The organism is Streptomyces sp. NPDC127190, from assembly GCF_042672505.1.
In the GTDB taxonomy this organism is placed as follows: Bacteria; Actinomycetota; Actinomycetes; order Streptomycetales; family Streptomycetaceae; genus Streptomyces.
Genome location: NZ_JBHXVE010000015.1, coordinates 78907 through 135540, shown reverse-complemented (window position 1 = coordinate 135540; position 56634 = coordinate 78907). Strand labels below are relative to the sequence as shown.

Sequence of the window (56634 nt, the reverse complement as noted above, 5' to 3'; positions counted from 1 at the left end):
GGAAGCACGCTGGGCACATGGAGAACACCTCGACGCCCACCCACTGCCCGTACTGCGCCTTGCAGTGCGGGATGAACATCACGCCCCTGCCCACGGGGGGCGTCGAGGTCACCGAACGGGTGGACTTCCCGGTGAACCGGGGCGCGCTGTGTGGCAAGGGGCGTACGGCGGCCGAGGTGCTGTCGCCCGCGGTCCGGCTGACCTCGCCGCTGGTGCGGTCGGGCGGCCGGCTGGTGGAGGCGAGCTGGACCGAGGCGCTGGACCGGATCGCCGGCCGGCTCGGGGCGACGCGCGAGCGGTACGGCGCCGACGCGCTGGGCGTGTTCGGCGGCGGCGGACTGACGAACGAGAAGGCGTACGCACTCGGCAAGTTCGCCCGGGTGGTGCTCGGCACCTCGCAGATCGACTACAACGGCCGCTTCTGCATGTCGTCGGCCGCGGCGGCGGGCACGAAGGCGTTCGGTCTGGACCGGGGCCTGCCTTTCCCGCTGGAGGACATCCCGAAGAGTGGGTGTGTGATCCTCGTCGGTTCCAACCTCGCGGAGACGATGCCGCCCTCGCTGCGGTTCTTCTCGGAACTGCGGGAGAACGGCGGCACGCTGATCGTCGTCGACCCGCGCCGCACCCGGACCGCCGAACAGGCCGACCTGCATCTCGCACCGCGCCCGGGCACGGATCTCGCCCTCGCCCTCGGCCTGTTGCACCTGGTGGTGGCCGAGGGGCGGGCGGACGAGGAGTACATACGGGAGCGGACCAGCGGCTGGGAGGAGGCCCGGGCCGGGGTCATGGCGCACTGGCCGGAGTACGTGGAGCGGATCACGGGGGTGTCCGTTCCCGAACTGCGCCGGGCGGTCCGGATGTTCTGCGAGCCCGAGTCGGCGATGGTGCTCACCGCGCGCGGGCCGGAGCAGCAGGCCAAGGGCACGGACACGGTGGGCGCGTGGATCAACCTGTGCCTGGCGACGGGGCGCGCGGGGCGGCCGTACAGCGGTTACGGCTGTCTGACCGGGCAGGGCAACGGACAGGGCGGCCGGGAACACGGGCAGAAGGCCGACCAGTTGCCCGGCTACCGCAGGCTGGACGATCCGGCGGCACGCGCGCACGTGGCCGGCGTGTGGGGCGTGGACCCGGACAGTCTGCCGGGTCCGGGTCGCAGCGCGTACGAACTCCTCGACGCCCTCGGTACGGAGGTCCGGGCGCTGCTGCTGATGGGCTCCAACCCGGTGGTGTCGGCGCCGCGCGCGGCCCACGTCGAGGAGCGGCTGCGGTCGCTGGACTTCCTGGCGGTGGCCGACGTGGTGCTGTCGGAGACGGCGGAACTGGCCGATGTGGTGCTGCCGGTCACCCAGTGGGCGGAGGAGACGGGTACGACGACCAGCCTGGAGGGCAGGGTGCTGCTGCGCCGCCGGGCCGTCGCTCCGCCGCCCGGGGTCCACAGCGACCTGTACGTCCTGCACGAGCTGGCGGACCGGCTGGGGGTGGAGAAGGGCTTCCCGGCCGACCCGGAGGAGGTCTTCGAGGAGCTCCGCCGGGCGAGCGCGGGCGGCCCGGCGGACTACTCGGGGATCACCTACCGCAGGCTGGCGGAGGAGAACGGGGTCTTCTGGCCGTGCCCGCAGGGGGCGGCGGGACCGGACACTGCCCCTGTCGCGCCGGCCGTGGCCGACGCACCTGCTGCCGCCGAGGGCGGATCCACAGCCGGTTCCGCACCTCATCCCGGCACCCCCCGCCTCTTCCTCGACCGTTTCGCCACCCCCGACGGCCGGGCCCGGTTCGTGCCGGTGACGCACCGGCCGACGGCGGAGGAGCCCGACGCCGAGTACCCGCTGCTGCTGACCACCGGGCGGGTCGTGGCGCAGTACCAGTCGGGCGCCCAGACCCGGCGGGTGGCGGAGCTGAACGCGGCCGCGCCGGGCCCCTTCGTGGAGTTGCACCCGCGGCTCGCGCGCCGCCTCGGCGCCGCGGAGGGCGACCGGCTGGCGGTGGTGTCCCGCCGCGGCCGGGCGGTGGCACCGGCCCGCATCACGACCGCGATCCGCCCCGACACGGTCTTCATGCCCTTCCACTGGCCGGGCGAGGGCCGCGCCAACACCCTCACCAACCCGGCCCTGGACCCGACGTCCCGGATGCCGGAGTTCAAGGTGTGCGCGGTGCGGGTGGAGGTCGTGGGCCCTCGGGCGTAGGGCGGGGGCGCGGCGGAGGGCGGGGGCGCGGCGGGCCTCCACCCTGCGGTGCACAACGGCTTCCACCCTGCGATGCACAACGGCTTCCACCCGTGATCCATCCGGGGGCCGAGGCGGGAAGGGGCCGGGTCCGCGTACGGTCCTGGTATGTCCGACAGCAAGCGATTCGATCTCGACGCCTATCTGGCCCGCATCGGGTGGGAGGGCGACCGGCGGCCCGGCCTCGGCACGCTGCGGGGTGTGCATCTGGCCCACGCCCGGTCCCTGCCCTTCGAGAACCTGGACGCCGTGTCCGGCAGAGTGCCGTCGCTGGCCGCCGCCGACCTGGTGGCCAAGATGGTGCACGGGCGGCGCGGCGGTTACTGCTACGAGCACAACACCCTGCTGCGGCTGGCGCTGGAGGCGCTCGGATTCCGGGTGACGCTGCTGGCCGGGCGGGTGGTGCTGGGCGCGGATACGCCGGAGAGCCGGCCGCGGACGCACGCGATGCTGCGGGTGGAGGTGCCGGGCGAGCCGGAGCCGTATCTGGCGGACGTCGGTTTCGGCGCGGTGGGGGCGCTGCTGCTGCCGGTGCCACTGGTGACCGGTGTGGAGTTCGAGGGGGCGGGGCGCCGGCACCGGCTGGCGGTGCTGCCGCACCAGGGGCCGCTGGAGCTGTGGGCGTTGCAGGTGTACGACGGCCGGGAGCGGGACTGGGTCGGGCAGTACGCGTTCACCGTGGAGCCCATCGCGCCCGTCGATCTGGAGATGTTCAACTGGTACATCGCCACCAGCCCCCGCTCGCCCTTCACCCGCCGCCCGTATCTCCAGCGCACCACGGCCGACCGCCATCTCGCCCTGGACGGGACCCTGTTGACGGAGACGCGCGCCGACGGGACGGTGCTCGAGAGAAAGCTGGCCGGGGAGGCCGAGGCGCGCCGGGTGGTGGCGGAGGAGTTCGGGATCGAGGTGCCGGCGGGGGTGCAGCTGACGGCCGACTGAGCGTCCCCGGCGCGGCCCCTCGCCCCCATCTCCCGGCAGGCCTCACCCCCTCGCGCCCCGCCTGTCCCGGCCCCTCGCGCCAGGCCGGTCTCACCCCCTCGACAGCCAGTCCCCGCTGGCGATCCGCCGTCCCTCCGCTCGCAGCCGGGCGGCCACCGGTGGGGCTGCCAGGTAGACCCAGGCGCGGACCGGGGTGCCGTCGGGGCGCAGGGCGTCGCGGGTGACGCGTTCGTAGAGGTTGCGGGGGTCGCCCGGGGTGTACTCCTCCAGCCGGTCCAGCGCGGCGAGGAGTGCGTCGTAGGCCTCCGGGCGGGCGGTGGCCAGGGCGCCGTGGACGGAAGTGCCGGGGTGGTCGACGGCGTAGGGGTAGCCGGGGCCGTCGTACAGGGCGGTGTCCGGGAGGCGCGCGGGTCCCTCGGCGGCGGTGCGTCCGCGCAGGAACAGATCGTGGTTCGGCTCGCCGGGGCGGAGCGTGCCGTAGACGAAGAAGGGCAGCTGCGCGCGCTGTTCGGGGTCCGGGGCGATCACGGAACCGATTCTGGACCCCCTCGGGCTCCCCACACATCTCCATGAAGGCGCTATGGACATGACATGTCGTGGCCTCTTAAATCTCACTCGGCATCAGCGCCACCCCACGCCTTGACTGGCGCCTTCCCGAGGAGACAGATGAGCCGGATACGGCAGCACGTCCGAGGACCCCGTCGTCTCGCCACCGCCGGCGTCGCCGCCACCACCGCGACCCTGCTGGCCGTCGCCCTCTCCCCCGCCGCCCACGCCGACGCCAGACCCACCCGGGCGGCCGCGATCCAGAACGCCGCGTCGGCCCTCCTGAGCCACGCCGCGAGCCTGAACCTGACCGACGCCGAGCGCACCAGCGTCCGTGACGTGATCGTGGACAAGGACGGCACCCAGCACGTCCGCTACGACCGCACCTACCGCGGACTGCCGGTACTCGGCGGCGACTTCGTCGTCCATCTGACCCCGAGCGGCGGCTTCCGCGGCGCCGACCGCGCGACCAGGCGCACCATATCCCTGCCCACCATCACCCCCGCGATCAGCGCCCCCAAGGCCTCCGACCTGGCCGTGAACGCCCTGCGCGCCGTCCACCTCGGCGAGTCGCTACGGCAGGTCAAGGCCAAGCCCGAGCTGATCGTCGACGCCCTGCACGGCGCCCCCAGGCTGGCCTGGCGCACCAACGTGGCCGGCCTGGACTCGCTCGGCAACCCGGTCGCCCGCACCGTCCTCACCGACGCCCGCACCGGCGCCCGGATCGACGCCTGGGACAGCATCGAGACGGCGTCCGGGGACGGCCAGTCGCTGTACAGCGGCACCGTCCCGCTGGAGACGACCTCGTCCGGGTCGGCGTACCAGCTCACGGACCCCACCCGCGGCAACACCTACACCGGGGACGCGGCCAACAAGACCGACCTGTGCTTCCTCGGCATCTGCTTCAGCCGGGCCCCGTCGACCGTGTTCACGGACTCGGACAACCACTGGGGCACGGGCAGCAACGCCGACCGCTCCTCGGCCGCCGTCGACGCCCAGTACGGCACCAACATGACCTGGGACTTCTACAAGAACACCTTCGGGCGCAACGGCATCGCGGGCGACGGCAAGGGCTCGTACAACCGCGTCCACTACGGCAGCGGCTACAACAACGCCTTCTGGGACGACAGCTGCTTCTGCATGACCTACGGCGACGGCGACGGCAGCACCTTCGGGCCGCTGGTCGCGCTGGACGTCGCCGGGCACGAGATGACCCACGGGGTCACCTCGAAGACGGCGGCGCTCACGTACTCGGGCGAGTCGGGCGGGCTGAACGAGGCCACCTCGGACATCCTCGGCACGATGGTCGAGTGGTACGCCAACAACTCCTCCGACCCCGGCGACTACCTCATCGGCGAGAAGATCGTGAAGTCCGGCTTCGGCAAGACCGCGCTGCGCTTCATGGACCAGCCCTCCAAGGACGGCAACTCGGCCGACTACTGGAGCAGTTCGGTCGGGAACCTGGACGTCCACTACTCCTCCGGCGTCGCCAACCACTTCGCCTATCTGCTGGCCGAGGGCAGCGGAGCGAAGACCATCAACGGCGTCAGCTACAACTCGCCGACCTACAACGGCTCGACCGTCACCGGCATCGGCCGGGACAAGGTGGCCCGCATCTGGTACCGGGCGCTGACCACCTACATGACGTCCTCGACCAACTACGCGGGCGCCCGCACGGCCACGCTGAACGCCGCCAAGGACCTGTACGGCGCGGGCAGCACCGAGTACAACGCGGTGGCCGCAGCCTGGAGCGCGGTCAACGTGAACTGACGGTTCCTCGGGTGACGGCTCCTCGGGTGACGGTGTGGCCGTCCGCGCGCCGTCACCCGTTCAACGGCATCCGTCGCTCCATTCGTGTGTTCTTCGTACAACTCTCTCGTCCACGACCCCCGCACGCCCGTGACCTGCCCGGACTTCCGGCGGGATAGGCCGTGTGGGGGTCGTCGGCGACACCCGTTCACCGCAGTGCCGCCCGCCTGCCCGGCAAGCGGAACTCCCCGACTGCGACTTACCTCGGTAGCGAACGAGCCGACCGGACACGCCGGACGGACAAGCCGAACCGCGAGCCCTTGGGGAGCACCATGCGACGCCGACGCCTCGCCCGTCTGCTGACCGGCACCGCGCTCGCCGCGGCCGCGGCGGGACTCGCCGCGGCACCCGCGTACGGCGGCGCGGCCGGCCGCCTCGACGTGTACCCGTCCACGGTGGCGCCCGGCGCACAGGTCACGGTGAACACCGCGGTGTGCGGTGAGAAGGGCTCCGCGACCGGGGATGCGGGCGCGGTCGGTGCCGGGACGTTCACGCTGGCGCCCAGCACGCACGAGGGCGAGGCGATCGGCCAGTTCCGGGTGCCGTCGAGCGCGCAGCCGGGGACGTACGAGATCGTCGCCAAGTGCGCCGAGGGCGACCGCCAGGCGACGGGCGACCTGGTGGTCGCGCTGAGCGCGGCGCACGAGCAGGTGCAGCCGCGGGGCAGCCTGAAGACGGGGGTCGGCGGCGCACTCGGCCCCGACCCCGTGCAGACCGCGGCGGGCCTGGCGGCGCTGGCCGTCGCCGCCGCGGGCGGTACCTGGCTCCTGCATCGCCGGGCGAGAGGCGACGGGATCTGACGGACACCCTCCGCTGTCCGTCCGCCGGTACCGCACGCCCCACCCCCTCCGGGTCCGATGCCCCTCGCGGCCCGGAGGGGGAGGGGCCCAGCCTCGGGGGTCCGCCGTCAGGGTTCGCCTCCACGAGAGGGGGTTCGCATGCGCAGGACCGCCAGGACCGTCAGGATCGCGAGAACGGCCGGACCCGCCGGGACCGCCAGGCTCGGCGACACCGCGATAGCCGCCCTCACCGTCGTCGCCCTCTGCTCGGGCGTATGGCTGCTCGGCGGTGGCACCGGGACACACGCCCCGCCGCCCCAGCCGTCGGCCGCCGAGGGCCGGGCCACCGGCCCGCACGGCGGCGAGCAGCCCGCCGCTCCCGCGCTGCCGCCCTCCCCTCCCCGGCGCATCCGTATCCCCGCGATCCACGTGGACGCGCCGCTCATGGGACTGGCCCTCACCCGCTCCGGCAGCCTGGACGTCCCGCCCGCCGACCGGAAGAACCTGGCCGGCTGGTACGAGGCCGGCACCACCCCCGGCGAGACGGGCACCGCGATCGTCGCCGGCCATGTCGACAACGCCGAGGGCCCGGCCGTCTTCTACGGCCTCGGCGCGCTCCGCCGGGGCGCCGTCGTCGAGGTGGACCGCAGCGACGGCACGGTGGCCGTGTTCACGGTGGACGCGGTCGAGGTCTACCCGGCCCGCGACTTCCCCGACGAGAAGGTCTACGGCGCCGCCCCCCGCCCCGAACTCCGGGTGATCACCTGCGGCGGCGGCTACTCACGGACCACCGGCTACCAGGGCAACGTGGTCGTCTTCGCCCACCTGACGGGGAGCCGGCCCCTGGCCGAGGAAAGCCCCAGCCGGCCCATCCCCGAGGAAGAACCCCCCGGAGAATCGTCCTAGGCGGCCCCGGTCGTCCGGCGGATCACGTCCAGGGTGTGCCGTACCGTGCGCGCCGTGCTGTCCCGCATCCGCTCGATCGTGGCGGCGTCCGGTCCGGCCGCGGCGTCCTCGCCGTGGAAGGTGATCTCGCTGGCGAAGCTCAGGGTGAGTCCGCCGTCCGCGTCCTGGCCGATCTCGTTGTGGATCACCCAGGTGGCCCGGTCGTCGTCACGGTGGAAGCTGACCCGCCGGCCCGGCCGGAAGACGACGTCCTCCCTGATCCGCTCACCCCGCACGACCACCTCCCGCACCAGGCCGTCGGCCCGGCGCTCCAGCACCGTGCACTCGGACATGCCCTCGATGAAGGGGACGGCGTTCTCGGCCTTCCGCCGCAGCCCGTCCCACAGCTCGTCCCGGTCGAGCCGGTACTGCCCCTCCTCGGCGGGGTCGTTGACGGGCTGGGTGACCTCGATGCGTATCACGTCGATCACTGCGACTCCGGGAGACGGTCGGTCCGAAAGCTTCTCGATCCGTCAACCCGCCTGAGATCCCGCTCTATTCCGCGAGACTACGGCCATGGATCTGCTGTCGCTGCGCTACTTCCAGGCCGTGGCCCGCCACCAGCACATCAGCCGGGCCGCGGCCGAACTCCGGGTCGCCCAGCCGTCTGTGAGCCGGACCATCATCCGGCTGGAGGCGGAACTCGGCGTCCCGCTGTTCGACCGCCCGGGCCGCCGGGTCCGGCTGAACGAGCACGGGGCCGCCTTTCTGCGCCGGGTCGACCGGGCGCTGGCCGAACTCGACGACGCCCAGCGGGAGATGGCCGACGCCTCGGGTGCCGGTCCGGGCCGGATCGCCGTCGCCGCCGAGACCCTGCTCCAGCTGTCCGACGTGCTGTCCGCCTTCCGGGCGCTGCGCCCCGAGGCGAAGGTGCGCCTGTTCCAGGCCCCGGTGGACGCCATGGCGCGCCATCTGGCCGGCGGGGACGTGGACTTCGCGCTGGCGTCCCAGCCGCTGGCCGGGCCGGAACTGCGCTCGGTGGAGCTGGTGCGGGAGGAGGTCCTGCTGGCGGTGCCGCCCGGGCACCGGCTGGCCGGACGGGACCGCGTCACCGTCGCCGAGCTGGCCGCCGAGGAGTTCGTCAGCACCCGCCCCGGACACTGGCAACGGGTTCTGCTGGAGCGGCTCTTCGCCCGGGAGGGGCTGACCCCCCGGGTGGTCTGCGAGGGTGACGAAGCCGCCGCCACCCCGGGGCTGATCGGCGCCGGGCTGGGCATCGGTCTGATGCCGGCCGTCGCCCGGCGGGCCCTCGGCGACGACGGCCGTGTGGCCTGGCTGCACCTGGACGCCCCGGACTGCCATCGCACGCTGACCCTGGTGTGGCGCCGGCACGCCTATCTCTCGCCCGCCGCGCAGGACTTCCGCAGGCTGGCCACCGAGCGGTTCGCCCTGTCCGACGGGCACTTCATACCCGATGCGCCATGAGCACATGACGGGATCGGTCGTGGAAGGCATGAGCGCCCGGCACTAGCGTCGTACACGCCCGTCCACCCGGTCCGACCAGGGAGAACACCCGCGATGAGCCAGCACCCCGGCACCGCCGAGGCCGGTTTCCGCAGTTACGTGGAGGCCGTCCTGCACACCCTGTCCGCCGACCCGTCCCGCGCCGCCGTCACCACCGCCGAGGGGCGGGTGATCAGCGCGGGGGAGTTCCGGGACCAGGTCCTCCGGCTCGGCGCGGAACTCGCCGCGCGCGGGGTGGGCCGCGGCACCACCGTCACCCTGCTCACCGGCAACACCGCCGAGGCACTGACCGCCCGCTACGCCGCCAATCTCGCCGGCGCCCGGGTGGTCGGCCTCTACGAGGGCATGAGCGCGCAGGTCATGGCCGCCCTGATGGCGAGCACGGACTGCGCCCTGCTCCTGGTGGACGGCCGGCAGCAGGGGCCCGCACGGGAACTGGCGGGCGTACCCGGCACTCCCCCGATGCTCCGCCTCGGACCCGGCGGCCTCGCCGAGGACGGCCCGGGCGAGGACGGCCCGGCCGAAGGCGGCCTCGCTGGAGACACGCTCGCCCAGGACATCGAAGACGTCCTCGCCGCGGCCGCCCGGCGCCCCGCACGGCCGATGACCGCTCCGGTCGGCCCGGACGACGACTGGTGCATCCGGCACACCGGCGGCACCACCGGCATCCCCAAGGGCATCCGGATGCGTCACGGCTCGTACCTGAGCACCCTGGACCGGGGCCTCGCGGGCGCCGGCGACCCGCCCCGCTTCCTGGCCTGCACCCCCCTCGCGCATCTCGCCGGCATCCTCGCCGACATGGCGCTGTACCAGGGCGGCTCGGTGGTCCTGCGGCACAGCTTCGAGCCCGGGGACGTGCTCGCCGCGATCGAGCGCGAGCGCATCACCCACACCTGGCTGCTGCCGCCGCTGCTCTACCAGTTGCTGGACCACCCGGACCTGCCCGGCACCGACCTGTCCGGCCTGAGCCGGGTCACCTACGGCGGCACGGCCGCCTCACCGGCCCGGCTGCGCCAGGCGGCCAAGGCCCTGGGACCCGTGCTCTACGGCCTGTACGGGCAGGCCGAGACCCAGCACATCACGGAGGCGGGGCCCGGTGACGTGGAGCGGACCGGCCCGGGCGGACATCTGACCGTCGGCCGGGCCCTGCCCGGGGTGGAGATCGCCGTCCGGGACGCCGACGGCACCACCCTGCCGCCCGGCGAACGCGGCGAGGTGCAGGTGCGCTCGCCGTATGTGATGAGCGGGTACTGGAAGCAGCCGGAGCTGACCGCGCAGGTGCTGCGGGACGGCTGGGTGCACACCGGCGACGTCGGCTGTCTGGACGAGGACGGCTTTCTCTACCTCGTGGACCGGATCAAGGAGATGATCGTGGTCGTCGGGGGCCATGTGTATCCGGCGGAGCTGGAGGAGCTGCTGCTCGGCCATCCGGGGGTGGCCCGGTGCGCGGTCTTCGGCGTGCGGGACGAGGAGTCGGTGGAGCATGTCCACGCGGCCGTGGTGCCCGCCGCCGGGCACCGGCCCTCGCTCGCGGAGATCCGGGACCATGTCACCGCCCGCAAGGGGCGCCTCTACGCCCCCGACGCCCTGCACCTGGTCCCGGACATCCCGCTGACGGCGGCCGGCAAGCCGGACAAGCGGCTGCTGCGGTCCACGCTGGCCGGACAGGACTGAGCGGGTCCTACGCCAGCCACTGCTCGTACGCCAGATTCGCCACCAGCGCGAACACCACCGTCAGCAGCACGCCCCGGACGAACCCGCTGCCCTTCTTCAGCGCGGTGCGGGCGCCGAGCATGCCGCCGGCGAGGTTGAACGCGGCCAGCAGCGCGGCCAGTTGCCACAGGACCGTGCCCTGCCAGGCGAACATCGCGAGAGCCCCGGCATTGGTGCAGCAGTTGACGATCTTGGCGGTGGCGGAGGCGGTGACCAGGTCCAGCGGGAGCAGCGCGGTGAGCGTGAGGACCAGGAAGGTACCGGTGCCGGGGCCGATCAGGCCGTCGTAGCCGCCGATGCCGAGGCCGGCCAGGCCGATCGCGGCGAGCTTCTGCCGGCGGGTGGCCGGGCCCGCCGCCGGTGCCGTGCCGAAGGCCGGGCGCAGGATCACGAAGGCCGCGACCCCGAGCAGCACCACCATGATCACCGGCTTGAGCACCTCCGTACTCATCCCGGCGGCGAAGAAGGCCCCGGCGGAGGAACCGGCGAGCGCGGCCAGGCCGATGCGCACCGCCATGCCGACGTCCAGCGGCGCCCGGCGCGCGTAGGTCACGGCCGCGCCGCTCGTCCCCACGATCGCGACCGCCTTGTTGGTGCCGAGCACGGAGGCAGCCGGGGTCGCGGCGGGCAGGCCGAGCAGCAGGGCCGGCAGAAGCAGCAGCCCGCCCCCGCCGACCACCGCGTCGATCCATCCAGCCGCCAGGGCGGCCACACACAGCAGGGCTACGACGGTCACGGGTATGTCGGGCATGATCACGACCCTAGAGCAGCACGCGACCGCCCCGCCGCCCCTGCGGAACCCTCACAGCCCTCCCCGCCGCCCGCGCGGGACCCTCACACCCCCGGCGCGCCCCCGCTGAGGGCAGCGTTCCGCACGGGAAACAGAGGTGATGCTGCCGGGTAACGTCGGGGACGCACGCTCAGGGACATGACCTCGAATACGCGTGTGGTGGTGATCGGCGCCGGCCTCGCGGGCGTACGGCTCGCCCGGCGGCTCGGCGAGCTGGGCACGCCCGCGCTGCTCGTCGGCGAGGAGGAGCACCCGCCGTACAACCGGGTGCTGCTCGCCGAGGTGCTGGCCGGCCGGTACGCCCCCGAGGTGATCGGCCTCCCGGCCCCCGATGGCCTGCTGCGTACCCGGGTCACCGGGATCGACCGGTCCGGGCGGACCGTCGAGTGCGCCGACGGCACCTCGATCGCATACGGCACCCTGGTCCTCGCGACCGGCTCCAACCCGGTACTGCCGCCGCTGCGCGGTCTGTTCACCCCCGGCCACCAGCTGCCCGAGGGCGTCCACGCGTTCCGCACCATGGACGACTGCCTGGGGCTGGCCAAGGCGGTCCGGCCGGGGGTGCGCGCGGTCGTCGTCGGCGGCGGGCTGCTCGGGGTCTCCGCGGCCCGCGCGCTCGCCGTGCGCGGCGCCCAGGTGGTCCTCGCCCAGCAGGCCGAGCGGCTGATGGAACGCCAGCTCGACCCGGACGCCTCCCGCCTGGTGCTGCGGCATCTGACGGACCTGGGCGTCGAGGTGCACACCGAGTGCCGGGTGCGCAACGTGCGCTCGGTCGCGGGCGCGGTCCGCTCGGTGGAACTGGCCGACGGCTACGCGCTCGACGCCGACCTGGTGGTCCTCGCCTGCGGGGTGCGGCCGCGCACCGGTCTGGCGGAGCAGGCGGGACTCGCCGTGCACCAGGGCATCCTGGTGGACGACGAACTGCGCACCTCCGACCCGCACATCCGCGCCGTCGGCGACTGCGTCCAGCACCGCGGCACGGTCTACGGCCTGGCCGCCCCGGCGCTGGAACAGGCCGACGCGCTGGCCGGACTGCTCGCCGGGGACCCGGACGCGCGCTACACCGGCACCCGTTCCCTGACCCGGCTCACCCTCACCGGACCCGACGCGCCGTTCGACCTCGCCGCCTTCGGCGAGCCGGAGGCGCGCCCCGGCGACGACGTGGTGCGGCTCGCCGACGCCACCCGGGGCACCTATCGCAAGGTCGTCGTCCGCGACGACCGCCTGGTCGGCGGGGTCCTCGTCGGCGAACTCGGCACCGTCGGCGCGCTCGCCCGCGCCTGGGAGGGAGCAGAGCCGCTCCCCGACGACGGCCCCCTGCTGCACCTGCTCACGAATGACGGAGGCTCCTGATGTCCACGACCGCACCTGCCGGGGACCGCCCCACGATCGTGCTCGTCGGCCATGGCATGGTCGGCCAGCGCTTCCTCGAAGCGCTCGGCGAACGCGGTCTGACCGCGACGCACCGCGTGGTCGTGCTGTGCGAGGAGCCGCGTCCGGCCTACGACCGGGTCCAGCTGACCTCCTACTTCGCCGGCCGCACCCCGGAGGACCTGTCCCTGACGGACCTCGACTTCATCGCGGAGCACGGCATCGAGCTGCACCTCGGCGACCCGGCGGAGACGATCGACCGGGCGGCGCGCACGGTGACCGCCCGCTCCGGGCTGACCGTCGGCTACGACGTGCTGGTCCTGGCCACCGGCTCCTACCCGTTCGTGCCGCCGGTGCCGAACAAGGACGCCGCGGGCTGCTTCGTCTACCGGACCATCGAGGACCTGCTGGCCATCGAGGAGTACGCGAAGGCGAGGGCGACGACGGGTGCCGTGGTCGGCGGCGGGCTGCTGGGCCTGGAGGCGGCCGGCGCGCTGAAGGGCCTCGGACTCGACACGCACATCGTGGAGTTCGCGCCGCGGCTGATGCCGGTGCAGGTGGACGAGGGCGGTGGCGCGGCGCTGCTGCGCACCATCGAGGGCATGGGCCTGACCGTGCACACGGGCACCGGCACCCAGGAGATCGTCGTCGGCGACGACGGCTCGGTCACCGGGATGAAGCTGTCCGACGGCTCGCGACTCGACGTCGACATGGTGGTGTTCAGCGCCGGTGTCCGGCCCCGCGACCAGCTGGCCCGGGAGTGCGGCCTCACGGTCGGCGAGCGCGGCGGCATCGCCGTGGACGAGCAGTGCCGTACGGTCGGCGACCCGCGGGTGTTCGCGATCGGCGAGTGCGCGCTGGCGGCGGACGGCCGGGTGTACGGCCTGGTGGCGCCCGGCTACGAGCAGGCGGAGACGGCCGCGGCCACCATCGCCGCCGACGAGGCGTCCTTCACCGGCGCCGACCTGTCCACCAAGCTGAAGCTGCTCGGCGTCGACGTGGCCTCCTTCGGCGACGCGCACGGCACCACCGAGGACTGCCTGGACGTCGTCTACTCCGACTCCCGCGCGGGCCTGTACAAGAAGCTGGTCATCGGCAAGGACGGCACGCTGCTCGGCGGCATCCTGGTCGGTGACGCGGAGGCGTACGGCACTCTGCGGGCCCTGACCGGTTCGGTGCCGCCCGTCTCCCCCGAGTCGCTCGTCCTGCCCGCGGGAGCGGACGCGGGGGCCCGGCTCGGCCCGTCGGCGCTGCCCGACGAGGCGATCGTCTGCTCCTGCCACAACGTCAGCAAGGGCGCCATCCGCGAGGCGGTGACGGAGCACCGGTGCACCAGCGTGCCCGAAGTGAAGAAGTGCACCAGGGCGGGCACCGGCTGCGGCAGTTGCGTCAAGGTGCTGGGCCAGCTGGTGGACGCCGAGCTGGAGGCGTCCGGCATCGAGGTGGACACGGGGCTGTGCGGCTGCTTCGGGCAGACCCGCGAGGAGCTGTACGAGATCGTCCTGGCGCTGCGGATCACGTCGTACCGGGACCTCCTCGACCGCTACGGCCGGGAGGGCGCCCGGGGCGGCGACGGCTGCGAGGTGTGCAAGCCGGCGGTGGCCTCGATCATCGCCTCCCTGGCCCCGACGATCGGCGCGAGCGGCTATGTCCTCGACGGCGAGCAGGCGGCGCTCCAGGACACCAACGACCACTTCCTCGCCAACCTCCAGAAGAACGGCTCGTACTCGGTCGTGCCGCGCATCCCCGGCGGGGAGATCGCCCCCGAGAAGCTGATCGTGATCGGTGAGATCGCCCGGGACTTCGGCCTCTACACGAAGATCACCGGCGGCCAGCGGATCGACATGTTCGGCGCGCGGGTCGAGCAGCTGCCGCTCATCTGGGCGCGGCTGGTGGACGCCGGCTTCGAGTCCGGGCACGCGTACGGCAAGTCGCTGCGCACGGTGAAGTCCTGCGTGGGCCGGACCTGGTGCCGCTACGGCGTCCAGGACTCCGTCCGCATGGCGATCGACCTGGAGCTGCGCTACCGCGGTCTGCGCTCCCCGCACAAGCTGAAGTCCGCGGTCTCGGGGTGCGCCCGCGAGTGCGCCGAGGCCCAGTCGAAGGACTTCGGGGTGATCGCCACCGCCAACGGCTGGAACCTGTACGTCGGCGGCAACGGCGGCGCGACCCCGCGCCACGCGGACCTGCTCGCCCAGGACCTGTCGGACGCCGAACTGGTCCGGCTGATCGACCGGTTCCTGATGTTCTACATCCGCACCGCCGACCGCCTGGAGCGCACCTCGACCTGGCTGGAGCGGATCCCGGGCGGCCTGGACCACGTCCGGGACGTGGTGGTGCACGACTCGCTCGGCATCTGCGACGAGCTGGAGAAGCTGATGCGGGCGCATGTCGCGCACTACCGCGACGAGTGGGCGGAGACCATCAACGACCCGGAGCGGCTCGCCCGGTTCGTGTCCTTCGTGAACGCCCCCGACACCCCCGACCCGGTGGTCGCCTTCGTCCCCGAGCGCGACCAGATCAAGCCCGACCTGCCGCTGCTGTCCATCGGCACGCGGCCCGCCGGAACCCCGGCCGACGTCCTGGAAGGAAGCGCCCAGCGATGACCCTGGCACTCGAGACCACCACCGACCTGAAGATCGAGCTGCGGCTGGCCGACGGCTGGCTCCCGGTCTGCGACCTGCACCGGCTGGTACCGGGCCGTGGAGTGGCGGCCCTGCTGCCGGACGGCCGCCAGGTGGCGCTCTTCCGGGACCGTACCGACCGGGTGTACGCCATCGGCAACGTCGACCCGTTCACCGGCGCGGCCGTCCTCTCGCGCGGCCTGACCGGCACCCACCAGGGCCGCCCGTTCGTCTCCTCCCCGCTGCTGAAGCAGCGCTTCGACCTGGCCAGCGGGGAGTGCCTGGACGACGAGTCGGTGCGGGTGCCGGTGTACGAGGTGCGCCGCGCCTGACCCGGCCGGTGCTCTCAGTCGATCCCCGACCGCTCCACCCCGGCCACGATCCACCGCTGGAAGCACAGGAACACCACCAGCAACGGCAGGACCGACACGACCGCCGCGAGGAACAGTTCGTGCAGCCGTACGACCTGGGAGGTGGTGAAGGCCGACAGCGCGACCTGCACCGTCCAGGCGTTCCGGTCCTGCCCGATCACCAGCGGCCAGAGGAAGGAGTTCCACGCTCCGAGGAACACGATCGTCCCGACGGCCGCGAACACCGGCCGCGCGTTCGGCACGACCACGAGCCAGTACGTGCGCCAGTACCCGAGCCCGTCCACCTGTGCCGCGTCCTCCAACTCCCTTGGAAAGCCCAGGAAGTACTGCCGGAAGACGAAGCAGGCGAAGGCGGAGAACAGCGTCGGTACGATCAGCCCGCGCAGCGTGGAGACCCAGCCCAGCGAGGACACCAGGACGAAGCTGGGGACGAAGGTGACGGCGGCCGGGACGAGCAGGGTGCCGAGGATGCCGTAGAAGACCTTGTTCGCGTGCCGGTACGGGATGCGCGCGAGGCCGTACCCCGCGAGGGAGGCCAGGAGCAGGGTGCCGGCCGTCGTCGCGACGGCGATCAGCGCGGAGTTGAGCAGGGACCGCGCGAACGGCACGGACGGGTCCTGGAACAGCTCCGCGACATTCCCCCATCGCACCTCATGGGGCAGGAAGGTCCACTGCGGCGAGGTGATGTCCTGCTCGCTGGAGAGCCCGTTGCGGAGCAGCAGATAGAAGGGGACGAGGAAGACGACGGCGAGCACGAGGAGCAGCACCGTCCGCAACGCCCGCCCCGCCCGCACCAGAGAGTCACCCATCGGCGTCCGCCCTCCCCAGCCGCAGCCACCGCGCCTGTCCGACCGTGACGACCGCGATGATCAACGCGAGGATCACCGCGCCGGCGCTGCCGAGCCCGAGATCCTGCCCCTGCCCCAGAGCGACGTAGTACAGATAGACCAACGGCGGCCGGGCATACGGCGGATAACCCCGCGCATCCGACAACAGATTATAAAACTCGTCAAAAGCCTGAAAGGCGTTGACGACGAGCAGCAGCACCACCGCGACCGAGGTGGCGCGCAGCTGGGGCAGGGTGATGTGCCGCAGCACCGTCCAGCCGGGCCGGGCCCCGTCCACGGCGGCCGCCTCGTACAGCACCGGATCGATCCGCTGAAGCCCCGCGAGGAAGAGGATCATGTAGAACCCGGCCTGCAACCACAGCCGTACGGTCACGATGACGAGCCAGTACCAGGGCGGATCCGCACTCGCCAGCCAGGCGACGGGATCACCCCCGAACCAGCCCAGCACGGTGTTGACCAGCCCGAACCGCACCCCGCTGAAGAGCGACATCTTCCACACGAGGGCCGCGACCACATAACTGCACGCGGCCGGAAGGAAGAACACGGACCGGAAGAAGGCGCGCGCCCACCGCACCCGGTTGACCATCAGCGCGAGGGAGAGCGAGACGAGGTAAGTGACGGGCACAATGAACGCGGCAAAAGCAAGAAAAGTACCTAAACTGCTCCTGAACGCCCCATCCTCGACCATTCTCAGATAATTGCCGAGTCCGACGAAGTGGGTGGGCATGACGGTGTTGTGCGCGTCGAAGAAGCTCAGCGCGACGCTCCACAGCAACGGAACATAGGTGAAGAGAACAAGCCCGCCGACGAACGGCCCGACGAACACCCAGAACCACAGCGCCCGCCGCGCCCTCACGACGCACTCCCGCCCTTCTTCACCCGCCTCAATTCCTCCTCCGCCTTCGCTACGACCCCCCGCATTTCCCGCTCCGGATCGGCGCCGTCCCTGATGATCCGGCTGAGGGCGTCCTGGTAGGCGGTCTGGGCGGCCGGGGTCCACAGCAGCGGCTGGGCGTAGCCGTGGTCGGTGGCGAACCGGACCGCGTCGGCGGCGGCACCGGAGCGGAGCGCGGCGGCCTTCTTGGCGAGGGAGATCCGTGCCGGAATATGAAACCCATATCCCAGCGCGAAATCCTCCTGGTATTCCGTCTTCTCCACCCACAGCCACCGCACGAACTCCTTGGCGGCCTCCCGGTGCCGGCTGCGTGCGCTGACGGCGGCGGCGTAGGCGCCGACGGGCGCGGCGGGCCGCCCGGCGCTGCCGTCCGCCGGGAAGGGCAGCACCCCGAAGTCGTCCCCCAGCTCCTTCCTCACCTGCGGCAGCGCCCACAGCCCGGACCACTGCATCGCGGTGAGCCCCTGCACGAAGGCCGACGGATCCGACCAGTCGCTGGGCGCGCCGAGCAGCAGCGACTTCTCGGCGTACAGCCGGTGCAGCTTGCCCAGGGTGCGGGCGGCGGCGGAATCGGCGAAGCCGACCTTCCCCTCCGTGGTGACCAGCTCGAGCCCGGCCGCGTAGAGCGGAGTCGCCCCCAACGCCCCGGCACCGCCGTCGTTGCCGAGGAAGATCCCCTTCACCGCCCCCTTGGTGAGCTTCCGGGCCGCGTCCACGAGGGCGTCCACGGTGCGGGGCGGCTCGACCCCGGCCTCGCTCAGCAGACTCTTGCGGTAGTAGAGCAACTGCATGTCGACGACCTGCGGAATCCCGAAGACCCGCCCCTCGTACGTCTTCGGCCCGAGCACGGCCGGGTTGAAGTCGCCCCTGACGCCCTCCAGCAGATCGCTGAGATCGACCACCTGCCCGCCCTGGATCTGGTCCAGGGTGGGCCCGTTGACCTCGAACACATCGGGCCCGGAGTCGGTGAGCAGCGCGGCGGCGGTCTGCTGGTCGTAGTTCCCCGGCCGCCACTGCACCTCGACCCGGGCCTTCTTGTAGGCGGCGGCATACCGCTCGACGGCCTGCTCGGTACCGGGCTCGCCGTACTGGTGATACCACTGCGACAGCGAGTCCCCGGCTCCTCCGCCGCGCCCGTTGTTCCCTCCGCAACCGGTCAGCACCCCGGCGGCTGTGGCCGCCAGCAGCGTCCTACGGCTGATGCTGGTCATCTCGTGCCCCCTGACGTCCGCCATCGATGCACGGCCCAACGATCAGCCATCCCCCCGGATTACGAAAGACCGCCTCCCCCACCCCCTCAATCCCGCCGAATCAACTCCGGATCAATCCGCCTCCCGAGCAACGGAAACGAGCCGAGGGCGGCGATGAGGAGGAGGGCGAGGGCGGCGATGAGAAGGAGGGGGAGGCCTTGGGAGTCCCAGAGGACCGGTTCGCCGCCGCCCGTCAAATAGCTGGACTCCACTAGCTTTCCGGTGATCACGGCCAGCACCAGCCCCACCGCCAACGGCATCACCACCTGCGCCACCTGTACGGCACGCATTGTGCGAGCACGCGCGCCGAGCAAGGTGAGGGCGGTGATATGGGAGCGGCGCTCCAGGATTCGGTCGATGACGGCGACCATGTAGGCGGCTACGCCGATGACAAGGCCCAGGACCATGCCAACGCAGAGAAGCGTTCTGACAATGACAGCTGCTTGAAGCGCATCGGTATTGACACCTTGCACGGTCACTTCGGCGGTGGGAGCGACACGACCGATGCCGTCGAAGACCCTGCGCACGGTCTGTGGGCCGGAGTCGCTGAGCAGGGTGAGAAACGCCTCCGCAGGACGTACCCCTTTGGGCAGCATGGCGGGCGGGACGAGGATCGATCCACTTTCGAAGACCGAGACCATGCGCTGGTCGCGGTATCGCAGGATCCGTTCCGGCGCCGTGAACTCGACCCGACGGTGTCCTTCCATCTGGATGACGAGTCTCCCGTGCACGGGGTCCTCCCCCGGCTGCTCGGGGTCCGACAGTCGCAGCGGCTGTCCGTCGACGCACTTGTCGACCCGGGACACCACGGCACGGAGTTGGGCACACGTCGCCACCACCAGCTGAGAGGACGACTCGGCATCGGAGGCACCGACGCGCTCCGCGGACGCGGTGACGATATGGGCGCGTACGTGCGGAAGCCTCGCGAGGGCTTGCTGCCCGGCTGCGTCGAACTGATCCGTTGCCAGGTCGTACTGCAGAACCGGGAAGTCCGTTGTGGCGGCCCGGTCCATGTCGATGAGGACTCCCTGGACGAGCGAGACCGCGAACACCAGCAGAACCAGGCCGGCGGCCACTCGGAGCGCACCCCCCGGCTCGGCCTCGTTGCGCCGCATGGCGAGGCCGAGCGTGAGCGAGCGGGTGGAGTCGGCGATCCACCGCGCTGTGAAGCTGCACAGGGCCGGCAGGGCCGTCACGAGTCCGATGCCTGTCAGCACGGCTGCGGTGGGGATGAGAACGGCGTAGGTCGCCGTCTCCTGAGGTACGTACCCCAGCGCCCCGGCGATGCAATAGGCGGCGGCGATGCCCGTCCCGGCAAGCAGCGGCAGAAACCCCAGACTCGAAGGGGCTTTGGCGACGGCGTTCCTGCGAGCGGCCAGCGGGTTGAGAACAGCGTTCCGCGCACTGGCTCGCCCAACGAACCAGGCGAGCACCGGGCAGCCGACCAGGCAGGTGAAGAGGGTCGAGCCGGACAGCGCGCCGTCACTGGGATACCAGGTGAATCCGGGTAGACCGACGCGCGCGCCGAGCTGGTTCAGAATCCAGTACTCACCGAGTCCCAAGACAGCGCCGAACCAGGCGGCCACAACCGTCTCGGTGGCGTTCACCCGGCGCACGTCCTTGGCACTCATGCCCAGCAGCCGGAGTGCTGCCAGCCGACGGGCCCGCTCAGCGGCGGAGAGACGGGCGCATACGGAGAGGAACACGACAAGCGGCAGCAGTACGGCACCGGACATGGTGTACCGCAGCATGTCGAGCGCCGGCGGCTCGAGGGTGGAAGGCGGGACCCAGTCGTGCCCGAAGCCCGAAAGGGCGTAGCCGTCGCGGAGTTGATCGCGGCCGATACCGACGAACGCGACGAGTTCCCCCGGACGCGCCAGCCCCTGCGGGCCGACGATCCCGCGTTCCCGACCTGGCAGGCGTTGGGCCAGCGAGGTGTCCTTGCGCAGCAGTTCGTGCAGCCTCGGGGACACGTAGAAGTCTCCGCGCTCCGGGAAGTGCGTCAGCCCTGGTGGGGGCGTGACGGACTTCGCACCGCGTGCCAGGAAGATCCGGGTGAGGGGCCGCGAGTCGTAAGGGTCGGTGCGTTCCAGCCCGCGAGGATAGGCGTCCGCTTCGGAGGGGGGTGCGGAGGTCAGCTGCCGGGCCGCTACGCGTGCGTCCTGTGCCGCGAGCATTCCGGGGATCGTAAGCACGATGGCCAGGCAGCACACGCCGATCGATACGCCGACCACCATCAGCGCGAATCGCGCCCGGTTGCCTCGGCCGCTGCCGAGCAGCAGCCGCAGCCCCAGAAGGAATTCCATCACCGGGCTGCCCGATCCTGCCCGGTGAGTACACCATCCACCATGCGGTATCTGGTGTCCGCCCGGTCCGCTACCTCCGTGTCATGGGTGACCAGGACCACGGCGGAACCCTGCGAGCGAGCCAGCGTGAGGAACTCCTCCAACACCGTGTGTGCGCTCACGCTGTCGAGTGAGCCGGTCGGCTCGTCGGCGAAGACGACCGTCGGCCTGTGCACCAGTGCGCGTGCCACCGCAGCTCGCTGACTCTGGCCTCCGGACACCTGCGCGGGACGGCGCTCCCGCACCTCGCTCAGTCCCAGTCGGCCGAGCACTTCTCCTGCGGTGGCGAGCGCCTCCTTCTTGCGTTGCCCTGCCAGCCGCAGGGGCAGCGCCGCGTTCTCCTCCACCGTGAGTTCCGGCAGGAGTTCGCCGTATTGGAAGACGAACCCGAACCGGTCGCGGCGCAGGGAACTCAGCTCGTCGTCGCCGAGTTCCCCCAGCTTCCTGCCCTCGAACCGGACTTCGCCGGCGCTGACGGGCAGAACCCCGGCCAGGCAGTACAGCAGCGAGGACTTGCCCGAACCGCTCGGCCCTGTGATGGCGGCGATCTCCCCCCGCCGCACTGCGATGCTGGCACCTTTAACGGCTGCGGAAGAGCCGTAGGAGAGATGGATCTCCCGAGCAATCAGGATCTCGGACACCACGAGTTCCTCAGCTCTAACGGTGGGTGGAGAAATGCACGCCGTTGGTGCAGTCGTCCCACCTGAGCGCACCCCTGTCGAGGCAGACGCTGATGTCGGCGTCGTCCGTGTACAGCTGCGATCCCTCCCAGTTGGAGTGATGCATGCGGACCGTGGAGCGCTGCTTCCCGTAGTAATGGACCCAACCGCGATTCTCGACGCGAATCCGCACGTATCCGTTGCGCCCGTCCCCCGGGTCCAGGTCCTTCAGGGCGCCCCGCCATTCGAAGGCACCGTGGTTGTGGTGAGCCGGGTTGAACCGGTACTCGATGTCCTTGAGGACGACCTTCCTGTCCACCTCGATGGGATTGGCCTCCTTCCAGGACGACGCAAACGCCGTCCCCGCCCCCGCGAGAAACACCCCTGCCGCCAGCACACCCGCAAGCGCCTTCTTCATCACGCCACCTCTCTGCGATCGCAGCCACCCCAACCGGCAGCCCCATCACAGAACGTAGCGCCATGCTCACGCGACGAATCCTTTACCCTCGCTCCCCTCCACCACATCAGGTGATCCAGATCAAGACACCGGCCGAAACCCCCACGCACCGAGAGGCGGCACCCCCGCACAGGGTGCCGCCTCTCTCTTTTCGTGCGCCGGAACAGCCGCCGATCGGTGAGGGTCGGGGACCAGCGGCTGGTCCGGGGTCGGGCCGCCCGGCAGGGACTAGCGGTGGTCGCTGCCTTCCGACTGCGTCGCCGCGCGGCCCGCCTCCAGGCGCGCCACCGGGATGCGGAACGGGGAGCAGGAGACGTAGTCGAGACCGACCTCGTGGAAGAAGTGGACCGACTCCGGGTCACCGCCGTGCTCGCCGCAGACGCCGAGCTTCAGGTCGGGGCGGGTGCGGCGGCCGGCTTCCGCGGCCGAGCGCACCAGGGAACCGACACCGTCCTTGTCGATCGTCTCGAAGGGGGAGACGCCGAAGATGCCCTTCTCCAGGTAGGCCGTGAAGAAGGAGGCCTCCACGTCGTCCCGGGAGAAGCCCCACACCGTCTGGGTGAGGTCGTTCGTGCCGAAGGAGAAGAACTCGGCGGCCTCGGCGATCTGACCGGCGGTCAGCGCGGCCCGCGGCAGCTCGATCATCGTGCCGATCGCCAGCTTCAGCTGCGTACCGGTCGCGGCCTCCACCTCGGCGACGACCCGGTCCGCCTCCTCGCGGACGATCTCCAGCTCCTGGACCGTGCCGACGAGCGGGATCATGATCTCGGCGCGCGGGTCGCCCTTGGCGGACTTGCGCTCCGCCGCCGCCTCCGCGATCGCGCGGACCTGCATGGTGAACAGGCCGGGGATGACGAGGCCGAGGCGGACGCCGCGCAGGCCGAGCATCGGGTTCTGCTCGTGCAGGCGGTGGACGGCCTGGAGCAGCCGGAGGTCGTTCTCGTGCGGCTCCTGGCGGGACTCCGCGAGGGCCACGCGGACCGAGAGTTCCGTGATGTCGGGGAGGAACTCGTGCAGCGGCGGGTCCAGGAGACGGATCGTCACCGGGAGGCCGTCCATCGCCTCGAAGAGCTCGATGAAGTCCTTCTTCTGGAGGGGCAGCAGCGCCTTCAGGGACTCCTCGCGCTCCGCCTCCGTGTCGGCGAGGATCAGGCGCTCCACCAGCTCGCGGCGGTCACCGAGGAACATGTGCTCGGTGCGGCACAGGCCGATGCCCTGGGCGCCGAAGCGGCGGGCGCGCAGCGCGTCCTCGGCGTTGTCCGCGTTGGCCCGGACCCGCAGCCGGCGCTTGCGGTCGGCGAAGGCCATCATGCGGTGGACCGCCTCGACCAGCTCGTCGGCGTCGTCGGCACCGGGGTGCATCCGGCCCTCGAAGTACTCCACGACCGGGGAGGGCACGACCGGGACCTCGCCCAGGTAGACCTTGCCGGAGGAGCCGTCGATGGAGATGACGTCGCCCTCTTCGACCACGTGACCGCCCGGCACCGTCATACGGCGGCGCTTGGTGTCGACCTCCAGCTCCTCCGCGCCGCAGACACAGGTCTTGCCCATGCCGCGGGCCACCACGGCCGCGTGGGAGGTCTTGCCGCCGCGCGAGGTGAGGATGCCCTCGGCCGCGATCATGCCGTCCAGGTCGTCGGGGTTGGTCTCACGGCGGACCAGGATGACCTTCTCGCCGGAGCGGGACCACTTCACCGCGGTGTACGAGTCGAAGACCGCCTTGCCGACCGCCGCGCCCGGCGACGCCGCGATGCCGCGCGCCACCTGCTCGACCTTGGCCTGCTCGTCGAAGCGGGGGAACATCAGCTGGGCGAGCTGGGCGCCGGTGACGCGCTGGAGGGCTTCCGTCTCGTCGATCAGGCCCTGGTCCACCAGCTGGGTGGCGATACGGAACGCGGCACCCGCGGTGCGCTTGCCGACCCGGGTCTGGAGCATCCACAGCTGACCGCGCTCGATCGTGAACTCGATGTCGCAGAGGTCCTTGTAGTGGTTCTCCAGCGTCTCCATGATCTGCATGAGCCGGTCGTACGACTTCTTGTCGATCTGCTCCAGCTCCGCCAGCGGGACGGTGTTGCGAATGCCCGCGACCACGTCCTCGCCCTGGGCGTTCTGGAGGTAGTCGCCGTAGACGCCCTGGTGGCCGGAGGCGGGGTCGCGGGTGAAGGCGACGCCGGTGCCGGAGTCGGGGCCGAGGTTGCCGAAGACCATGGAGCAGATGTTGACCGCGGTGCCGAGGTCGCCGGGGATGCGCTCCTGGCGGCGGTAGAGCTTGGCGCGGTCGCCGTTCCAGGAGTCGAAGACCGCCTTGATGGCGAGGTCCATCTGCTCGCGCGGGTCCTGCGGGAAGTCCCGGCCGGCCTCCTTCTTGACGATCTTCTTGAAGGTGGTGACCAGCTTCTTCAGGTCGGCGGCCTCCAGGTCGGTGTCGACCGTGACCTTCTTGGCCGCCTTGGCGGCGTCGAGGGCCTCCTCGAACAGCTCGCCGTCGACGCCGAGGACGGTCTTGCCGAACATCTGGATGAGGCGGCGGTAGGAGTCCCACGCGAAGCGGTCGTCGCCGGCCTGCTTGGCCAGGCCCTGCACCGACTTGTCGGAGAGGCCGATGTTCAGGACCGTGTCCATCATGCCGGGCATGGAGAACTTGGCGCCCGAGCGGACCGACACGAGAAGCGGGTTGTCGGCCTGGCCGAGCTTCTTGCCCATGCGGGTCTCGAGGGCGTCGAGGTGCGCACTCACCTCGTCACGCAGTGCCACGGGCTCCGCGCCGCTCTCCAGGTAGACCTTGCAGGCCTCCGTGGTGATGGTGAAGCCGGGAGGCACCGGGAGACCCAGGTTGGTCATCTCGGCGAGGTTGGCACCCTTGCCGCCGAGGAGGTCCTTGAGGTCCTTGTTGCCCTCGGTGAAGTCGTAAACGAACTTCGTTACGTGGGGTTCTTTGTTTTCCGACACGGGTCTCGACTCCTTGAGGCCACGGTGGCTGCCCTGACGGCCAGGAACATACCCAGATCGAAGGTCTATGGGTACGTCTACTTGCGCGTCATGCGCCTGTAACCACCCGTCCGCCAGCGGATCGAAAGTCAAAGCTTGGCAAGCCCTAGCCGCTCCTTGTTTTCACTTCTTGAACGCAACCTGCTCCAGAGGTGCGGTTTACCGCTCACATGAGCGCCTCTCGGCACGACTGATTTCGGTCGATGAACGATCAAGGGGTGGCACCCAGTGCCACCCCTTGGAGAAGTGCAGTCGGCCTTGATCCGCTCATCTGAGCGCAACCCTTATCAAGGGTGGCGAGAATCACGCTCCCACACCCCGCCGGATTTCACCATGCGGACGGTCCGCCGGGTCCCGGAGGCCGACAGAAACCGCAGTACAAAGGGTGCGATACGCCGCATCACACGCCCAGCGCCAGCAGGCGCTCCTCCACCCGCTCCGGCGCGTACAGGTGTTCCACCACCAGCGCCCCCGCTCCGATGAGCGCGGCCCGGTCGCCCAGCCGGGACGTGACGACGTCCAGATGGGCCGTGGAGCGGGGCAGCGCCCGCTGGTACAGCAGCTCGCGCACCCCGGTGAGGAAGGGCGTTCCGGCCAGATCGCCGGCGATCATCAGCACCCCGGGGTTCAGCAGGGTCACCACCGTCGCCAGCACGTCCCCGACCCGGCGGCCCGCCTCCCGCGCCAGCGCCGCCGCCTCCGGATGCCCGGCCGCCAGCAGGTCCCGTACGTCCGAGCCGGAGGCCGCCGGCACCCCGGACTCCGCCAGCCGCCGCGCCACCGCGCCGCCGCTCGCCACCGCGGCGAGGCAGCCCTGCGAGCCGCACCGGCACAGCGCGTCCGCGCCCACCCGGATGTGCCCGATGTCGCCCGCGCCCCCGTCGACACCCCGGTAGACCGAGCCGTCCACGACCACGCCGGCGCCGATGCCGGTGGACACCTTGACCAGGACGAAGGCCGCGCAGTCGGGGTGTCCGGTGCGCTGCTCGCCGTAGGCCATCAGGTTGGCGTCGTTGTCCACCAGGACCGGGACCGCCGGGGCCCCGGTCTGCTCGGTGAAGGCGCGGCGGAGGCGGCCTCTTATGTCGTAGCCGTCCCAGCCCGGCATCATCGGCGGCTGCACCACCCGGCCGGTCTCGCTGTCCACCGGGCCGGGCACGGCCAGCCCTATGCCGCAGACCAGCTCGGCCGGCCGCCCGGCCTTCTCGAGCAACCGGGCGAACAACCGGCCGAGTTCGCCGAGCACCCTCTCCGGGCCGTCCTCGACGGCCAGCACCTCCGCGTGCTCGGCGAGGATCTCGCCGGTCGGGGAGAGGACCGCCGCGCGGGCGTGCCGGGTGTCGAGGTCGGCGGCGAGCACCACCGCGTGGGAGTCGTCGAACTCCAGGGTGATGGAAGGGCGGCCGCCGAGCGGCGAGTCCACCGGGCCGCCCGCGCCCTCGCGCAGCCAGCCGGCCCGGAACAGCCGGTCCAGCCGCTGACCGACCGTCGCCCGGGACAGCCCGGTCGCCTGCTGGAGCGCACCCCGTGTCACGGCCCGTCCGCTGCGCACCAGTTCGAGCAGATCCCCGGCGCCGGCCTGACTGCCGCCCCTGGAGCTCTTCACGGTCCTTCCCGGCCGTCCGGTCATGCGCACCCCCTTGTGTTCCTCAAGCCTGCATTACATAGTGAGTTTTGCGTGTTAAATAGACGTAACTCTACGGTGGCCACTGCCAAACCCGGTCGTCATGGCCGGTCGCCTTCGTCTTCGGGGAGCCCCGAGTGGATCGCACTGCCCAGCTCAACGCCCGTCCCGCGCAGTACGAGATCGCATACGATCCGCCCGCCATCCCCTCGTCCCTGCACGTCAGGGCCGCCCGGGTGCTCGACGCCAACTGGACGGGCAGTTCGACGGTCCCGTCCCGGAAGCTGTATCCGCACCAGTGGTCCTGGGACTCGGCGTTCATCGCGATCGGGCTGCGGCACCTCTCGCCGCTGCGGGCCCAGACCGAGCTGGAGACACTGCTGGCCGCGCAGTGGGGCGACGGCCGTGTCCCGCACATCGTCTTCAACCCCTCCGTCCCGCTCGACGCGTACTTCCCGAGCCCCGATTTCTGGCGGTCCGCCACCGCCGGGAGCGCCGCGGGCGCCCCGCGCACCGTACAGACCTCGGGGATCGTGCAGCCACCGGTCCATGCGCTGGCGGCCTGGCTGGTGCACCGCGCCGACCCCGGGCTGTCCCGGGCGCGGGGCTTCCTGGCCCGGGTGTACCCGCGGCTGGCGGCCTGGCACCGCTATCTGCTGCACCGGCGGGACCTGGGCGGCGGCGGACTGGTGTCGGTGGTCCATCCGTGGGAGCAGGGCATGGACAACAGCCCCTGCTGGGACGCCCCGCTGGCCCGGATCGCCCCGGCCCCGGCCCGCTCCTTCCGCCGCGCCGACCTCGCCCACGGCGCCCCCGAGGACCGGCCGACGGACCTGGACTACGGCCGGTACGTACGGCTCGCGGCGGACTACCGGGACGGGGGGTACGGCGACGACGCCGGCCGGCGGGGAGGGGCCGGCCCCCGGGGCGGCGAGTTCGCCGTCGAGGATCCGGCGTTCAACGCCCTGCTCATCGCCTCCGAGCACGCGCTCGCCCGGATCGCCGAGGAGCTGGGCGCGGCCGGCGCCGCCCGCCGTGCGCGTGCGGAGCGGCTGACGGCGGCGCTGGTGGCGCGGCTGTGGGACCCGGAGGCCGGGATGTTCCTGTGCCGGGATCTGCGCGCCGGGCCGCCCGGATCCCGGCCGGGGCAGGGAGCGCTCGTCCCCGAGCGGAGTGTCTCCGGGCTGGTGCCGCTGCTTCTGCCCGGCCTGCCCCGCGCCATCGCCGCCACCCTCGTCCGCACCCTGCACGGCCCGCACTTCTCCCTCGGCGACCGCACCCGGCTGGTCCCCAGCTACGACCTGCTCGGCGAGGCCTTCGACCCGCACCGCTACTGGCGCGGCCCGGCCTGGTTCAACACCGGCTGGCTGCTGGAGCGGGGGCTGCGCACCCATGGGGAGCGGGACCGGGCCGACGCGCTGCGCACCGCGATGCTGCACCTCGCGGACAGCACCGGTTTCGCCGAGTACGTCGATCCGTACACCGGCGAGGCCTGCGGGGCGACCGGCTTCAGCTGGACGGCGGCGCTCGCGCTGGACCTCCATCACCAACTGGGCCAAGAGCTTCTCAAGCACCCCGCACCAGGCGTGTCCCCCACGGGCACCGGCACGTTCGACAGGAGTGACAAGGAAGGGAACCCGGCATGACGGACCGGCATCATCTGCTCGTGCACGGCGCGACGTTCGCCGCCGTGGGCGACCGGGGCGACATCAGCGGGGTCCGGGGCGGCAGCCTTCCGGACGGGTTATTCGTACGGGACGCCCGGCACCTCAGCCGCTGGCAGCTCACCGTCGACGGCGGGGTGCCCGAGTTGCTGAGCCCGGTCACGGACGGCGACGCCGCCGCCCACTGCGTCCTGGTGCCGCGCGGCGGCCGCCAGGAGCCCCCGGCACACACCCTCTTCCGCGAACAGGCCGTCGGTGACAGCGCGTTCGTGGAGACGCTCCGGGTGACCAGCAACCGCCCGGTGCCCACCACGGTCCGCCTCGCCATCACCGCCGACGCGGACTTCGCCGACCAGTTCGAGCTGCGCTCCGACCACCGCACCTACATCAAGGCCGGGGCCGTACGCTCCCGGCAAGTCCTCGACGACGGCATCGAGTTCGCCTACCGCCGCGCCGAATGGCGGTCCTGTACGACGATCAGCGCCGAGCCCGCTCCGGACGCCGTCGAGGAGACCGGCACCGGCGCCCGCCGACTGGTGTGGACCCTGACCCTGGAACCGCACGGCACGACCGAGCTGGTGCTGCGCGTGATGGCCCGCCCGCACGGCGACAAGCGGGCCCTGCGGGTGCCCCGCGGCCCGGCCGCCGTACGCGAGCACCTGCTGTCCCTGGAGGAGCGGTTCATGGAGGGGGTGGCCTTCCCCACCGGCTGGCCGGAGCTGGCGGAGGCCTGCGCCCGGGGCCTCGCGGACCTGGCGGCGCTCCAGGTGCCGGCCACCGGGCCGGACGGCGAGGAGCTGCGGGTGCCGGCCGCCGGCGCGCCCTGGTTCCTCACCCTGCTCGGCCGGGACGCCCTGCTCACCTCCCTGTTCGTGCTTCCCTACCGGCCCCAGCCGGCCGCCGCCGTCCTGCTGGCGCTCGCCGCCACCCAGGCGACCGACAGCGGGCCGTTCCCGGTCGCCCAGCCGGGCAAGATCGTGCACGAGGTGCGCCACGGCGAGCTGGCGCACTTCGGCCAGGTGCCGTTCCGCCGGTACTACGGCTCGGTCGACGCCACCCCGCTGTTCCTGATCCTGCTCGGCGCCTATGCCGAGCGGACCGGCGACAGCGCCCTGGCCCGCCGTCTGGAGCCGCATGCCCGGGCCGCGATCGGCTGGATGCTCGACCACGGCGGCCTGACCTCCCGCGGCTACCTCGTCTACCGCGCCGACAAGGGCGGTCTCGCCAACCAGAACTGGAAGGACTCCCCCGGCGCGATCTGCTGCGCCGACGGCAGCCGGCCCACCGGCGCGGTGATGGCGGCGGGCGCCCAGGGCTATGCGTACGACGCGCTGCGCCGCACGGCGTGGCTGGCGCGCACGGTGTGGTCCGACGAGACGTACGCCGCGCTGCTGGAGCAGGCGGCCGCCGACCTCCGGGACCGTTTCCAGCGGGACTTCTGGATGCGGGAGCACTCCTTCCCCGCGCTGGCGCTGGACGGCAGGGGCCGCCAGATCGACGCGCTGGCCTCCGACGCCGGGCATCTGCTGTGGTCGGGGCTGCTGGACAAGGAGTACGGCGAGGTGGTCGGGCGCAGGCTGCTGGAGCCGGACTTCTTCTCCGGCTGGGGCGTCCGCACCCTGGCCTCCGGCCAGCCGGCGTACCACCCCCTCTCCTACCACCGCGGCTCGGTCTGGCCGCATGACAACGCGCTGCTCACGCTGGGGCTGGCCCGTTACGGCCTGCACGACGAGGCCCGTACGGTCGCCCACGCGCTGGTCGACGCGGCGACGGCCACCGGCCACCGGCTGCCGGAGGTCCTCGCGGGCTACGACCGCGGCACGCACAGCGAGCCGGTGCCGTACCCGCACGCCTGCCTGCGCGAGGCCCGCTCGGCGGCGGCCCCCCTCGCCCTCCTCACGGCGGTCGGGGGCGCCTAGGGCATGCGGGTCAGGGTGGGGCACCTCGCTTGAGAAGGCGTTTGCCGGGTGTTTGCCGACCGCCGTGAACAGCCGTCCGGGGCGGGCCGTACCGGATGACGGCGGGCCAGGCGGACCGTTCTCCGGTCCGCCCAGCCTCCCCGCGTGGCCCGCCCTTCGCCACGGCTGTCGTACGGAAGGACCTCCGGGTTGCCTCAGCACACAAGCACGCACCAGCCCTCGGACACCGGCCGGGCGGAGCCGACCCAGGGCCCCGAGGACCTCCCCGACGCTCCCGCGCCCGCGACGGACCCCAGCAGCGAACCCGAAGCGGAAGCCGAAGCCGAAGCCGCAGCCCCGCCCCAAGGCGAAACGGAAGCCGAAGCCGCAGCCGAATCCCCCGCGCCCGGCCAAGCCGGAACCGCAGACCCTGCGCCCAGCCCAGCCGAAGCCGAAGCCGCAGACTCCGCTCCCGCTCCCGGCCGGGACGGCATCGCTGAGCTGCCCCGGCGCTCCCGGCGGCCCTGGGTGTTCTGGCGGGAGCGGTATCCGGTCGCCGCGCGGGTGGTGTCCTATGCCGTGACCGTGTGCGCCGCCGCTCTGGTCCTCGCCGCGCTGGTGCTGCCGAACACCGTCGTACGGCTGGAGCCCACGGCGTTCACCCGGATTCCCGGGGAGGCGGTCATCGGCGCCGCCGTGCTGCTCGCGCTGCCGCGTCGGCCGCGGCTCGCGCTGGCCGTGGTGTCCGGGCTCGCGCTGGCGGCCATGACCGTGCTGAACCTGCTGGACATGGGCTTCAACCAGTACCTGGGCCGGGGCTTCAACGTCGTACTGGACTGGAGCCTGTTCGGCGACGCGGAGTCGTATCTGGCGGACTCCCTCGGCCGTACGACCGCTCTCGCCGCCGTGGTCGGGGTCATCGCCCTCGTCGTCCTCCTCTTCGTGCTGCTCACGCTGTCGACGGTCCGGCTGAGCAACCTGCTCGTCCGGAACCACGGCATCGCCACCCGGGGCACGCTGATCGCCGGGGTGGCGTGGATCACCTGCTCCTCGCTGGGCCTCCAGCTGGGCGGTGTGCCGATCGCCTCCGACGGCACCGCCTCCGCGATGAAGGCGCAGGTCCGGGAGGTGGCGAGCACGCTGCGGGACGAGGCGGAGTTCGAGAAGGTGGCCCGGGTCGACGCCTTCGGGAACACGCCGGGCAGCCAGCTGGTCCCCGATCTGCGCGGCAAGGACATGATCTTCACGTTCATCGAGAGCTACGGCCGCAGCGCGATCGAGGACCCGATCATGGCGCCGGGTGTCGACGCGACCCTCGACGCCCGTACCAAGGCGCTGGCCAAGGCCGGTTTCCACGCCAAGAGCGGCTGGCTGACCTCGGCCACCTACGGCGGCAGCAGCTGGCTCGGGCACTCCACCACCATGTCGGGCCTGTGGATCAGCAACCAGCAGCGCTACCGCACGGTGATGGCCAGCGACCACCTCAGCCTGACCGAGGCGTTCAAGAAGACGGGCGCCTTCGACACGGTCGGGGTCATGCCGGGCGTGCAGAAGGCGTGGCCGGAGCAGAAGTGGTACGGCCTCGACAAGGTCTACAACGCCTTCCAACTCGGCTACAAGGGGCCGAAGTTCAGCTGGTCGACCATGCCGGACCAGTACGCGTTGCAGCAGTACCAGGACCGGGTGCACAGCAGGAAGCCCGCGGACGGCAAGGCGCGCATGTCGCTGCTGATCCTCACCTCCAGCCACCAGCCGTGGGCGCCGATCCCGCACATGGTCGGCTGGGACCAGCTGGGCGACGGCTCGATCTTCAAGGGCATCCAGGCGGCGGGCAACAAACCGGCCGACGTCATCGCCGACACCACCAAGTCCCGCCAGGAGTACGGCAAGACGATCCAGTACTCGGTGACCGCGCTCACCCAGTGGCTGGAGCGGTACGGCACCAAGGACACCGTCCTGGTCTTCCTCGGCGACCACCAGCCCATCGCCCGGGTCAGCGGGAACCACGCCAGCCGTGATGTGCCGGTGGCGATCGTCGCCAAGGACCCGAAGGTGCTGGACAGGATCTCCGGGTGGGGGTGGTCGGACGGCCTGCGGCCCGCCCACGACGCCCCGGTGTGGCGGATGAGCGCCTTCCGCGACCGCTTCCTGACGGCCTACGGCTCGACCCCGCACCCGAAGAAGGGCTGATACCCCCTAGGGGGCTCTCTCAGCCCCCGGAGGTGTCCAGCTCCGCGTCCTCGCTCACGCCCGCGCAGTCGTACGGGTCCTTCAGCCAGCCGTCCGGCAGCACCACCCGGTTGTTGCCGGACGTACGGCCCCGGGGCCCGTCCGCGCCGGACGGCCAGGCCTGGTCGAGGTCCAGCTCGTCCAGCCCGGCCCTCAGCTCCTCCAGCGAGGAGGTGATCGCGAGCCGCTTGCGCATCTCGGAGCCGACCGCGAAGCCCTTCAGGTACCAGGCGACGTGCTTGCGGAAGTCGATCACGCCCTTGGACTCGTCGCCGATCCACTCGCCGAGCAGCCGGGCGTGCCGGACCATGACGTCGGCGACCTCGCGCAGCGCGGGCCGGGCCACCTCCTCCGGGCGTCCTTCGAAGGCCGCGACCAGGTCGGCGAAGAGCCACGGCCGGCCGAGGCAGCCGCGGCCGACGACCACGCCGTCGCAGCCGGTCTCGCGCACCATCCGCAGCGCGTCCTCGGCGCACCAGATGTCGCCGTTGCCGAGCACCGGGATCTCCGGGACGTGCTCCTTCAGCCGGGCGATGGCGTCCCAGTCGGCGGTGCCGCCGTAGTGCTGGGCGGTGGTACGGCCGTGCAGGGCGATGGCGGTGACGCCCTCCTCGACGGCGATACGGCCGGCGTCGAGGTAGGTGAGGTGGTCGTCGTCGATGCCCTTGCGCATCTTCATGGTGACGGGCAGGTCACCGGCGCCGGAGACCGCCTCGCGCAGGATGGCGCGCAGCAGGTTCCGCTTGTACGGCAGCGCCGAGCCGCCGCCCTTGCGGGTGACCTTGGGGACCGGGCAGCCGAAGTTCAGGTCGATGTGGTCGGCCAGGTCCTCTTCCACGATCATGCGGACGGCCTTGCCGACGGTCACCGGGTCGACGCCGTACAGCTGGATAGAGCGCGGCTGCTCGCTCGCGTCGAACCTGATCAGCTGCATGGTCTTGTCGTTGCGTTCGACCAGCGCCCGGGTCGTGATCATCTCGCTGACGAAGAGGCCCTTGCCGCCGCTGAACTCCCGGCACAGGGTGCGGAAGGGCGCGTTGGTGATCCCCGCCATGGGTGCGAGCACGACGGGCGGTGCGACGGCGTGCGGGCCGATGGAGAGCGGGTGGGTCATCACAGGGCTCCGGTACGGATGTACGACACAGTCAAGCCCCCATTGTCCCCCACCCGGGTACTCGGATGAGCCGGAGGTGGCGGACGACCGGCCGACCGGTCGCCGGGAAGAATCGTGTAGCTGTAATTAGTTAGACATACTATTGAAGTCGGGTACGATGAGACCATGCCCGAGTTGAGTCATCGCAGACGTCTGCTGGTGCTCGCGATCTGCTGTATGAGTCTGCTGATCGTGAGCCTCGACAACACCGTGCTGAACGTGGCGCTGCCGTCGATGCAGCGCGACCTGCACGCCACGACCGCCGGCCTCCAGTGGACGATCGACGCCTACACCCTGGTGCTGGCCTCGCTGCTGATGCTGGCGGGGTCCACCGCCGACCGCATCGGGCGCAGAAGAGTCTTCATGGCGGGCCTGGTGGTCTTCTCCGTCGGCTCGCTGCTCTGCTCGCTCGCGCCCAACCTGGAACTGCTGATCGTCTTCCGGATGGTCCAGGCCGTCGGCGGCTCGATGCTCAACCCGGTCGCCATGTCGATCATCACCAACACCTTCACCGACGCCCGCGAGCGTGCCCGCGCGATCGGTGCCTGGGGTGCGGTGGTCGGCATCTCGATGGCGGCGGGCCCGCTGGTGGGCGGACTCCTCGTCCAGTCGGTGAGCTGGCGCGCGATCTTCTGGATAAACCTCCCGGTCGGCCTCGCCGCCCTGCTCCTCACCCTGCGCTTCGTCCCGGAGTCCCGGGCGCCCAAGGCCCGCCGCCCCGACCCGGTCGGCCAGCTGCTGGTGATCGCCCTGTTCGGCGCGCTGACCTACGCCATCATCGAGGCCCCCTCCTCCGGGCCCGGCACGGTGGCGCCGTTCGCCGCGGTGGCCCTGGCCGCGCTGCTGGCCCTGCTCTGGTACGAGCCCCGGCGCGAGGAACCCCTCATCGACCTGCGCTTCTTCGGTTCGGCCCCGTTCAGCGGCGCGACCGTGATAGCGATCAGCGCGTTCGCGGCGCTCGGCGGCTTCCTCTTCCTGTCCACCCTCTACCTTCAGAACGTGCGGGGCCTGGACGCGCTGCACGCGGGCCTGTGGATGCTGCCGATGGCCGCGCCCACCTTCCTGTGCGCACCGCTGTCCGGACGGCTGGTCGGCAGCCGCGGCCCCCGCCTGCCCCTCCTGATCGCCGGTACGGCGATGACGGCGAGCGCCGCCCTCTTCGCCGTCTTCGAGGCCGAGACCTCGAACGTCACGCGTCTGATCGGCTACGTCCTGTTCGGCATCGGCTTCGGCTTCGTGAACGCGCCGATCACCAACACGGCCGTCTCCGGGATGCCGCGCGCCCAGGCCGGGGTGGCCGCCGCCGTCGCCTCCACCAGCAGACAGCTGGGCCAGACGCTCGGTGTCGCGGTGATCGGCGCGGTCCTGGCCTCCGGCGTCGGCTCCTCGCCGTTCAGATCCGCCTTCGTCTCGGCGGCCGGCCCCGGCTGGTGGATCCTCACCGGCTGCGGCCTGGCCGTCCTCGCCCTCGGCCTGCTCACCAGCGGCAGCTGGGCCCGTCGCACCGCCGAGCGCACGGCGGAGCGCCTGGAGTCCTCGGAGATCCGCCAGCCCGTGGGCGCCTCCGGACGGAGCTAGACCCGGTCGGGCGGGCCTAGATCCGGTCGGGCGGGCTCAGTTCGAGGGTGTCCGAGCAGATCTGGGCGTTGAGGTGGCGGCCCCGCCCGTCGGTCAGTTCGATGCGGGTGCCGTGCTCGCCCCGCCCGGGGTGCGGCGGGGTCACGTACAGGGCCGGATCGAGGTCGCCGGTGATGTAGCAGTACCCGTCCCGGTCCGTCCCGGTGCGGTAGTGGACCGGGAAGCCGGCCGCGTGGCCCGGTTCCAGCACCACCCGGGGCGCCGTGGCCCCCCGCTTCGGGCGCGACTCCATCCCCTGCGCCTTGCCCACCTGGGCGTCGAGTTCCGGGAAGCCGTCGAGGGCGCAGGGCCGCGTACCGGTGTTGCGGGCGCTGAGCAGGGCGGCCGGATCCCCCGGATGCCCGCCGTCGGCCATGCGGGTCAGTGTCCAGCGCAGGTGCGGTGTCCCGCAGTCGGCGACGGCGCGGTGGCCGTCGGCGCAGCCGGCCGCCCCCAGCAGCAGCGCCACGCCCAGGGCGGAGACGGCCGCGGTATGTCGTACCTGCACAAGAAACCCCCCGTGGCGAGGCGCCCTGCCTCTGCGGACAGGTAGATGCAGCCTCTCCCCCGGGGGGTTCCGTCAGCCGGTCCCGGCCGGTCTCAGCCGGCGGCGACCGGTCTCAGCCGTGCCGGCGGGTCAGTGACCGCTCTTCGCCAGGGCCGACACCAGGCGCAGGGCGTCCAGGGTGCCCACGCCGGTGGCCATGTCGTAGCCGTTGACCGCCTTGTAGCCGGTGACACCCTCGTAGCTGTTGTCGGTGCCGTCGTTGACGTCGACGATGCCGGCGCTCTTGTGCTTGTAGAGCGTGTACAGCGCCTCGTTGATGTGGCCGAGGCGGTGCCCGGCGGCCTGGTCGGCGAGGGCGACGATGCCCGAGAACAGCGGGGAGGCCTCGCTGGTGCCGCCGGAGACGTCCCAGCCGGTGGCCGTCGGGTCGAAGCTGGAGTAGACCCAGGCGCCGCCGTCGACGGCCGCGGCCATCGAGATGTCCGGGGTGCCACGGCGGGTGCCGACGACCTTCTGCACACCGTTCTGGAAGGCGGGACGGCCGAAGACGTGCGACTGGCCGCCGCCGCCCGCGCCGTAGTCGTTGTACACGCTGTCCGGCTTGACGCGCTGGCCCTTGTCGTTCAGGTGCAGCTGGGTGCCGCCGATGGAGGTGACCAGCGGGTCCGAGGAGGGCCAGGAGTTGACGCGCTTCTTGTAGTAGCCCTTGCCGTCCGCGGTGTTGTCCGTGGCGCCGCCGTCACCGGAGGAGGCGAGCACGGTCACGTGCTTGCGCTGCGCGTCCTGGAAGGCGTACCGCAGCTTCTTGATGCTGGTGAAGTCACCCTTCTCGAAGCCCGGGAAGGTGTTCTCGGTGGCACCGAAGCTCTGGCTGATGACGTCGCCGACCCCGTGGTCGATCAGGTACTTCTCGGCGCTCATCATCTCCGGCAGACCGGTGGTGCCCTCGGTCTCCGAGACCGCCGTCTCCACCAGCACGATCTTCGCGCCGGGCGCCACGGCGTGGGCCATCTCGACGTCCAGCGTGGTCTCGCCGGCCCAGCCGGTCATGTCGCTGTTCTTCGGGTCGAAGGCGGGGACGTGCCCCCACTTCACGACCTTGACCTTGGTGCTGGGCAGACCGAACTGCTTGCTGTAGACGTCCAGGTCGTGCTGGACCGTCGGGGAGCCGAACGAGTCGACGATGACGATCGTGCGCCCCTTGCCCGTGATGCCCTTCTTGTACAGCGCGTTCAGGTTGTACGCGGTGCGGTACTGAAGGGGGTTGTAGCAGGCGATGTGCCACTTGCTCTGGCACTGCGCGATGGGGAGCGGCTTGGCCACGCCGTGGACCAGCTGGTGTCCCGCGACAGCCGGCGCCGCGAAGGTGTGCGGTACGGCGGCGGAGGCGGTGGTGTTGCCACCGGCCGGCGACGTCGTGGTCAGCGCGGCGGCGGCAAGGGCGGCGGTGACGGCCGCGGTGGCCGCGACGCCGCGCCCGGTACGGGCTATGTGCATGAATTCCCCTGAGAGAGGTCCGTGGTCGGACGTGTCCGTGATCGGACGAAGTGGTCACGCGCATCCCATCGAGTGAGTCATGCACAGAACAAGACCAGGTCAGGGTTATTGAACAGCCGATGTCGAAGCTTTTACCGGAACACCACCTCGGGTCGGCCCTTTTCCGGCCATGCGCTGCTGCGTCGGTTGCCGCCCGGGTACCCGGGCCGGCACGTCAAGCCCTGCTGAGCGCCAGCTCGTACAGCCGCTCCAGCCGCTCGGCGGTCTGCTCGTCCTTCGGGGTGTAGGTGACCATGCGGGCACCCAGCTCGGGGCCGAGCCACAGGTCCGTGTGTTCCAGGGTGAGCAGGCCGACGTACGGGTTGCGGAACTCCTTGGTCCTGGAGCGGGTGGCGACCACCTCGTAGCGCTCCCAGTTCTCGCGGAACGCGGGGTACTCCTTCAGCCGTTTGAGCAGCATCTTCCAGGCGGGTTCGCCGAGGTGCCCGGCGAGGGAGGCGCGCAGCCGGGCGGCCATCAGCCGCTGCGACTCCGCGAGGTGGACGACGCCCTGCTGCCAGCCCGGGTCGCTGTGCACGAGGATCATGCAGTTGCGGTCCTCGGGCGGGATGGCGTCCAGGTCGCCCAGCAGCAGGCCGTAGGTGCGGTTGTAGGCGAGGATGTCGTACCGGCTGTTCTGGATGCAGGCGGGGTTCGGGTCCAGCCGGTCCAGCAGGGTGCGCAGCGCCGGGGTGACGCCGGTGCAGTGCGCGGCGGGCGTCGGGTCGGTGGCCCCGGCCAGTTGGAAGAGGTGGGCGCGCTCGCTGGCGTCCAGCAGCAGGGTGCGGGCGAGGGCGTCCAGGACCTGCACGGAGACCTGGATGTCGCGGGCCTGCTCCAGCCAGGTGTACCAGGTGACGCCGACCGCGGAGAGCTGGGCGACCTCCTCGCGGCGCAGGCCGGGGGTGCGGCGCCGGGCGCCCCGGACCAGGCCCACCTGCTCGGGGGTGATCCGCTCGCGCCGGCTGCGCAGGAAGGCGGCCAGCTCCTGGCGGCGGATCTGCGAGGGCCGGCGCGGCTGCCGGGTGGCGGTGTCCTGGACAAGGGGCGGCGCGGTCGTCATGGTTCCAGGGTGCCGCCTGCGCCATCCTGTTTCCAGGTACTTCTGGTACCAGGATGAGGAGACTCTGGTACCACTCTGAGTGCGGGCGCAGGCTCGGTGCCATGAGCGAAACCGTCATCACCGCCCCGGCCGGCACCGCCCGGCCGGCGGCCGGTCCGCCGGGACTCGGCGGGCTCGGCCTGTTCACCGTTCTGCTGGCCGCGGCGCTGCCGCTGGTCGACTTCTTCATCGTCAACGTCGCCCTGCCGGCCATCGGCTCCGGCCTGGCCGCGAGCGAGGCCGTGCTGGAGCTGGTGGTCGCCGGGTACGGGGTCGCGTACGCCGTGCTGCTGGTCGTCGGCGGACGGCTCGGGGACCTGTTCGGGCGGCGCCGGCTGTTCCTCGGCGGCATGGCCGCGTTCGGGCTGACCTCGCTGGCCTGCGGGCTGGCACCGGACGCCTGGACCCTGGTGGCGGCGCGGGTGGCGCAGGGCGCGGCGGCCGCCGCGATGCTGCCGCAGGTGCTCGCCACCATCCAGGCCGCCACCAGCGGCGCGCGCCGCGCGAAGGCCATGAGCCTGTACGGCGCGACGGCCGGGCTGTCGATGGTGGCCGGGCAGATACTCGGCGGGGTGCTGGTGGCCGCCGATGTCGCGGGCACCGGATGGCGGTCGGTGTTCCTGGTCAACGTGCCCGTGGTCGTGGTCGGGCTGGTGCTCGCGGTGCGGTTCGTGCCGGAGACCCGGTCGCAGCGTCCGGAGCCCGTGGACGGCCCGGGCACGGTGCTGCTCGCCGCGTCCCTGCTGACGCTGCTGGCGCCGCTCACCGAGGGCCGGGCGGCGGGCTGGCCGCTGTGGACGTGGCTGTCGCTGGCCGCGTTCCCGGTGGTGGCCGGGGCGTTCTGGGCGGTGGAGCGGCGGGCGGACCGGGCCGGGCGGACGCCGCTGGTGCCGCCGAGCCTGTTCGCGGTGGCGTCGATGCGGCGGGGGCTGGTGCTGATGGTGCCGTTCTCCATCGGCTTCGCCGGGTTCATGTTCGTGATCGCGCTGGCGCTCCAGCAGGGGGCCCGGCTCGGCCCGGTGCCGGCGGGGCTCGCGCTGGCGCCGATGGCCGTCGTCTTCCTCTTCGTCTCCCTCGCCGGTCCGCGGCTGGTCGCCCGGTACGGCACCCGGGTGGTCACCGCGGGGTCCGTGGCGCAGGGGGTGGGGGTGCTGCTGATCGCGCTGGCCGTGTGGCGGGACTGGCCGCACGTGGGCGTGGTGTCGCTGCTGCCGGGGATGGCGGTGGCCGGTGCGGGTCAGGCGCTCCAACTGCCCAATGTGATGCGGCTGGTGCTGTCCGAGGTGCCGGCGGCGCGGGCCGGGGTCGGCGGCGGGGTGATGGTGACGACCCAGCAGTCGGCGCTGGCGCTGGGCGTGGCCACGCTCGGCACGCTGTTCCTCACCCTGGTCCCCCACCTCGGCATGCGGGACGCGTTGCTGGTCACGCTGCTGACCCAGGTGGGCGGGATCGTCCTGACGGGCCTGCTGAGCCTGCGGCTGCCGAGGTCGGTGGGGTGAGCCACTGCTGAGGGGCGGGGCCCCGGTCAGGCCCCGCGGAGCCCCCGTATCAGCAGGTCCACCACGGCCCGGAACTCCTCCTCCACTCCTTCGCGCTGCCACTCTCGCGCGTAGCAGGGGTCGTGGAAGCGCCCGGTGGCCTGGAAGACGGCCCGGGCCGCGGCGGCGGGGTCGGACACGGTGAAGACGCCCGCCTCCGCTCCCGCCTCGACGATCCGGGTCAGCTGGCCGGTCAGGTCGGCGATGTGCTCACCGACGACGGTCCCGTTCTCGTCGGTGAGCACCGTGTAGGTGGCGAACAGCTCGGGATCGTCCCCGGCCTTGTGCCGCTTCGCCTCGAACAGCGCCGCGAGCCAGGCCCGCAGCCGCTCCTCGGGCGCGGCGTCCGCCGTGACGATGCCGGCCAGCTGTTGCGAAGTCCGGTCCAGCCAGCGCTTGGTGACGGCGCCCCGCAGCACCGCCTTGGTGCGGAAGTGCCGGTAGACGCTGCCGTGGCTGACGCCGAGCGCGCGGGCCACGTCGACCACGGTGGCCTTGGCCGGGCCGTGGCGGCGCAGCACCTCCTCGGTCGCTTCGAGGATGCGCTCGGCGGTCAGGGTCTCGCTGGTCGGTGCCATGTCTAGACCGTACCCGGCGGCCGGTTCAGCGTTCGCTGTCGAGGCTGGCCATCTGGGCGGGGGCGTAGCGCTCGCCGGCCGCCGCGTCCGCCGGGACGGCCTCCTCGACGGCCGCGAGGTCGTCCGCGTCCAGTACGACGTCCAGGGCGCCCAGCGACTCGCCGAGCCGCTGCCGGGTGCGGGCGCCGATCAGCGGCACGATGTCCTCGCCCCGGGCCAGCACCCAGGCGATGGCGAGCTGGGCGACGGTGGTGCCCTTCCGGTCGGCGATGCGGCGCAGGGCCTCGACCAGGTTCAGGTTGTGCCGGAGGTTGTCGCCCTGGAAGCGGGGCGAGTGGGCCCGGAAGTCGTTCGCGGACAGCTGCCGTTCCGGGGTGAAGTGGCCGGAGATCAGGCCGCGGGACAGGACGCCGTACGCCGTGATCCCGATGCCCAGCTCCCGTACGGTCGGCAGGATCTCCCGCTCGATGCCGCGGGAGATGAGCGAGTACTCGATCTGGAGGTCGGCGATCGGGGCGGTGGCGGCGGCCCGCCGGATGCTGTCGGCGCCGACCTCGCTGAGGCCGATGTGCCGCACGTACCCCTTCTCGACCAGCTCGGCGATGGCGCCGACGGTCTCCTCGACGGGCACGTCCGGGTCGAGGCGGGCGAGCCGGTAGACGTCGATGTGGTCGACGCCGAGGCGCTGGAGGGAGTAGGCGGCGAAGTTCTTCACGGCGGCGGGGCGGCCGTCGTAGCCGGTCCAGGTGCCGGCGGGGTCGCGCAGGGCGCCGAACTTGACGCTGACGAGGGCCTGTTCGCGGCGGGCCGGCGGGGCGGTGCGCAGCGCCTCGCCGACGAGCATCTCGTTGTGGCCCATGGCGTAGAAGTCGCCGGTGTCGAGGAGGGTGACCCCGGCCTCCAGGGCGGCGTGGACGGTCGCGACGGACTCCGCGCGGTCGGCGTCGCCGTACAGGGCGGACATGCCCATGCAGCCGAGGCCGAGGGCGGAGACCCGGGGGCCGGTGGTTCCGAGGTTTCGGGTTCGCATCGTCATGACCCCCACCCTGCCATGACAGATGACAGATTTCAATATCTGTCATCTGTCATTCGTCAGCTCGCGCCGGCGCGGCCCCCGCCGGAGAATGGGAGATGCCGACGTGCAGCCCCTCAGGCGGCGCCTGCCGTCGGCCGTGCGGTGTTCGCGCCGCCGAGGAGGCCGCCATGGTCGTCCGTATCGCCACCTACAACACCGAGAACCTGTTCCGCCGGCCTGCCGCCTTCCGGCTCGCCGACCCGGCCCAGCGGAAGCAAGTCCTCGACGATTTCGACACGTTGGTCGCGCTGCTCGACAAGGCGACGTACACCGACGCCGACAAGAAGGAAATCGCCGATCTCATCGTCACCAACCGGGCCTACGACATCGATCCGGACAATCCTCCGCTGATCTTCGTCAACCAGAACCGCCCGGGCAAGACCACCGGACTCTTCGACCCTCCCCCTCCGGGGGCCCAGGTCCAGGACCTGACCATCCACGCGACCGGCCGCGGCTCCTGGGCCGGCTGGGTCGAACTGGTCCAGGACGACCTGGACATGACCGCGGTACGGAACACCGCGCAGGTGGTCGCCGAGGTCACGGCGGACATCCAGCTGGTGGCCGAGGTCGAGGACCGGCTCACCCTGGACCTCTTCAACCGGCATGTCCTGGGCGCCGTCGAGGGCGCGCAGCCGTACCCCTTCAACCTGCTGATCGACGGCAACGATCCGCGGGGCATCGACGTCGGGATCCTCAGCCGCCGGGCGATCACCTCGGTCCGCCCGCACCTGTTCGACCCGGACCCGGCTCACCCCGACCGGCCCCTGTTCAGCCGCGACTGCCCCGAGTACGAGATCCAGCTCGGCGAGGGGACGACGCTGGTGCTCCTCGGCAACCACCTCAAGAGCAAGTTCCACGACGATCCGCGGCTGCGCCTGGCCCAGGCGCAACGGGTCGCGGAGATCTACCGGGCGGCGCTGGAGCGCACGCCGAACGTCGTGGTCGCCGGGGACCTCAACGACAGCCCGGACAGCGCGCCGCTGAAGGCGCTGCTCGACACCGGTCTGCGCGACGTGATGAGCCACCCGTCCTACCAGGGCGATCCGGGCACCCACGGCACCTGCCGCTCGGCCCGGGACAAGCTGGACTACATCCTGTTGCCGCCCGCCCTCTTCGACAAGGTGCAGCGGGTCGGCCTGGAGCCGAGGGGCATCTTCGAGCACCAGGACCACTTCGGCTCCGTGCACTCGAAGCTCGACGAGGCATCGGACCACGCGGCGCTCTTCGTGGACCTGGACATCTGAAGCGACCTGGACATCCGAAGCAGAAACGCCCGCCCGCCCAGCCGACGGAGTCGGATGAGCGGGCGGGCGGGAGACAGCCTGAACGCCGCCGGCGTCAGCAGCCGAGCAGACGCTGGGCCAGGTAGCCCTCGATCTGGTCCAGCGACACGCGCTCCTGCTTCATGGAGTCACGCTCGCGGACCGTGACCGCGTTGTCCTCGAGGGTGTCGAAGTCGACGGTCACGCAGTACGGCGTACCGATCTCGTCCTGGCGGCGGTAGCGGCGGCCGATCGCACCGGCGTCGTCGAACTCGATGTTCCAGTTCTGCCGCAGCGCCTGGGCGAGACCCTTGGCCTTGGGCGACAGCTCGGGGTTGCGGGACAGCGGCAGCACCGCGACCTTGACCGGGGCCAGCCGGTGGTCGAGCCGCAGCACGGTCCGCTTCTCCATCTTGCCCTTGGCGTTCGGCGCCTCGTCCTCGACGTAGGCGTCGAGCAGGAAGGCCAGCATGGTCCGGCCGACACCCGCCGCGGGCTCGATGACGTACGGCGTCCAGCGCTCGCCGGCCTCCTGGTCGAAGTAGGAGAGGTCCTGGCCGGAGGCCTTGGCGTGCGCCGACAGGTCGTAGTCGGTGCGGTTGGCGACACCCTCCAGCTCGCCCCACTCGCTGCCGCCGAACTGGAAGCGGTACTCGATGTCGGCGGTGCGCTTGGAGTAGTGGGAGAGCTTCTCCTTCGGGTGCTCGTACCAGCGCATGTTCTCCTCACGGAGACCCAGGCCGGTGTACCAGTTCCAGCGCTGCTGCATCCAGTACTCCTGCCACTGCTCGTCCTCGCCCGGCTTGACGAAGAACTCCATCTCCATCTGCTCGAACTCGCGGGTGCGGAAGATGAAGTTGCCCGGCGTGATCTCGTTGCGGAAGGACTTGCCCATCTGCGCGATGCCGAACGGCGGCTTGCGGCGCGAGGTGGTCTGCACCTGGGCGAAGTTGGTGAAGATGCCCTGGGCGGTCTCGGGACGCAGGTAGGCGACGGAGCCGCTGTCCTGGGTCGGGCCGAGGTGGGTCGACAGCAGGCCGGAGAACTGCTTGGGCTCGGTGAACTGGCCCTTGTTGCCGCAGTTCGGGCAGTTGATGTCGGCCAGGCCGTTCGCCGGGGCGTGGCCCTTCTTCTCCTCGTACGCCTCTTCCAGGTGGTCGGCGCGGAACCGCTTGTGACACGCGGTGCACTCGGTCAGCGGGTCCGTGAAGGTGGCGACGTGACCGGAGGCCACCCAGACCTCGGAGGCCAGGATGACGGACGAGTCGATACCGACGACGTCCTCGCGCGACGTCACCATGTAGCGCCACCACTGGCGCTTGATGTTCTCCTTGAGCTCGACACCGAGCGGTCCGTAGTCCCAGGCGGCCCGCTGACCGCCGTAGATCTCACTGCACGGGAAAACGAAGCCACGGCGCTTGCTCAGGCTGACGATGGTGTCGATCTTGTCGGCGGCCACGGTGCTCTCTTCATGACGATTACGGCGACTGGCGTTGAAGCGGAGATGCTTCCAGCTTGCGAATGATTCAGGTTACCGGCGCAGGCTCCCCCAGAACCAAATCGGCCCCCTGCTCGACGGCCCTCACCAGGCTTGTTGACAACGGTTTCCATATTTGTTGAAAATGACTGTCATGAACGTACGACGACGCCTCATACCCGCCGCCGCGGTCGCCGCGGTCACCGCCCTCGGGATCGGCACCCTCTCCGCCTGCTCCGGCGACAAGGCGGAGGCGGCGAACACCGGCAAGTTCGACGTCGTCGCGTCCTTCTACCCCCTGGCCTTCCTGGCCGAGCAGATCGGTGGCGGCCATGTGCGCGTCACCACGCTCACCTCCCCCGGCCAGGAACCCCACGACCTGGAGATCAGCCCCCGGCAGATCGCGGCGCTCGACGACTCCGACGCCGTCCTCTACCTCAAGAACCTCCAGCCCGCCGTCGACGCCGCGGTGGCCCAGTCCTCGGTCGGCACGAAGATCGACGCGGCCTCCCTGACCACCCTGGAGAACCACGGCAACGAGGTCGGTGGACACGCCGCCGCGCACGACAGCCACCAGGGCGAGGAGGCGGGCGGCAAGGACCCGCACGTCTGGGTCGACCCGGTGCGCTACGCCACCATCGCCCAGGGCGTCGGCGCCGCCTTCGAGAAGGCCGACCCGAAGCACGCGGCCGACTACCGCAAGAACACCGCGGCCCTGGTGAAGAAGCTGAACGGCCTGGACACCGAGTTCCGCAGCGGGCTGGCGCACACCCGGACCAAGGTCTTCATCACCACGCACGCCGCCTTCGGCTACCTCGCCGAGCGCTACGGCCTCACCGAGGAAGCGATCAACGGCCTCGACCCCGAGTCGGAGCCGAGCGCCGCCCGGGTGAAGGACCTGGAGAAGATGGCCAGGGCCGACGGCGTCTCCACCGTCTTCTACGAGACCCTCGTCAGCGACAAGACCGCGAAGACCATCGCGGGCGACGCCGGTCTGAAGACGGACGTCCTCGACCCGATCGAGGGCATCACCGGCGCGTCCCGCGGCACCGACTACTTCTCCGTCCAGCGGGCCAACCTCAAGGCCCTCCAGCAGGCGCTGGGCGCCAAATGACGGGAGATGCGATGACCAACGAGCCTGTCATATCCCTGCGCGGGGTCACCGCCGAGCTGGGCGCCCGTCCCGTGCTGCGCGGCATCGACCTCACCGTCGGCCGCGGCGAGGTCGTCGCGCTGCTCGGCGCCAACGGCTCCGGCAAGTCCACGGCGATCCGCACGATCATCGGCCAGGTGCCGGTCAGCGGCGGCACGGTCGAGCTGTTCGGCACCCCCCGCCGCTCCTTCCGCGACTGGGCGCGCGTGGGCTACGTACCGCAGCGCACGACGGCGGCGGGCGGTGTCCCGGCGACGGTGACAGAGATCGTCTCCGCGGGCCGGCTGGCCCGCACCCGCTTCGGCGTCTTCCGCAGGGCGGACCGGGAGGCCGTGCACCACGCGCTGGACCTGGTCGGCATGGCCGACCGCGCCAAGGACTCGGTGAACGCCCTCTCCGGCGGCCAGCACCAGCGCGTACTCATCGCCCGCGCCCTGGTCTCCGAGCCCGAGCTGCTGATCATGGACGAGCCGATGGCGGGCGTCGACCTGGCCAGCCAGGAGGTGCTCGCCCGCACCCTCGCGGGGCAGGTCGAGGCCGGTACGACCGTCCTGCTCGTGCTGCACGAACTGGGCCCGCTGGAGCCCCTGATCGACCGGGCGGTCGTCCTGCGCGACGGCTGCGTGCTGCACGACGGCCCGCCCCCGAAGGCCCTGGGCCAGCACGCCCTGCCCGGCCACGACCACGTACACCCGCACGCGCCCGCGGCCGCCGAACCGCTCCGCACCGGCCTGCTGAGCTGATGGAGCTGTGATGGACTTCCTCGACTACGCCTTCATGCAGCGGGCCCTGCTCGCCGCCGTCCTGGTCGGCATCACGGCCCCCGCGGTCGGCATCTACCTCGTCCAGCGCCGCCAGGCCCTGATGGGCGACGGCATCGGCCACGTGGCCATGACCGGCGTCGGCCTCGGCTTCCTCCTCTCCACCTCCCCGGTGTGGATGGCGACCGCCGTCTCCGTCCTCGGCGCGGTCCTGATGGAGCTGATCCGCTGGTACGGCAGGACGCGCGGCGACATCGCCCTCGCGATGCTCTTCTACGGCGGCATGGCCGGCGGCGTGATGCTGATCAATCTCGCGCCGGGCGGCTCCAACGCCAACCTGACCTCGTACCTCTTCGGCTCCCTGTCCACCGTCTCGCAGTCCGACGTGACCGCGATCTGCGTGCTCGCCGCGCTCGTGCTGCTGGTCACGCTGGGCCTGCGCCGCCAGCTGTTCGCGGTCAGCCAGGACGAGGAGTTCGCCCGGGTCACCGGCCTGCCGGTGCGCGTGCTGAACCTGCTGACCGCGGTCACTGCGGCGGTCACCGTCACGGTCGCCATGCGCGTGGTCGGCCTGCTGCTGGTGTCCGCTCTGATGGTGGTGCCGGTGGCGGCGGCGCAGCAGCTCAGCCGCAGCTTCGCCGCGACCTTCGCGATCGCCGTCGCGATCGGGGTGGCCGTGACCGTCAGCGGCACCGTCACCTCGTACTACCAGGACGTCCCGCCCGGCGCGACGATCGTCCTCCTCACCATCGCCGCGTTCATCGCCCTGACCGCGCTCGCCACCCCGCTGGCCCGGCGACGCGCCCGCGCGGCAGCCGCGGCCCAGCCCTCCGGAGACCCCGCGGAGTGCTCGATTCCGGCCACCCGGAGCGCATCCGACGAGGTCGGCGTCTGACCGCTCACCGCCCGGGCTGGCAGAATGGCCCGGGCAGACAGCGAGACTGAGGAGGCAACCGGTGACGACCGCTGGACCGCCCGTGAAGGGCCGCGCGACCCGGCAGCGGGCAGCCGTGGCGGCGGCGCTGGACGAGGTCGACGAGTTCCGCAGTGCGCAGGAACTCCACGACATGCTCAAGCACAAGGGCGACTCGGTCGGACTCACCACCGTCTACCGCACGCTCCAGTCCCTCGCCGAGGCCGGTGAGGTGGATGTCCTGCGCACCTCCGACGGCGAGTCGGTGTACCGCCGCTGCTCCACCGGTGAACACCACCACCACCTGGTCTGCCGCGCCTGCGGCAAGGCGGTGGAGGTGGAGGGCCCGGCGGTCGAGAAGTGGGCGGAGGCGATCGCCGCGGAGCACGGCTATGTGAACGTGGCGCACACGGTGGAGATCTTCGGCACCTGCGCGGAGTGCGCCGCCGGCTGAGCGGGGGTGGGTCACGCTCCATCGCCGGGTGCGGCTCCGTGGGGGTTGCTCGCGCAGTTCCCCGCGCCCCTGAAGGGGCAGCTCCCCGCTCAGGCCCGCGTGATGTGCCGGTCCAGGAGAGACCTCAGGCGGTCCACGTCCGCCGGATCGGTCAGCGCCCGCTTCGGCAGCAGCGTCATGCACCGCGCGTTCCGGTCCCCGCTGAACAGTGCGAAGGAGTCCGCCGTCTCCCGGTACACCGGCCGCGCCCCCCACTCCTGCACCACCGTCACATGCTCCGCGCGCACCGTCACCCCCTCCTCGTCCACGGTCACCCGGCACGCCCCGCTCACCTCGGCCACCCGGGCCAGCCGCCGCGCCTGGAGCACCGGTGTCACGGCGAGCCCGACGCCGCAGTAGATCATCATCAGGACGGGGAAGAGATCCACCCGCCCGCCGGCCAGCTCCGCCGCGGCGGTCAGTGCGAAGGCGAGGAACATCAGGCCCAGCACCCCCGTCGCCAGCCGGCTCGACCTGCTGATCTTCCGCCGCGCCCGCAGCGCCGACACGAAGTCGCGCGCCTCCAGCCGAAACGCCAGCTCGACCGTCTCCCGGACGGCCTCCCGCCCCATGTCCGTCGTCACGAGGCGGGATCGTACATGCGTCCCCCGGCCGTTGATCAGCCGCGTCCGAAGCAGCGTTCCAGCTCGTCCAGGTCGTAGAACGTGCTGCCCTCGGCGATCGGGCGGCAGCCCGACCTGAACGGTGTCTCGCGCTCGTTGTAGAGCATGCGGACGAGGTAGCGGCCGTCCTTCTCGTAGACGTCCCACTGGATGTTCGCACCGAGCGGGGAGACCGCGGCGCCCCGCCAGGGGTTGCCGGCGTACGTGTACGGCTCGCCCGGCGTCGCCGGCCGGGTGCTGCCCGGCAGGCCCATCAGCGCGGCCAGCGGGATGATCTCCTCGGCGTGGGTGAAGCGCAGCTCGGCGCCGAGGTCGCTGGTGCCGTCCCGCTTGGCCTCCACCTGCCGGAAGAAGTCGTCCAGCAGGACGTCCGCCATCCGGTAGGTGATGTCGCTGTCGGCGAAGCCGGGCCCCTTCTCGTAGAAGTCCTCGGCGTCGGAGAGGTAGCCGAACCAGGCGGCGTCCGACCGGGAGATGTACCGCTCCATGCCCCAGCCCCTGCCGTCCGGGCTCTCCTCGCTCATCGCGGGCGCGATGGCGTACAGGTTGTAGACGGCCTCGGCGGCGCCGACGGGGTCGGGGATCTCGGCGACGAACGGGTCGGTGAACAGCCGGCGCAGCACGCTGCGGGCGTGGTCGAGCGTGGCGGGCTGCCCGGTGATGCCCCGGAGGGTGTCCTTCAGGCGCTGGTCGTTCGCGAGGTAGTCGCGGTAGGCGGCGCCGCCGGCCGCCTTGTGGAAGTAGAGCAGGTCCTTGTCCGTCCGGGCCGGTCCGATCAACGGCGCGAGGGCCGGATCGGTGTCGGCGAGGGCCCCGGCGAAGACGGTGCCGCTGTCGACGGCGCGGCCCTGCCCGGAGCTGACGACGTCGATCTTCTCCCCGTCGTCGGCGATCTTCGCGAACAGCGACGGCAGCCGGTGTGCCAGCCTGACCGCCGTGTCCGTCAGTTCCTGCTTGCCGCGCCCGCTGAGGTTGCCGTAGCCGATCCGGGCCATGGCGGCCTCCAGGGCTTGCACCCGGGGCCCGAACTCCTCACCCTTGTGGGTGAGTTGCCCGGCTGTCCGGGCCTTGTCCCACAGGGCGAGGACCAGGTCGCCGTCCGTGCCGGCGGTGGCCGCGCGGGAGCCGTGCCGGGAGACGTTCTCGGTGAGGACGGCGGTGTAGCCGGCCGGCGGCTGCTGGTAGCGCTGCGGGTCCTGCCCGCCGGCGTACGGGGCCTTGGTGCCGTAACTCTCGCGGTGCGCCGGGCCGTCGGCGGCGTGCGCGGGCAGCGCGGCCAGGAGCAGGGCGCCGAGGGCGAGCAGCGGGGTGAGACGTCTCATGGCCCGTATCCTCGGCAGCCCCGGTGAACCGCCGGTGGCGGTCAGGTGGCCGGCTTGCCCTCCATGGCCAGCAGCTCCTCGTTGGGGATGGCGCCGCCGAACCGCCGGTCGCGGGAGGCGAACTCGACGCAGGCGCGCCACAGGTGGCGGCGGTCGAAGTCGGGCCACAGCACGTCCTGGAAGACCATCTCGGCGTACGCGCTCTGCCAGAGCAGGTAGTTGGAGGTGCGCATCTCGCCGCTGGGGCGCAGGAACAGGTCGACGTCCGGCATGTCCGGGTAGTACATGTACTTCTGGAGCGTCTTCTCGTTCACCTTGGACGGGTCGAGCCGCCCCGCCGCCACGTCCTCGGCCAGCGCCTTGGCCGCGTCGGCGATCTCGGCGCGTCCGCCGTAGTTCATGCAGAAGTACAGCGTGAGCAGGTCGTTGCCCTTCGTCTGCTCCTGGGCGACCTGGAGTTCCTTGGCGACGGACTTCCACAGCTTGGGCATCCGGCCCACCCAGCGCACCCGGATGCCGAGTTCATCGAGCTGGTCCCGGGTCTTGCGGATGAAGTCGCGGTTGAAGTTCATCAGGAAGCGGACCTCGTCGGGCGAGCGCTTCCAGTTCTCGGTGGAGAAGGCGTACAGGGAGATGTTGCGGACGCCGATCTCGATCGAGCCCTGGAGGACGTCCAGCACCCGCTCGGCGCCGACCTTGTGTCCCTCGGTGCGCGGCAGCCCGCGGTCCTTGGCCCAGCGTCCGTTGCCGTCCATGACGATGGCGACGTGGTTCGGGACCAGCTCACCCGGGAGCCTCGGCGCACGGGCACCCGACGGGTGCGGCTCCGGCGCCTTGTGCTCGCGCCGCTGGCGCCCCAGGATCCCGCGTACGACCATGTGCCTCTCGTCTCTCTTCGTGGGTGTTACTTCTCGACGTACCTGAGCGAACGCAGTCCGCGCTCCAGATGCCAGTGCAGGTAGGCGGACACCAGCCCGCTGCCCTCCCGGACGTACCGCGCCTCGCAGGCGTCGGCCGTCTCCCAGTCTCCCGTAAGCAGCGCGCCCAGCAGAACCAGGGTCTGCGGGGACGGTACGACGCTTCCGGGCACCCGGCAGTCGACGCACACGGAGCCGCCGGAGGCCACCGAGAAGAACCGGTTGGGGCCGGGCATCCCGCACTTCGCGCAGTCGCCGAAGCTCGGGGCGTAGCCGTTGACGGCGAGGGAGCGCAGCAGGAAGGCGTCGAGGACGAGATGCGGTGCGTGCTCGCCCCGCGCCAGGGTCCGCAGCGCCCCGACGAGCAGCAGGTACTGCTGGACCGCCGGCTCGCCCTCGTGGTCCGTGAACCGCTCGGCGGTCTCCAGCATGGCCGTCCCGGCGGTGTACCGGGCGTAGTCGGTGACGATCCCGCCGCCGTACGGCGCGATGGTCTCGCTCTGCGTGCACAGCGGCAGACCGCGCCCGACCAGCTCGCTCCCGCGGGCGAAGAACTGCACGTCCACGTGGGAGAAGGGCTCCAGCCGGGCGCCGAACTTGGACTTGGTCCGGCGCACGCCCCGGGCGACGGCGCGTACCCGGCCGTGACCGCGGGTGAGCAGGGTGATGATCCGGTCCGCCTCACCCAGCTTCTGGGTGCGCAGCACGATGCCGTCGTCGCGGAACAGACTCATGGACACCATTGTCGCCCAAGCGCTCCCCTGCCCCTGCCGTTGAACAATATGTTGAAGGCGGCGCGACGACGACATGGCAAGAACGCTCCGGAAGGAAGGTGCCGCCCGTGCCGCTCGACGGCTTCACTCCCTGGCCCGAGGACACCGCGCTGGCCTATCGCCGGGCCGGCCACTGGCAGGGCCGTCCGCTGCCCGGGCTGCTGCACGACTGGGCGCGCGAGCACGGCACCCGCACCGCGCTGGTGCACGGCACGGACCGGCTGACGTACCTCCAGCTGGACCGCCGGGTGAGCCGGACGGCCGCCGGTCTGCGGCTGCGCGGCATCGAGCCGGGCAAGCGGGTCGTGGTGCAGCTGCCGAACACCGTCGAGTTCGTCGTCGTACTGTTCGCGCTGATGCGGGCCGGGGCGGTCCCCGTGCTCTCCCCCATGAGCCACCGGGAGGCGGAGACCGCGCACGTGGTGGCCTCCACTGAGGCCGTCGGCTATGTCGGCCCTACCGTGCATCGCGGCTTCGACCACGCGGCGGCGGCCGCCAGGATCGCCGCCCGCTCGACCTCGCTGCGCCGGATCCTCACCCTGGCCCCGCCGGGCGAGCGGGCGGGCGGCTTCTCGATGCTGCCGGGCGGGACCCTCAGCTTCCCGCTGCACACCCTGGACGAGGCCCCGCCGGCCGACCGCGCCCTGGACGCCTCCGACGTGGCGTTCCTCCTCGCGTCCGGCGACCCGGCGGCACCCGACCCGGCGGCACCCCCGCGGCTGGTCCCGCGCACCCATGACGACTACGCCTGCCAGCTCCGGGCCGCGGCCGGGGCACTGCCGCTCACCCCGCAGGACGTGTACCTGGCGGCGCTGCCCGCCGACTCCCCCGTCGTCCTCGGCGGCCCCGGCATCCTCGGCACGCTCGCGGCAGGCGGCACGGTGGTCCTTCTCGACGACCCGGCACCGGACACGGCCTTCGAGGCGATCGAGCGGGAACAGGTGACGGTCACCTCGCTCACCCCCGGCCGCGCCGCCCGCTGGCTGGACGCCCTGCCCGGCACGCCGGCGGACCTCGGGTCGCTGCGGACGGTCCAGTTGGTCGGCAGCGCACCGGCCCCCGACCTGGCCGCACGGCTGGAGCCCGCCCTCGGCTGCCGCGTCCAGCAGCTGTACGGCCTGGCGGAGGGACCGCTCCTCGCCGACGGCCACCCGGTCTGCCCGGCCGACGAGATCCGCGTCGACGCGGGCGAACTCCTCGTCCGGGGCCCGCACACCGTGCGCGGCTACTACCGCTCCCCCGGCCCCGAGGCCCACGCCTTCACCCCGGACGGCTTCCTCCGCACGGGAGTCCGGGCCACCGGCTAGCTTTCGGGACCCGGGTCAGGCGGCGGCTTTCCCGGCCCTGGCCTGCTGTGCCCGGGGGTGCGTCGCGGTCCGGGCGAGGAGGGCGTCCTCCAGCGTCGCGGCGTGCGGGTGCGGGTTGGTGCGCGGGCGGACGTAGTGGAGGGCGGCCGGCGGCGCCCCGGTCAGCGGCAGGTAGAGGATGTCCGGATCGGGGTGCTGGGCGGCCACCGACTCGGGCAGCACCCCGACGCCGCGGCGTGCGGCCACGGCGTGCAGGTACTCCTCGATGTTGGTGGTCTCCGCGCCGATCTCCGGCGTGTTGCCGCGCGGCCAGTCCTCGGGGGTGAGCGTGCCGCTGAGGGTGTTGACGACCAGGCACCGCCGGCCCAGGTCCCGCCAGGACACCGTGGACTGGACGGCCAGGGTGGAGCGCCGGCAGACGGCCGCGACCCGGGGTTCGCGCAGGAGTTCCACGGAGGTCAGCCGGGGATCGTCGACCGGGCCCCAGAGCAGCGCGGCGTCGACGGCCGCGTCCCGCAGCCCCGCCGTCCGGTCGTCGACGCGGACCGGCTGCACGAGCACCTGGTGCCGCTCCTCCATGTGCTCGATGGCCTGCCGGCCGAGCTTCATGGGAGGGCCGCTGCACTGTCGCTGGAGGCGTCCCTGGCCCTGATCGAGTCGGCGGCGGAGGACTACAGACGATGCGCGAGTACGACCTGACCAACGCCCGTTGGCGCAAGAGCAGCTGCTGGTGATCGGCGCTGCGGCGTGGGCGGAGTTCATCGGGAGCGTCGCAGCCTGACGATGCCGGACTTCGCGGCCGCGTCACGCCCCGGGCACCGCTATCGCTGCCACCATCCTGGGGAGGACCGTGCGACCCGCGACCCAGCCCGCCAGGAGCCGTGAATGACCTTCCCCGCCCCGCTCACCGGAGTCGTCCCGCCCGTGTGCACCCCGCTGACCCCGGAGCGCGAGGTGGACACGGCCTCGCTGCTCCGGCTGGTCGGGCATCTGGTGGAGGGCGGGGTGCACGCGCTGTTCGTACTCGGGTCGTCCTCGGAGGCGGCCTTTCTGACCGACCGGCAGCGCCGGCAGGTGGTGGAGGCGGTGTGCGGGCATGTCGCCGGTCAGCTGCCGGTCCTCGCCGGCGCCATCGACATGACGACCCCGCGCGTCCTCGACCATGTCGCGGCGGTCACCGCGGCGGGCGCGGAGGCCGTCGTCGTCACCGCGCCGTTCTTCGCCCGCACCCACCGCGCGGAGCTGGTCCACCACTTCCGCCGGATCGCGGCCGCGAGTCCGGTCCCGGTCATCGCCTACGACATCCCGTCTTCCGTGCACACCAAGCTCCCCGCGGAACTGCTGCTGGGGCTGGCCGGGGACGGGGTGCTGGCCGGGGTCAAGGACTCCAGCGGCGATCTGGGCACCTTCCGGGACCTGGTCACCGGCGCCCGCACCCACCCCGGTTTCGCCGTCCTGACCGGCTCCGAAGTGGTCACCGACGCCGCGCTGGCGATGGGCGCCGACGGTGCGGTGCCGGGCCTGGCCAATGTCGACCCGCACGGTTACGTCCGTCTCTACCGGCAGTGCCGGGCGGGCGACTGGGCGGGCGCCCGGGCCGAACAGGAGCGGCTGTGCGCCCTGTTCCACATGGTCACGGTGGGCGACCCGGGCCGGATGGGCGGCAGCTCCTCGGCGCTGGGCGCGTTCAAGGCGGCCCTGCATCTGCGGGGTGTCATCGACTGCGCGGCGACGGCGGAGCCCCAGGTGCCGCTCTCCGGTGAGGAGGTCGAGCGGGTGGCCAAGCATCTGGCCGCGGCGGGCCTGCTCTGAGGGCTCTAAGGGTTCTGGCGGGTGGGCAGCCGGACCCTGCGGAACTCGATCGCCGTGCCGGGCCCGGTCTCCTGGAGGACGCCGACCGTGCCGGGGCCGAGCTGGACCAGGTCGGAGTAGCCGGCCGGGCCGTCGGAGAGGGTCAGCAGCAGGGTGAAGGTGCGGCCGGCGTCGGCGCTGGACCACAGGGCCGGGGCGCGGCGGGCGGTCGGGACGGAGGGCGCGGAGAACAGCAAGGGGGCGTGCGGGCCGCGGAGTTGGAGGAGGCTGCCCTGGACGACCGGGACCCGGTCCAGGGTCGGCTGGGGGGCGAAGGGCCGGTCCAGGGTGCCGCCGTCGTCGGAGGAGTAGCTGTCGAGGCGGTTGCCGGGGGCGGTGCCGTTCTGGTCGCGGGCGTTGAGATAGAGGCGGCCGTCGGGGAGCTGGGCGGCGGCGGTCTCGTTGACGTTGCGGACGCCGTCGTGGGCGTCGCTCGTGTATCCGAGGCGCCAGGTACGGCCGCCGTCGTCGCTGTAGAGGGCGTGACCGCCGTAATAGCGGGGCTCCCGGCCGGTGTCCGGGGAGCCGGGCGGCGGCGCGGTGGAGTGGTCGGCGGGGACCAGCAGCCGGCCGGTGTGCGGGCCGCGGGTGAGGGCGACGGCGTGGCCGGGACCGGTGGCGTACCAGCGCCAGCCGGGCCGGCCGGCCTCGGCGGTGATGTCCCGCGGTGTGGTGAAGCGCATGCCGTCGTCCCAGCTGTGCTGCACGTACACCCGGCGCTCGCCCTGCCCCCGCATGATCTGCGCCTCGGTCACTCCCCCGCGGTTGCCGCAGCTGAGGAGGACGACGGCGCCGGTGCGCGGATCGACCACCGGTGCCGGGTTGCCCCGGGTGTCCCCCCGCCCGGCGGCGACCACCGTCAGCGGCCCCCAGCTACAGCCGCCGTCGCCGGAGCGGCGCAGCACCACGTCGATGTCCCCGGTGTCCCCCGCCCCGTTCCGCCGCCCCTCGGCGAACGCCAGGACCGTGCCGCGCCGGGTCCGCACGACGGCGGGGATCCGGTAGGCGGCGTACCCGCCCTGTCCCGCGGTGTAGGGCACGGAGGACGGACACCCGGGCGCGTCATGGCCTCCGGGCCGCGCGGCGAGCGAGGAAGCGATCGCCAGCCCGACGAGAAGCCCCCGGCTGAGAAACATCACCCCGAGAGCTTCCCCGCATACCCCCGAGGGGACTTCCTCCGCACGGGTGACGAGTACGGCACCCCCATGGCACGGCCCGCAGCAACCCCCTAGGGGCGCGGGGCTGTATCGATATGCGGCTCCGCCGCGTGGGCGCGACCAGCCAGAACGCACCCGCTGCCCCGCACAGCCTCAGGCACCCACCACTCTCAGGACGGCGTCCGCGCCGACGCCAGCAGCCTGCTCACATCGTCCGCGCAGATCATCAGCGCCGCCCCCACCGTCGCCAGCGCCTCCCGCTCCGCCGGGGTGTACGGCCCGTCCGCGAGGGCGATCCGCGCGCCCTGGAGGAACAGCGACTCACGGCCCGCCGGAGCGAGATGCGGCGCCAGCGGGTCCAGCGCCTCGTGCAGCTCTATCGTCAGGCTCGCCCCGCACGGCGGCCCCAGCACCCGCCCGGTGTCCGCGGCGACCGCCTCGACCAGCGCGGCCAGCTGCTCCTCCGTGCAGTCGGCGAAGCCCGCCGCGCGCACCATGCCCGCGGCCGTCTCCAGGGCCGTACGCGACCCCGTGCCGCCCGCGGTGAGCACGGCCAGGGCGACCGTGTGCACGGCGTCCCGGAGCATCCCGGAGAAGCGGCGGGTGGTGGGGTGGTCGAGCACCTCGGTGCCGTAGTGGCCGTGGCAGGCCGCGCACTCCACGACCGGCCCGGTCGCGCCGCGCGGCAGCACCGGCAGCCCGAACAGGGTGAGACGGCGGCGGCCGGTGAGCCGCTGGTAGTTGCGGTCGCCTCCGCAGCCCGGGCAGAAGAACTCGCCGTCTCCGACGGGAGTCCATGCGGTGCGGGTGCCCAGGATGCGCACAGCCCTGGCGGCACGGCCGTCTCGTCCCCGTACTGGCAGCACGTCGCACCTCCGTAACCGCACGGCAACATCGCCGCGCTGGCGTGATGTTAGCCACATCCCGGAGCCTGAGTCAGTACCCCGTACGAGACCTTGCCGTGACCTGAGGGGGCCGGTGGCCGATAACAGGCGGGGGGGGGGGCCCGCGGGGGGCGCGGGCCGGCGCCCCCCAACCCCCCGGCGGGAGGGGGGGGGCGGGGGCGGCCGGGTGCCGGGGGCGGC

General features: G+C 72.0%; 47 protein-coding genes. 22 read left to right on the top strand and 25 right to left on the bottom strand.

The features are described 5' to 3' along the window. The first annotated feature begins 17 nt into the window (after nt 1-17). Both ACFVIU_RS23210 and ACFVIU_RS23205 read left to right on the top strand, forming a co-directional pair. Nucleotides 18-2183, top strand: coding sequence for a molybdopterin oxidoreductase family protein (locus ACFVIU_RS23210; RefSeq protein WP_385844724.1), 2166 nt, complete (start codon nt 18-20; stop codon nt 2181-2183). Between the two features lie 147 nt (nt 2184-2330). Next, complete coding sequence (locus tag ACFVIU_RS23205) at nt 2331-3164, top strand: arylamine N-acetyltransferase (RefSeq protein WP_385844723.1); 834 nt, start codon at nt 2331-2333, stop codon at nt 3162-3164. Nucleotides 3165-3254: 90 nt separating this feature from the next. On the opposite strand, the gene ACFVIU_RS23200 is transcribed toward ACFVIU_RS23205, so the two are convergent. After that, a complete protein-coding gene (locus ACFVIU_RS23200) occupies nt 3255-3692 on the bottom strand; it encodes a gamma-glutamylcyclotransferase family protein (protein ID WP_385844721.1) in 438 nt (145 codons plus the stop codon). A 138-nt stretch (nt 3693-3830) separates the two neighbouring features. Between ACFVIU_RS23200 and ACFVIU_RS23195 the strand changes: the two genes are divergently transcribed. The 3 genes from ACFVIU_RS23195 to ACFVIU_RS23185 all read left to right on the top strand — a co-directional run bounded on the left by ACFVIU_RS23195 (nt 3831) and on the right by ACFVIU_RS23185 (nt 7204). Further along, nucleotides 3831-5480, top strand: a complete 1650-nt coding sequence (locus ACFVIU_RS23195) for a M4 family metallopeptidase (RefSeq protein WP_385844720.1) — start codon at nt 3831-3833, stop codon at nt 5478-5480. Nucleotides 5481-5791: 311 nt separating this feature from the next. Next, nucleotides 5792-6319, top strand: coding sequence for a hypothetical protein (locus ACFVIU_RS23190; RefSeq protein ID WP_385844719.1), 528 nt, complete (start codon nt 5792-5794; stop codon nt 6317-6319). Between the two features lie 138 nt (nt 6320-6457). After that, entirely contained in the window at nt 6458-7204 is a 747-nt protein-coding gene (locus ACFVIU_RS23185; RefSeq protein WP_385844718.1) for a class F sortase, read from the top strand. Here ACFVIU_RS23185 and ACFVIU_RS23180 read toward each other — a convergent pair. Continuing rightward, the gene (locus ACFVIU_RS23180; RefSeq protein WP_385844717.1) at nt 7201-7674 is read right to left on the bottom strand and encodes an SRPBCC family protein; all 474 of its coding nucleotides are present in this window, start codon (nt 7672-7674) and stop codon (nt 7201-7203) included. The genes ACFVIU_RS23185 and ACFVIU_RS23180 overlap by 4 nt on opposite strands. A gap of 85 nt (nt 7675-7759) precedes the next feature. On the opposite strand from ACFVIU_RS23180, the gene ACFVIU_RS23175 reads away from it, so the two are divergent. After that, a complete protein-coding gene (locus ACFVIU_RS23175) occupies nt 7760-8668 on the top strand; it encodes a LysR family transcriptional regulator (protein WP_385844716.1) in 909 nt (302 codons plus the stop codon). 93 nt (nt 8669-8761) lie between these two features. Continuing rightward, entirely contained in the window at nt 8762-10381 is a 1620-nt protein-coding gene (locus tag ACFVIU_RS23170) for an AMP-binding protein (protein WP_385844714.1), read from the top strand. A gap of 7 nt (nt 10382-10388) precedes the next feature. Here the strand turns inward: ACFVIU_RS23170 and ACFVIU_RS23165 are convergent, their stop codons facing one another. Further along, nucleotides 10389-11171 (bottom strand): sulfite exporter TauE/SafE family protein, encoded by a 783-nt coding sequence (locus tag ACFVIU_RS23165; protein WP_385844713.1) that lies wholly within the window; start codon nt 11169-11171, stop codon nt 10389-10391. Nucleotides 11172-11348: 177 nt separating this feature from the next. Between ACFVIU_RS23165 and ACFVIU_RS23160 the strand changes: the two genes are divergently transcribed. Genes ACFVIU_RS23160 through nirD form a run of 3 tightly spaced genes read left to right on the top strand, consistent with a single transcriptional unit; the run spans nt 11349 to nt 15537 of the window. After that, nucleotides 11349-12563: an NAD(P)/FAD-dependent oxidoreductase gene (locus ACFVIU_RS23160; RefSeq protein WP_385844711.1), complete on the top strand. Its 1215-nt coding sequence runs from the start codon at nt 11349-11351 to the stop codon at nt 12561-12563. Further along, nucleotides 12563-15187 (top strand): nitrite reductase large subunit NirB, encoded by a 2625-nt coding sequence (gene nirB / locus ACFVIU_RS23155; protein ID WP_385844710.1) that lies wholly within the window; start codon nt 12563-12565, stop codon nt 15185-15187. Before ACFVIU_RS23160 ends, nirB begins: the two co-directional genes overlap by 1 nt. Then, a complete protein-coding gene (gene nirD, locus ACFVIU_RS23150) occupies nt 15184-15537 on the top strand; it encodes a nitrite reductase small subunit NirD (protein ID WP_385844708.1) in 354 nt (117 codons plus the stop codon). Before nirB ends, nirD begins: the two co-directional genes overlap by 4 nt. A 14-nt stretch (nt 15538-15551) precedes the next feature. Here nirD and ACFVIU_RS23145 read toward each other — a convergent pair whose 3' ends face one another. The 8 genes from ACFVIU_RS23145 to ACFVIU_RS23110 all read right to left on the bottom strand — a co-directional run bounded on the left by ACFVIU_RS23145 (nt 15552) and on the right by ACFVIU_RS23110 (nt 26648). Then, on the bottom strand, nt 15552-16385 hold the full coding sequence (locus ACFVIU_RS23145) for a carbohydrate ABC transporter permease (RefSeq protein WP_385844707.1): 834 nt from the start codon (nt 16383-16385) through the stop codon (nt 15552-15554). Continuing rightward, nucleotides 16378-17280, bottom strand: coding sequence for a carbohydrate ABC transporter permease (locus ACFVIU_RS23140; protein WP_385844705.1), 903 nt, complete (start codon nt 17278-17280; stop codon nt 16378-16380). The genes ACFVIU_RS23145 and ACFVIU_RS23140 overlap by 8 nt, the downstream gene beginning before the upstream one ends. Then, nucleotides 17277-18530, bottom strand: coding sequence for an ABC transporter substrate-binding protein (locus tag ACFVIU_RS23135; protein WP_385844704.1), 1254 nt, complete (start codon nt 18528-18530; stop codon nt 17277-17279). Before ACFVIU_RS23135 ends, ACFVIU_RS23140 begins: the two co-directional genes overlap by 4 nt. A gap of 86 nt (nt 18531-18616) precedes the next feature. Further along, nucleotides 18617-20875, bottom strand: coding sequence for an FtsX-like permease family protein (locus tag ACFVIU_RS23130; protein ID WP_385844703.1), 2259 nt, complete (start codon nt 20873-20875; stop codon nt 18617-18619). Continuing rightward, on the bottom strand, nt 20875-21555 hold the full coding sequence (locus tag ACFVIU_RS23125; RefSeq protein WP_385844702.1) for an ABC transporter ATP-binding protein: 681 nt from the start codon (nt 21553-21555) through the stop codon (nt 20875-20877). The genes ACFVIU_RS23130 and ACFVIU_RS23125 overlap by 1 nt, the downstream gene beginning before the upstream one ends. Nucleotides 21556-21571: 16 nt before the next feature. Further along, nucleotides 21572-21991: a hypothetical protein gene (locus ACFVIU_RS23120; RefSeq protein ID WP_385844701.1), complete on the bottom strand. Its 420-nt coding sequence runs from the start codon at nt 21989-21991 to the stop codon at nt 21572-21574. Nucleotides 21992-22258: 267 nt separating this feature from the next. After that, on the bottom strand, nt 22259-24979 hold the full coding sequence (gene ppdK, locus ACFVIU_RS23115; protein WP_385844700.1) for a pyruvate, phosphate dikinase: 2721 nt from the start codon (nt 24977-24979) through the stop codon (nt 22259-22261). A 439-nt stretch (nt 24980-25418) separates the two neighbouring features. After that, nucleotides 25419-26648 carry an ROK family protein gene (locus ACFVIU_RS23110; RefSeq protein ID WP_385844698.1) on the bottom strand — a complete coding sequence of 410 codons (1230 nt, stop codon included), beginning with the start codon at nt 26646-26648 and terminating at the stop codon, nt 25419-25421. Nucleotides 26649-26779: 131 nt separating this feature from the next. On the opposite strand from ACFVIU_RS23110, the gene ACFVIU_RS23105 reads away from it, so the two are divergent. From ACFVIU_RS23105 to ACFVIU_RS23095, 3 genes are all read left to right on the top strand, one after another. Then, nucleotides 26780-28288, top strand: coding sequence for a hypothetical protein (locus tag ACFVIU_RS23105; protein ID WP_385844697.1), 1509 nt, complete (start codon nt 26780-26782; stop codon nt 28286-28288). After that, complete coding sequence (locus ACFVIU_RS23100; protein WP_385844696.1) at nt 28285-30225, top strand: glycogen debranching N-terminal domain-containing protein; 1941 nt, start codon at nt 28285-28287, stop codon at nt 30223-30225. The genes ACFVIU_RS23105 and ACFVIU_RS23100 overlap by 4 nt, the downstream gene beginning before the upstream one ends. A gap of 507 nt (nt 30226-30732) precedes the next feature. After that, on the top strand, nt 30733-32394 hold the full coding sequence (locus tag ACFVIU_RS23095; RefSeq protein ID WP_385844695.1) for a CDP-alcohol phosphatidyltransferase: 1662 nt from the start codon (nt 30733-30735) through the stop codon (nt 32392-32394). Between the two features lie 19 nt (nt 32395-32413). Here the strand turns inward: ACFVIU_RS23095 and dusB are convergent, their stop codons facing one another. Further along, nucleotides 32414-33547, bottom strand: coding sequence for a tRNA dihydrouridine synthase DusB (gene dusB / locus ACFVIU_RS23090; protein ID WP_385844693.1), 1134 nt, complete (start codon nt 33545-33547; stop codon nt 32414-32416). 165 nt (nt 33548-33712) lie between these two features. On the opposite strand from dusB, the gene ACFVIU_RS23085 reads away from it, so the two are divergent. Next, nucleotides 33713-35164 carry an MFS transporter gene (locus ACFVIU_RS23085; protein WP_385844692.1) on the top strand — a complete coding sequence of 484 codons (1452 nt, stop codon included), beginning with the start codon at nt 33713-33715 and terminating at the stop codon, nt 35162-35164. Nucleotides 35165-35180: 16 nt separating this feature from the next. On the opposite strand, the gene ACFVIU_RS23080 is transcribed toward ACFVIU_RS23085, so the two are convergent. The 3 genes from ACFVIU_RS23080 to ACFVIU_RS23070 all read right to left on the bottom strand — a co-directional run bounded on the left by ACFVIU_RS23080 (nt 35181) and on the right by ACFVIU_RS23070 (nt 38310). After that, on the bottom strand, nt 35181-35711 hold the full coding sequence (locus ACFVIU_RS23080) for a DUF4232 domain-containing protein (RefSeq protein ID WP_385844690.1): 531 nt from the start codon (nt 35709-35711) through the stop codon (nt 35181-35183). A gap of 129 nt (nt 35712-35840) precedes the next feature. Then, entirely contained in the window at nt 35841-37208 is a 1368-nt protein-coding gene (locus ACFVIU_RS23075) for a S8 family serine peptidase (protein ID WP_385844689.1), read from the bottom strand. 214 nt (nt 37209-37422) lie between these two features. Beyond that, nucleotides 37423-38310: a helix-turn-helix transcriptional regulator gene (locus ACFVIU_RS23070; protein WP_385844688.1), complete on the bottom strand. Its 888-nt coding sequence runs from the start codon at nt 38308-38310 to the stop codon at nt 37423-37425. Between the two features lie 101 nt (nt 38311-38411). On the opposite strand from ACFVIU_RS23070, the gene ACFVIU_RS23065 reads away from it, so the two are divergent. After that, on the top strand, nt 38412-39848 hold the full coding sequence (locus tag ACFVIU_RS23065) for an MFS transporter (RefSeq protein WP_385844687.1): 1437 nt from the start codon (nt 38412-38414) through the stop codon (nt 39846-39848). Between the two features lie 26 nt (nt 39849-39874). Here ACFVIU_RS23065 and ACFVIU_RS23060 read toward each other — a convergent pair whose 3' ends face one another. Both ACFVIU_RS23060 and ACFVIU_RS23055 read right to left on the bottom strand, forming a co-directional pair. Next, complete coding sequence (locus ACFVIU_RS23060) at nt 39875-40465, bottom strand: TetR/AcrR family transcriptional regulator (protein ID WP_385844685.1); 591 nt, start codon at nt 40463-40465, stop codon at nt 39875-39877. A 25-nt stretch (nt 40466-40490) separates the two neighbouring features. Beyond that, entirely contained in the window at nt 40491-41501 is a 1011-nt protein-coding gene (locus ACFVIU_RS23055; protein WP_385844684.1) for an aldo/keto reductase, read from the bottom strand. Nucleotides 41502-41668: 167 nt separating this feature from the next. Here ACFVIU_RS23055 and ACFVIU_RS23050 point away from each other — a divergent pair, with 167 nt between their 5' ends. Next, a complete protein-coding gene (locus ACFVIU_RS23050) occupies nt 41669-42784 on the top strand; it encodes an endonuclease/exonuclease/phosphatase family protein (protein WP_385844683.1) in 1116 nt (371 codons plus the stop codon). Nucleotides 42785-42878: 94 nt separating this feature from the next. Here the strand turns inward: ACFVIU_RS23050 and ACFVIU_RS23045 are convergent, their stop codons facing one another. Continuing rightward, nucleotides 42879-44261: a glycine--tRNA ligase gene (locus ACFVIU_RS23045; RefSeq protein ID WP_385844681.1), complete on the bottom strand. Its 1383-nt coding sequence runs from the start codon at nt 44259-44261 to the stop codon at nt 42879-42881. A 172-nt stretch (nt 44262-44433) separates the two neighbouring features. Between ACFVIU_RS23045 and ACFVIU_RS23040 the strand changes: the two genes are divergently transcribed. The 4 genes from ACFVIU_RS23040 (at nt 44434) to ACFVIU_RS23025 (ending at nt 47560) form a co-directional block, all read left to right on the top strand. Continuing rightward, nucleotides 44434-45393 (top strand): metal ABC transporter substrate-binding protein, encoded by a 960-nt coding sequence (locus tag ACFVIU_RS23040; protein WP_385844679.1) that lies wholly within the window; start codon nt 44434-44436, stop codon nt 45391-45393. A gap of 11 nt (nt 45394-45404) precedes the next feature. Then, a complete protein-coding gene (locus ACFVIU_RS23035; protein WP_385844678.1) occupies nt 45405-46175 on the top strand; it encodes a metal ABC transporter ATP-binding protein in 771 nt (256 codons plus the stop codon). Between the two features lie 10 nt (nt 46176-46185). Continuing rightward, nucleotides 46186-47088 (top strand): metal ABC transporter permease, encoded by a 903-nt coding sequence (locus tag ACFVIU_RS23030; protein ID WP_385844676.1) that lies wholly within the window; start codon nt 46186-46188, stop codon nt 47086-47088. Nucleotides 47089-47149: 61 nt separating this feature from the next. Then, the gene (locus ACFVIU_RS23025) at nt 47150-47560 is read left to right on the top strand and encodes a Fur family transcriptional regulator (RefSeq protein WP_385844675.1); all 411 of its coding nucleotides are present in this window, start codon (nt 47150-47152) and stop codon (nt 47558-47560) included. A gap of 89 nt (nt 47561-47649) precedes the next feature. Here ACFVIU_RS23025 and ACFVIU_RS23020 read toward each other — a convergent pair whose 3' ends face one another. Genes ACFVIU_RS23020 through recO form a run of 4 tightly spaced genes read right to left on the bottom strand, consistent with a single transcriptional unit; the run spans nt 47650 to nt 51195 of the window. Beyond that, entirely contained in the window at nt 47650-48183 is a 534-nt protein-coding gene (locus ACFVIU_RS23020) for a hypothetical protein (protein WP_385844673.1), read from the bottom strand. 35 nt (nt 48184-48218) lie between these two features. Beyond that, complete coding sequence (locus ACFVIU_RS23015; RefSeq protein ID WP_385844671.1) at nt 48219-49544, bottom strand: histidine-type phosphatase; 1326 nt, start codon at nt 49542-49544, stop codon at nt 48219-48221. Nucleotides 49545-49585: 41 nt separating this feature from the next. Then, nucleotides 49586-50422: an isoprenyl transferase gene (locus ACFVIU_RS23010; protein WP_385844669.1), complete on the bottom strand. Its 837-nt coding sequence runs from the start codon at nt 50420-50422 to the stop codon at nt 49586-49588. A gap of 26 nt (nt 50423-50448) precedes the next feature. Next, a complete protein-coding gene (gene recO, locus ACFVIU_RS23005; RefSeq protein WP_014672589.1) occupies nt 50449-51195 on the bottom strand; it encodes a DNA repair protein RecO in 747 nt (248 codons plus the stop codon). A gap of 107 nt (nt 51196-51302) precedes the next feature. On the opposite strand from recO, the gene ACFVIU_RS23000 reads away from it, so the two are divergent. Beyond that, nucleotides 51303-52541, top strand: coding sequence for an AMP-binding protein (locus ACFVIU_RS23000; RefSeq protein WP_385844668.1), 1239 nt, complete (start codon nt 51303-51305; stop codon nt 52539-52541). Nucleotides 52542-52556: 15 nt separating this feature from the next. Here the strand turns inward: ACFVIU_RS23000 and ACFVIU_RS22995 are convergent, their stop codons facing one another. After that, nucleotides 52557-53150, bottom strand: coding sequence for a LysR substrate-binding domain-containing protein (locus ACFVIU_RS22995; RefSeq protein ID WP_385844667.1), 594 nt, complete (start codon nt 53148-53150; stop codon nt 52557-52559). Nucleotides 53151-53426: 276 nt separating this feature from the next. Here ACFVIU_RS22995 and ACFVIU_RS22990 point away from each other — a divergent pair, with 276 nt between their 5' ends. Beyond that, complete coding sequence (locus tag ACFVIU_RS22990; protein WP_385844665.1) at nt 53427-54353, top strand: dihydrodipicolinate synthase family protein; 927 nt, start codon at nt 53427-53429, stop codon at nt 54351-54353. A gap of 5 nt (nt 54354-54358) precedes the next feature. Here ACFVIU_RS22990 and ACFVIU_RS22985 read toward each other — a convergent pair whose 3' ends face one another. Beyond that, nucleotides 54359-55528, bottom strand: a complete 1170-nt coding sequence (locus ACFVIU_RS22985; RefSeq protein ID WP_385844813.1) for an exo-alpha-sialidase — start codon at nt 55526-55528, stop codon at nt 54359-54361. A gap of 191 nt (nt 55529-55719) precedes the next feature. After that, on the bottom strand, nt 55720-56415 hold the full coding sequence (locus ACFVIU_RS22980) for a TerB family tellurite resistance protein (protein WP_385844664.1): 696 nt from the start codon (nt 56413-56415) through the stop codon (nt 55720-55722). Nucleotides 56416-56634 lie beyond the last annotated feature (219 nt).

Bases quoted from the DNA above. Each gene is read 5' to 3' on its own strand.
- ACFVIU_RS23170 (WP_385844714.1), top strand. From the start codon at position 8,762: ATGAGCCAGCACCCCGGCACCGCCGAGGCCGGTTTCCGCAGTTACGTG.
- ACFVIU_RS23040 (WP_385844679.1), top strand. From the start codon at position 44,434: ATGAACGTACGACGACGCCTCATACCCGCCGCCGCGGTCGCCGCGGTC.
- ACFVIU_RS23035 (WP_385844678.1), top strand. From the start codon at position 45,405: ATGACCAACGAGCCTGTCATATCCCTGCGCGGGGTCACCGCCGAGCTG.
- ACFVIU_RS23185 (WP_385844718.1), top strand. From the start codon at position 6,458: ATGCGCAGGACCGCCAGGACCGTCAGGATCGCGAGAACGGCCGGACCC.
- ACFVIU_RS23190 (WP_385844719.1), top strand. From the start codon at position 5,792: ATGCGACGCCGACGCCTCGCCCGTCTGCTGACCGGCACCGCGCTCGCC.
- ACFVIU_RS23195 (WP_385844720.1), top strand. From the start codon at position 3,831: ATGAGCCGGATACGGCAGCACGTCCGAGGACCCCGTCGTCTCGCCACC.
- ACFVIU_RS22995 (WP_385844667.1), bottom strand. From the start codon at position 53,150: ATGAAGCTCGGCCGGCAGGCCATCGAGCACATGGAGGAGCGGCACCAG.
- ACFVIU_RS22985 (WP_385844813.1), bottom strand. From the start codon at position 55,528: ATGTTTCTCAGCCGGGGGCTTCTCGTCGGGCTGGCGATCGCTTCCTCG.
- ACFVIU_RS23075 (WP_385844689.1), bottom strand. From the start codon at position 37,208: ATGCACATAGCCCGTACCGGGCGCGGCGTCGCGGCCACCGCGGCCGTC.
- ACFVIU_RS23210 (WP_385844724.1), top strand. From the start codon at position 18: ATGGAGAACACCTCGACGCCCACCCACTGCCCGTACTGCGCCTTGCAG.
- ACFVIU_RS23110 (WP_385844698.1), bottom strand. From the start codon at position 26,648: ATGACCGGACGGCCGGGAAGGACCGTGAAGAGCTCCAGGGGCGGCAGT.
- ACFVIU_RS23145 (WP_385844707.1), bottom strand. From the start codon at position 16,385: ATGGGTGACTCTCTGGTGCGGGCGGGGCGGGCGTTGCGGACGGTGCTG.
- recO (WP_014672589.1), bottom strand. From the start codon at position 51,195: ATGAGTCTGTTCCGCGACGACGGCATCGTGCTGCGCACCCAGAAGCTG.
- ACFVIU_RS23100 (WP_385844696.1), top strand. From the start codon at position 28,285: ATGACGGACCGGCATCATCTGCTCGTGCACGGCGCGACGTTCGCCGCC.
- ACFVIU_RS23010 (WP_385844669.1), bottom strand. From the start codon at position 50,422: ATGGTCGTACGCGGGATCCTGGGGCGCCAGCGGCGCGAGCACAAGGCG.
- ACFVIU_RS23055 (WP_385844684.1), bottom strand. From the start codon at position 41,501: ATGACGATGCGAACCCGAAACCTCGGAACCACCGGCCCCCGGGTCTCC.
- ACFVIU_RS23070 (WP_385844688.1), bottom strand. From the start codon at position 38,310: ATGACGACCGCGCCGCCCCTTGTCCAGGACACCGCCACCCGGCAGCCG.
- ACFVIU_RS23205 (WP_385844723.1), top strand. From the start codon at position 2,331: ATGTCCGACAGCAAGCGATTCGATCTCGACGCCTATCTGGCCCGCATC.
- ACFVIU_RS23085 (WP_385844692.1), top strand. From the start codon at position 33,713: ATGCCCGAGTTGAGTCATCGCAGACGTCTGCTGGTGCTCGCGATCTGC.
- ACFVIU_RS22990 (WP_385844665.1), top strand. From the start codon at position 53,427: ATGACCTTCCCCGCCCCGCTCACCGGAGTCGTCCCGCCCGTGTGCACC.
- ACFVIU_RS23030 (WP_385844676.1), top strand. From the start codon at position 46,186: ATGGACTTCCTCGACTACGCCTTCATGCAGCGGGCCCTGCTCGCCGCC.
- ACFVIU_RS23050 (WP_385844683.1), top strand. From the start codon at position 41,669: ATGGTCGTCCGTATCGCCACCTACAACACCGAGAACCTGTTCCGCCGG.
- nirB (WP_385844710.1), top strand. From the start codon at position 12,563: ATGTCCACGACCGCACCTGCCGGGGACCGCCCCACGATCGTGCTCGTC.
- dusB (WP_385844693.1), bottom strand. From the start codon at position 33,547: ATGACCCACCCGCTCTCCATCGGCCCGCACGCCGTCGCACCGCCCGTC.
- ACFVIU_RS23120 (WP_385844701.1), bottom strand. From the start codon at position 21,991: ATGAAGAAGGCGCTTGCGGGTGTGCTGGCGGCAGGGGTGTTTCTCGCG.
- ACFVIU_RS23135 (WP_385844704.1), bottom strand. From the start codon at position 18,530: ATGACCAGCATCAGCCGTAGGACGCTGCTGGCGGCCACAGCCGCCGGG.
- ACFVIU_RS23160 (WP_385844711.1), top strand. From the start codon at position 11,349: ATGACCTCGAATACGCGTGTGGTGGTGATCGGCGCCGGCCTCGCGGGC.
- ACFVIU_RS23130 (WP_385844703.1), bottom strand. From the start codon at position 20,875: ATGGAATTCCTTCTGGGGCTGCGGCTGCTGCTCGGCAGCGGCCGAGGC.
- ACFVIU_RS23015 (WP_385844671.1), bottom strand. From the start codon at position 49,544: ATGAGACGTCTCACCCCGCTGCTCGCCCTCGGCGCCCTGCTCCTGGCC.
- ACFVIU_RS23175 (WP_385844716.1), top strand. From the start codon at position 7,760: ATGGATCTGCTGTCGCTGCGCTACTTCCAGGCCGTGGCCCGCCACCAG.
- ACFVIU_RS23065 (WP_385844687.1), top strand. From the start codon at position 38,412: ATGAGCGAAACCGTCATCACCGCCCCGGCCGGCACCGCCCGGCCGGCG.
- nirD (WP_385844708.1), top strand. From the start codon at position 15,184: ATGACCCTGGCACTCGAGACCACCACCGACCTGAAGATCGAGCTGCGG.
- ACFVIU_RS23165 (WP_385844713.1), bottom strand. From the start codon at position 11,171: ATGCCCGACATACCCGTGACCGTCGTAGCCCTGCTGTGTGTGGCCGCC.
- ACFVIU_RS23060 (WP_385844685.1), bottom strand. From the start codon at position 40,465: ATGGCACCGACCAGCGAGACCCTGACCGCCGAGCGCATCCTCGAAGCG.